Genomic DNA, 57,671 nt, shown 5'->3' with positions numbered 1-57,671 from the left:
CCTTGATACTGATCGACAATGATCTTTGCAGTTTTATGTAAGTTCCTCGCCCGAGCGTAGTAACCAAGGCCGGTCCAATAGTGCAGCACTTCGTCTTGTTGAGCCGCCGCTAAGTCAGCAACACTAGGAAAACGTTCAACAAAGCGCTGGTAATAAGGGATCACGGTGGTTACTTGGGTTTGTTGCAGCATGATTTCTGATAGCCATACCGTATAGGCCGTTTTATTTTGCTGCCAAGGCAGATGCTTTCGCCCATAGGCGTCATACCAAGTCAAAATTGCGGAAGCGAATGGAGTCACGACATGCTCTGTAATAATAAAAATAATGAATCAAAATTGCACCACAGAATGCCCGTCGAGTACAACCGATAAATTATAAGGGTATCTTTAAGGTTTCAGGTGATCGTTCTAGTGAAGCGCTAGACTATAATAACACTTGCATGGCAAGCAATTCTTTGGATAATCACACTCCCTTTGAGTGAAGACGAAAAAATAGACAGGCAATCGCAATGAGTGAAGTTACCACCAATCAATTGACAGAAGATGGCAAAGTGCTACGTAGAATCCGTAGTTTTGTGCGTCGTGAAGGTCGACTAACCAAAGGTCAAGAAGCGGCGATGAAAGCCTGCTGGCCAACCATGGGGATTGATTATCAAACCGAGTTACTGGATTGGGCTCAGGTGTTTGGTAACCAAAATCCAGTGGTGTTAGAAATTGGGTTTGGCATGGGAGCCTCATTGGTTGAAATGGCAAAAAATGCCCCACATAAAAATTTCATTGGTATTGAAGTGCATAGCCCTGGTGTTGGCGCTTGTTTGGCTTCCGCCCGCGATGCTGGTGTGACTAACTTACGAGTGATGTGCCACGATGCGGTTGAAGTCTTTGCGAACATGATCCCTGATAACAGCTTGGCGACGCTACAACTGTTTTTCCCGGATCCTTGGCATAAAAAACGTCACCATAAGCGCCGTATTGTGCAGTTAGAGTTTGCAGAAATGGTGCGACAAAAACTGATCGTTGGCGAAGGGGTGTTTCATATGGCAACGGACTGGGAAAATTACGCTGAGCATATGATTGAAGTGATGAATCAAGCACCTGGTTATCGTAATCTCGCGCAGGAAGGGGATTATATTCCACGTCCAGAAGAGCGCCCGTTAACCAAGTTTGAACAGCGCGGCCATCGCCTAGGCCATGGCGTATGGGATATTAAATTCCAACGAGTGAGTTAACCTGTCCTACCAGTTTATGCTGGACAAGTATCAAGCTCGGCAAGATACTGCTTAGAACTTAGCCAACATGGTTTATCGTGTTGGCTTTTTTGACTCTCCCTACATTAAAAATCTGTTGGGCGATGAGACGGTAACTCATTTGGCCGTTCCATTGTTTTCAGCGGCAATAATAATAAAAGTAAACTCAGACTATGAAACCAAGCTCCGCTATTTTAGCGACCATTCTCGATGAAGTTCGTCCATTGATTGGACAAGGCAAAGTGGCTAACTACATTCCCGCGCTGGCCCAAGTGGCGAGCGATAAACTCGGTATCGCGGTTTACACTAACCAAGGCGAGATCTTTGCTGCTGGTGATGCGCAGGAGGGATTTTCCATCCAATCCATTTCCAAAGCGTTAAGTTTAACCTTGGCGATGGGTTTATATCAGCCAGAGGAGCTGTGGCAGCGAGTTGGCAAAGAGCCTTCTGGACAAGCTTTTAATTCATTGATTCAGCTGGAAATGGAGCAGGGCATCCCGCGTAATCCATTTATTAATGCCGGAGCGATTGTGATCGCGGATATGCTTTATAGCCGCTTATCCGCCCCTCGCCAGCGTTTGCTGGAATTTGTGCGTCAGTTAAGTGGTGAAGAGCAGATCATCTATGACAAAGTGGTGGCAGCGTCGGAAATGATGCACAGCGATCGTAATGCTTCGATTGCTTATTTAATGCGCTCGTTTGGTAATTTTGAAAACGAAGTGATTCCGGTCTTAAATAACTATTTTCACGCTTGTGCACTAAAAATGAGCTGTGTTGAATTAGCGAAAACATTCAGCTATTTGGCCAATAAAGGGGTATCGGTACACACGGGGCAGCGCGTGGTTAGTGTGACGCAAAGTAAGCAAATCAATGCGTTGTTAGCGACCTGTGGTCTTTATGATGGTGCGGGTGAGTTTGCTTATCGAGTGGGCATGCCGGGTAAATCGGGGGTCGGTGGTGGCATCATTGCTATTGTGCCCGGTGAGATGACTATTGCGGTTTGGTCTCCTGAGCTTGATCCATCAGGTAATTCGTTAGCGGGCACTAAAGCGCTGGAGCTGTTGTCCGAGCGCATTGGGCGCTCAATTTTCTAGCTGATTAAAATGGCTACTGGCAATCATTCGATTGTCAGTAGCGAGTTGTTGTTGAGTTACTCTTCAGCCATAAATGCCGCCAGTAAATCATTCAAAAATAACTTACCATGTTCAGTGATCTGCCACGAGGTGGCATCTTGGGTTAAGTAATTCATCTCACACGCCCATTGGATGGTTGGTTCAATCACACTTAACGCTAGCCCTGTGGTGGTGATGAAATCTTGTTTTGGACACGCTTCGAGCAGACGAAATCGGTTCATGAAAAATTCAAAAGGACGATCGCTTTCGGCAACGAGCTGTTCATCACTCAAATAAGGCTTCACCATATTTTGATAAGCCGCTAAGTAACCACGTGGATGTTTCACTTTAGTGGTGCGAATAATTCGGCCATCAGCAAAGCTCAATTTACCGTGCGCTCCACAGCCAATGCCCAGATAGTCACCAAATCGCCAGTAATTGAGGTTATGTTGGCATTGATAGCCAGGCTTACTGTAGCCGGAGATTTCATACTGTACATAACCTGCCTCAGTGAGTTTTTGATGGCCAAGTTCAAAAATATCCCACAGCGCATCATCATCGGGCAGAGTGGGGGGCTTAGAATAAAACAGCGTATTGGGCTCAATGGTCAATTGATACCAAGATAGGTGAGGAGGATTTAACGCTATCGCTTGGTCTAAATCATCCAAGGCTTGCGCTAGGCTTTGATCGGGCAGGCCGTGCATTAAATCCAAATTAAAGCTTTTTAAACCAATGGCATGCGCCAGTTTTGCCGCACGTACTGCCTCTTGTTGGCCATGAATACGACCTAAGTGCGCTAACTTCTCGGTGGCAAAGCTTTGTACGCCAATCGAGATTCGAGTGACGCCTGCGAGGCGATAAGCCGCGAAACGCTCAGCTTCAATCGTACCAGGGTTGGCTTCCATGGTGATCTCAATCTCAGGTTGAAACGGAATGCGCGCGGCAATGCCGTCAATCAAATCTTGGATGCCTTGTGGTGAAACTAAGCTCGGCGTCCCCCCGCCGATAAAGATCGAATGCAATCGCCTTGGATCGTTAGCAAGCTGATAGCGCTCAATATCACGATCCAGATCTTCCAGTAGTGCAGCGATATATTGCGTTTCAGGGATCTCTTCTTTTAAGGCGTGAGAGTTAAAATCGCAATAAGGGCATTTTTGTACGCACCACGGGATATGGGCGTACAAGCTCAACTTGGGCGGCGTTAGCATGAGGCGCGTTGCTCTTTTAAGGCTTGAAACAGTAATTGTAGAGCTTTAGCGCGATGAGAGAGCTGCTTTTTACGGGCGGCAGGTAACTGGGCAGAAGCGCAGTTTTCTTCGGGAACCCAGAAAATGGGATCGTAACCAAAGCCATGCTCACCGCGAGGCTCAGTTAAGATTTCACCTTGCCACTGACCATGACAAACCAGAGGTGTTGGGTCGTTAGCATGACGCAGATAGACTAAAACACAGTGAAAGCGAGCGGTTCTCTGTTCACTCGGCACACCTTCTAAGCGGGTTAATAACTTTTGCAGGTTATCGTTATCTGAAGCATTGGCTCCGGCATAGCGCGCAGAATAAATGCCCGGTGCGCCATCAAGATAGTCAACCTCGAGTCCAGAATCATCGGCAATCGCTGGTAGACCAGTAAGGGCAGCGGCATGACGTGCTTTGATGATGGCATTTTCAATAAAGGTTAAGCCTGTTTCATCAGCATCTGGCACATTTAATTCACTTTGTGCGATAACCTCAAAACCGAAATCGGCTAATAAATCGGCCATTTCCGCGACTTTTCCTCGGTTACCAGTGGCTAAAACAATCTTATTCATAAATCTCTCACGTCTGAATGGGGAGCTCGATGAGACTTGTCGTCATCGCTAACGGTTATTGTACAACAGTTCGGAGAAAAAAATTCCCCACATTAAGTGGGGAACAGAGCTTGAATTTCGGCAGGGATCACCGTAGGTGAGAGGATGCGTACTTGTTTATGCCGCCCTAGCTGGCCTTTTTCTATTTCAACCGCGCTTTTCGATACTTTACACAGTTTGGCAAGATAGCGGCTTAAATGGGCATTCGCTTTTCCATCAACAGGCGGCGCAGTGATGGCTATTTTGAGCTCATCACCGTGTTGCCCCACTAAACTATCGCGGCTGGCTTTAGGTTGGACATAAATCCGCAGGCAAAGATCTTGCCCATCAAGCCAAGCGATTGACATTACAACTGATACCAAATGGGGCCAATGAAATCACCCATTAAAAAGTTAGCGAATTGTAGAATAATAAACAGCACTAAAATGCTTAAATCGAAACCACCCATCGCTGGGATGATCCGGCGAATAGGGCTTAGCATAGGTTCGGTTAATTGATGGAAAACAAACTCTATTGGGCTACGTCCTTGGCTGACCCAGCTCAAAATCGCCCGGATCAGTAAGATCCAAAACAGTAATCCACCGGCTGCTTTGACTAAAGACAATAAGCCAAACCATAAGAAATCGAGACTGAAGACCATCGCACCCTTAGAGACCATCAGGATCAGGACGACGAATTTGAGCACCGATAACACATAAGCAAAGAGGATGGTGGCAAGGTCCAGATTACCCACCGAGGGGATCATTCGACGTAATGGCGCAACCACGGGTTGAGTGGTTTTGACAATAAATTGTGAAAACGGATTATAAAAATCGGCGCGAGCGGCTTGTAGCCAAACACGCAGAATAACCACCATGATATAGATATCAAACAAGGTGGAGATTAAAAAGCTCATAGCATTCATGAGAAAGCCCTTATGATAAATTAATGAATAGAGTACTGAAATGGCGGTCTATTTAAAATAGTTTTTCCATCTCTTGCGCACGATGGACTGCGGCACGCATGGCCTTAGCAACGATATCCGATAGCTGATGCTGCTCAAAGGTTGCGATAGCTTGTGCTGTCGTGCCTCCTTTGGACGTCACTTGCTCACGTAAGGTTGCTAGCTCTAGCTGCGGGTTTGCTGCAACCATCTGCGCTGCGCCTAACGCCGACTGCTCCACCAATAAGCGTGCGGTTTGCTTATCAAATCCCTGAGCGATTGCCTCGGCTTGCATGGCTTCCATAAACAAGAAAAAGTAGGCCGGTGCGCTACCTGCGGCGGCGATGACACTATTGATTGCTGATTCTTCACTCACCCAGCAAGTTTTTCCCACCGAACTCATCAACTGCTCAGTGAAGTTTTTGTCACTTTCACTTGCCTCTGGTGCGGCAAATAACCCTGCCATGCCTTGATTAACCAATGAGGGGGTGTTTGGCATCACCCGTACTAACGCAGGTTGAGTATTGAGCAATTGTTGCAAGCGCGCTACCGAAATCCCCGCGGCGATAGAAATAACTAATTTATTTGACCAATCAATAGCTTGCATTGGTTGACATACTTCAGCCATTAATTGAGGTTTTACCGCCAGCACCACGACATCCGCTTGCTGAGCGGCGGCGAGATTATCGCTGGTGGTTTTAATCGCATACTGAGTATGTAACGAGGCTAAGTTGGCTTGGGACGGCGCGCTGGCAATGATCCGCTGCGCTGGATAACCACTGGCAATCAGGCCAGCGATGATCGCATGAGCCATATTTCCTGCGCCAATAAAAGCAATCGTTCTTTGTTCCATAATGATGTTCTATCCTACAGTTGGCTACTCTGGTGGTAGCGGGTCATTGTTCGACGAAAAGTAAACCTGCTTTGAGCAAGGATCATGGTTTCGTTGAGGTTGGATAATCGCGCTGGCCAAAAATCGCCGTTCCAATGCGTACCATCGTACTTCCGGCTTCGATGGCCGCTTGCATATCACCACTCATCCCCATTGATAGAGTATCCAGTGCTGGATAGCGTTCCCTTAAGCGTGCTTGCAGGTCAGCTAAGCGCTGAAAAGCAACCAATTGCTCAGCATAATCAGCGACGTTCTCCGGAATGCACATCAACCCTCTTAATGTGAGGTTCGGTAGTTCAGAAATCAACTCTGCTAAGGGAAACAACGCTTGCTCACTAATACCGGATTTTGAGGTTTCACCACTGGTGTTTACCTGAATTAAGACCTGTAACGGTGCTTTGTGAGCCGGACGTTGCTCACTCAGTCGCTGAGCGATTTTTGCTCTATCCACGGTGTGCATCCAGTCAAAATGTTCGGCAATAAGACGAGTTTTATTGGATTGCAATGGGCCAATAAAATGCCATTCTAAATCGAGTTGTGGATGATGCTCAGCAAAATAGCGAATTTTATTCACCCCTTCTTGAACATAGTTTTCTCCAAAAGCAAGTTGCCCAGCGAGGGCTGCTTCGAGAATTGCCTCGACAGGTTTGGTTTTACTGACCGCTAAAAGTTGCACAGAGCTTGGAGAGCGACCACACTTTTGTTGTGCGCTCTTAATCTGTGAGGTGATCTGTTCAATGTTTTGTTGAATACTACTCATGGCTCGACTTTATTAAGGAAAAATAAATGGATATCTCAGAGTTACTGGATTTTAGTGTAAAGCATAATGCGTCAGATCTACATCTTTCTGCAGGTGTTCCGCCCATGGTCCGGATTGATGGTGAAGTCCGTAAGCTGGGAGTGCCTGCTTTTAGTCATGCTGACGTGCATCGATTAATCTTTGCCATCATGAATGATGCCCAGCGCAGTGAATATGAAGAGCGCCTCGAAGTCGATTTTTCCTTTGAGCTACCGAATGTGGGACGTTTTCGGGTTAATGCCTTTCATCAGTCGCGCGGCAGCTCCGCCGTATTTCGAACGATTCCTACAGTGATCCCAACGTTGGATCAGTTGAATGCTCCGGAGATCTTTCGAAAAATATCCAATTATGAGAAAGGGTTAGTCCTTGTTACTGGCCCCACTGGATCCGGTAAATCGACAACGTTAGCGGCAATGGTTGATTATATCAATACTCATCATAATAAACACATTTTGACCATTGAAGATCCGATAGAATTTGTGCATAGCAATAATAAGTGTTTGATTAACCAGCGTGAAGTTCATCGTGATACACATAGTTTTAAAAATGCGTTACGTTCGGCGCTGCGAGAAGACCCTGATGTGATCTTAGTCGGTGAGCTGCGTGATCAAGAGACAATCAGTTTAGCGTTAACCGCCGCTGAAACGGGACATTTAGTGTTTGGTACGCTACACACTAGTTCTGCCGCAAAAACCATTGATCGGATTATCGATGTATTCCCGGGCAGCGATAAAGACATGGTGCGTTCGATGTTATCGGAATCGCTGCGTGCGGTGATTGCGCAAAAACTGTTTAAGCGAGTCGGAGGGGGGCGCGTGGCGTGTCACGAAATTATGTTAGCGACTCCTGCGATTCGTAACTTGATCCGAGAAGATAAAGTCGCACAGATGTATTCGATCATCCAAACGGGCGCTGCGCATGGGATGCAAACTATGGAGCAGCATGCTAAGCAGTTGGTCGCTCAAGGGGTTGTGGATTTACCAGAGGTCCAACAAAAACTTGGTTTAGACAGCTCATCATTCTAAGGAACGCATCATGCAATTGGATCAAATATTACAAGAGATGCTCACCCAAGGGGCGTCCGATCTCTACATCACTGTCGCGGCTCCAATTTTGTATCGCGTCAATGGCGATCTCCAACCTCAGGGGGAAGCGTTAAGTGAATCTCAGGTCAAAGAGTTGTTATTGCGGATGATGGATAGCGACCGACAAACGGAGTTTAACCAAACGCGTGAGGCCAATTTTGCGATTGTGCGTGATTTTGGCCGTTTCCGAGTCAGTGCCTTTTTTCAGCGTGAGCTACCGGGTGCCGTTATTCGCCGGATCGAAACGCAAATTCCTAGTTTTGATGACTTGCAGTTGCCGGAGGTGCTTAAAGATCTCGCGCTAACCAAGCGGGGTTTAGTGTTAGTGGTCGGTGCGACAGGCTCGGGAAAATCAACCACCATGGCGGCGATGACCGGTTATCGTAATTTGAAAACCCGCGGGCACATTCTTACTGTCGAGGATCCGATTGAATTTGTTCATCCTCATCAAGGCTGTATTGTGACTCAGCGTGAAGTCGGCTTAGATACTGAGAGCTATGAAGTGGCATTGAAAAATTCACTTCGCCAAGCGCCGGACATGATTTTGATTGGTGAAATACGCAGTCGTGAAACCATGGAATACGCGATGACCTTTGCCGAAACTGGGCATTTATGTATGGCAACCTTACACGCCAACAATGCCAACCAAGCCTTAGAGCGTATTTTACATTTGATGCCGAAAGAGAAAAAAGAACAGTTTCTGTTTGATTTATCGATGAACTTAAAAGGAGTGATTGGTCAGCAACTGCTGCGTGATAAACAAGGTAAAGGGCGTCATGGCGTGTTTGAGATTTTGCTCAATAGTCCAAGAATGGCGGATTTGATCCGCCGTGGCGATTTGCACGAATTAAAAGCAACCATGGCTAAATCGAAAGAAGTGGGAATGCAAACCTTCGATCAAGCGCTGTATCAATTGGTGATTGACGATAAAATCACTGAGCAAGATGCGCTGCACAGCGCCGACTCAGCCAATGATTTACGCCTTATGCTCAAAACCCAGCGGGGAGAGGGCTACTCTTCTGGTGCGTTGGATAATATTAAGATTGATATGGAGTGAGACTAGTTTGCCCATTGTCTTTCAAACCAGCTTTCTAAGATCACGACCGCTGATTGGCAGTCTATATTGCCTTTACTGAGTGCCTTGTAGCCGCCGTGGGCAAACAGCTCGGAGCGTGCCTCTGCGGTCGATAGGCGTTCATCGTGCAGCTCAACGGGTAAGCCGAAGCGTCCGTGTAAGCGGTTAGCAAATTTTTTCGCCCGTGGGGTGATGGTATCTAAATCTTTGCCATGTAAGTCAGTGGGTAAGCCAACCACTAATAGATTGGGTTGCCACTCTTTGATCTGTTTTTCTATCTCATCCCAATTGGGGATGCCATCATTGGCTTTAAAGGCTTTTAATGGCGAGGCCGTTCCGGTAATTTCTTGACCGATAGCACTACCGATACTTTTAGTGCCGAAATCAAAGGCCATAATGGTACGCGACATAATAGACGTCTCATTGCTGTGGCGCATTAACTCGATGGTTAATGCGCCTTAAAGGTTAAGTTAGGCATGGCCTGATTGAGGAGCCAGTTGGGCGGGATTAATGCCTAATTTTTGAATCGCTTTTTGCCATTTTTCATGGACTGGCGTATCAAAGATTAAATCGGCATCCGCTTCAATGGTTAGCCAAGAGTTTTCGGTTAACTCTTGTTCTAATTGGCCTGGAGACCAACCAGAATAACCTAATGCGACAATATAACCATTCGGTTCCGCCTCAGTACCGAGTACACAGAGGATATCTTTCGAAGTGGTTACCGCAATATCGTCGGTCATCTTCATGGTCGACTCATAATGATCTTTCATTCGATGCAGAACAAATCCACGATCTTCGGAAATCGGCCCACCGTTAAAGACCGGTTTCTTTAGGCTTTGCTCTCGAGAGTGTGGGTAAGCGGGCTCGATCTCGACCTGTTTTAGCATCCCACTGACCGTAATATCGATCGGAGCATTGATCATTAGCCCCATTGCACCCTCTTCATTATGTTCGCAGACGTAGATCACGCTGCGTTTGAAGTAAGGATCTTGCATACTGGGCATGGCAACGAGAAAATGATTAGTCAGATTCATCTAATCTTCAATCCTTTGGTATTGAGGAGCGTTAAACTCCTACATAGATAAGGCCTTAATACGACGTTCAATCGCATCCATCAGCTTGCCGGTAATCGAGATATCAAAAGCGGCTTCGATTTCACGAATACAGGTTGGGCTAGTGACATTGATTTCGGTGAGTTTATCACCAATCACATCAAGACCGACAAAGATCAAGCCTTTTTCTTTTAATGTTGGAGCCACAGCTAACGCAATCGCTTTATCGGTTTCACTCAGTGGTCGAGCTTCTCCCCTTCCTCCAGCCGCTAAGTTACCACGGGTCTCACCTTGAGCAGGAATACGTGCTAAGCAGTATGGCATTGGCTCACCATCGACGACTAGGATCCGTTTGTCACCGTTACTGATATCGGGGACAAAGGTTTGTGCCATGCAGTAGGTTTGTCCGTGGTTGGTCAGCGTTTCGATGATCACCGATACGTTAGGATCGCCTTGTTTAATGCGAAAAATTGATGATCCGCCCATACCATCGAGCGGTTTTAAGATCACATCGCCGTGTTGCTCACGAAAGGCTTTAATTTTTTCCGCTTTACGAGTCACCAGTGTGGTAGGCGTTAATTCTGGAAACCAAGCGGTAAATAATTTTTCATTACAATCACGTAGGCTTTGCGGTTTATTGACGATCAGTGTGCCTTCTTCTTCCGCTCTTTCCAGAATATACGTTGCGTAAATATACTCGGTATCAAAAGGGGGATCTTTGCGCATCAATACGGCATCAAGATCCGCGAGACGAATGGTTTGCTCAGATTGAAATTGATACCAAGCCGCGGGATCTTCTTTGACGCTGACCACTTTAGTATCCGCCATAGCCACACCTTGTTCTAAGTGCAGATCAGCCATTTCCATGTAATGAATTTGATAACCACGACGCTGTGCTTCAAGCATCATGGCAAAGCTGGAATCTTTTTTAATATTAATTGATGAAATGGGATCCATCACGATGCCAAGTTTAATCATTGAATTTCTCCGAGTTAGCCAAGATCGCCGAAACGAACTTGTAGCGCTGTAATAGCAGTCAGTGCTGCGGTTTCGGTACGCAGTACGCGAGGACCGAGCAGCGTTTCTGCAAAGTGGTATTGTTCGGTCATGGCAATTTCTTGCTCAGATAGGCCACCTTCTGGACCTATCAATAAACGGACGTTGCTTACCGGCTCAGGTAAGGTATTGATCGAATAGGACGCGCGAGGGTGTAAATTGAGTTTAAGTGCCTGACTAGGCTCAGCGCACCAAGCTTCTAATTCCATCACTGGGCGGATGACAGGGATCCGATTTCGGCCACATTGTTCGCAGGCAGCAATCGCTATCTTTTGCCATTGCAGAAGTTTTTTTTCAAAGCGTTTTGGATCCAGTTTTACCCCACAACGCTCTGATAATAAAGGCGTAATAGTATTCACGCCAAGCTCGACCGATTTTTGGATGGTGAATTCCATTTTATCACCGCGAGAAATCACTTGCCCAAGATGTAAATTGAGCGGTGATTCAATGCTTTTTTCAATGCGTTGCTGAATGTCAACGGTCAGCTGTTTTTTGCTGATCTCACTGATCACCGCAGGAAATTCAGCATCACTCCCATCAAACAACGTCACCGATTGACCGGGCTGCATACGCAGGACTTTACCGATATGATTGGCGGCGTCGTCACTGAGGGCAAGCGTGCCCAATTGGTGGATAGGGGAGGGATGATAAATTCGAGGAATACGCATGCCAAGTTCCTAATAATTGATGACAAAGCGATACTTTGGTGACTTGAAGATCGCACAGTATGGATAATATTGGTACGTTAAGTGACGGGTTCAAGTCATGGAGTATCCGTGTTACCCGACCGATGTCTTGATAACCACAATCTAGTGATGATAGCTCACCTGATCACCGCGTTGAAGGGAAATATCTTTTTCTGCGGCGTTTGAGGGACGGTCACCGTTTAAGATGCGATGACACTGCCCCTATTCGTTTAAGCGTTCAGCTTGAAGTTTTAGTCATTGTTGTTGATGACGATCTTGGCTCTATTCAGGGTGGCGACGAGAACACTGTGTATCAACAAATGGATTAGAGTGACCTTGAATGGTGGTAATGCGTCGGTTACGTTCACACTCCCATTCATCAGCCGGGTATTGATTATCCCAAACCTGCATTAATTGTGCTTGTTGCTTAGATAGCTTAAACCCATAGTGCTGACTCATATACAAATAGGTACGGGCGATAGCGCCACGAGCTCTTGTCGGCGGCATAGCCTTACGCTGAGCAAAGTTAATTTGCATTTCACAGCGACCATACGTCGCACCATCAATCCCGTTCCATTGACTAAAATTGAAGTTAGAGCGATCGCCATTCACTTCACCAATCGCGGGAGTGAGGTTGTGTAAATCGGCCTCCATTTGACGAAATTGCTCATCGTGGCGTGCACAGTGTTTGCGCCCGCCTTCTTGCCAACATTGTAACTGATGACCAAACTGCCAAGCAGGCACCACGTGCTCCCATTCAATTCGATTGGCGCGGGTGGCTTGTTTGCGAACTTCATAGCCACAGCCTTCAAGATCAGGAATACCTCGTTGACCTTGCCAGCTAATCTCACAGCCACAGTAGAAGCTAACCGGATGATCTTGATAAAGTTTAACGGCGATACGTTTGGCTTGAGCAAAAGAAGTTGGGGCAGCAGCGAGGCTACTGGTAGTAAAAACAAATAAACCTAAAATCGACAGCAAACGTAAATAAAACATGGCAAAAGACTGAGATAAGTATGATTTTTCGCAGTCTACCACTCAAAAAATGACTTGCCTATTGATAGATGAATGAGGAGTCGGTTTATCCAGTAAAGACCAGAGGTGTTTGACAGTGGCGGCAATGATAGCTGCTTTGTTGACGTAACACCTTGTTATGACGACGAATTGATAATGAGTGAACTTGACACGCGCAGCGATAAGCAAAGGTTTTACCCTGGACAGAGCCAACATCGAAGCTGTGAGTGGTTCTGGGGGGCAGATTAAACACCTGTGACATAACGGATTGCCATTCACGACCGTGAGGACGTACTCGTCCATAACGTTGATAAGTGATCAGGTGAGCAATTTCATGGGGGATCACTTCATCGATAAAAGCTTGCGGATTTTCAGCCAATAAAATCGGATTTAAGCGAATTTCCCAGCGTTGCAAATAGGCTTTACCTGCGGTTTTACCGCGTAGTTTTAGGCTGAGTTTTGGTAGGGAGAAAGGGGTATTAAAGTATTCTGAGGCCCGTTCAATACAGCGTTGTATTTGCTGCTGGGCACGATAATGCAATTCAAAATTGATCAAAGGACCTCCAATAAAAAACCTCAGACGGATCTGAGGTTTATCCAATCATGGCTTACCACTCGTTGGAGAGTAAGCCATTTCGGCTATGGATAATTATTTTAAACCGGCAAAGTCACGCAATAGGGTAGCTTTATCTGTCGCTTCCCAAGGGAATTCTTCGCGACCAAAGTGACCATAAGCGGCGGTTTTCTTGTAGATCGGCTGTAGTAAGCTGAGCATTTCTTGCAAACCGTAAGGACGTAAGTCGAAGAACTGACGAACCGCTTCAATGATAATATCGTGTGGTACTTTCTCGCTACCGAAGGTTTCTACCATGATCGACGTTGGATCAGCGACACCAATGGCGTAAGAAAGTTGAATCTCACAGCGATCCGCAAGACCGGCAGCCACAATGTTTTTGGCAACATAGCGAGCAGCGTAAGCGGCTGAACGGTCAACTTTTGATGGATCTTTACCAGAGAAAGCACCACCACCATGACGTGCTGCGCCGCCGTAGGTATCGACGATAATTTTACGACCCGTTAAGCCACAGTCACCCATTGGACCACCAATCACGAAACGACCAGTTGGGTTAATGAAGTATTTGGTGTCTTTGGTTAGCCATTCTGCAGGTAGAACAGGCTTGATGATCTCTTCCATCACGCCTTCACGCAGATCAGCGGTGGAAACGGAATCACAATGCTGAGTAGACAGTACCACAGCATCAATACCGACGATCTTACCTTGGTCATATTGGAAAGTGACCTGAGATTTTGCATCAGGGCGCAACCAAGCTAGGCTACCATTTTTACGCACTTCAGCTTGACGCTGCATTAAACGGTGTGCATAGGTAATCGGTGCAGGCATCAGCACTTCGGTTTCGTTACAAGCGTAACCAAACATGATGCCTTGGTCACCTGCGCCTTGATCTTTAGGATCGGCTTTATCAACGCCTTGGTTGATATCTGGCGACTGTTTACCAATGGTATTGAGTACCGCACAAGAGTTGGCATCAAAGCCCATCTCAGAGTTAACATAACCAATTTCACGTACCGTTTGGCGAGTCAGCTCTTCAATATCCACCCACGCTGACGTCGTTACTTCACCGCCAACCATGACCATTCCGGTTTTGACATAGGTTTCACACGCGACACGAGCTTTTGGATCTTGTTCTAAAATGGCATCAAGAACCGCGTCAGAGATTTGGTCGGCAATTTTATCAGGATGACCTTCTGATACAGATTCAGAAGTAAACAAATGTTTAGCCATGATAGCTCCAATTTTCATATTAGTAGCGACCCGTTATTCGATAAACGCGTCGGTAAAATTGTTCAATATGTAGGCGTTTCTACATCTAGACGTCTATTCTAGTTTTCAATGCTCAAATTACAAGCTCTTTTTTAGTTTATCTTATGGCCAAACGTTTGCTTGGTTTTGTGATGTTTTTATAATTACGATGAAATTTCATGTAACCGATTGCAAAAATCAGCCCAAGAGGCAGTAAAAGGTTTGCAGAGCGTAAGGGGCTTTGCGACAATATTGAGCACTTTTTCTATACCCTTCCCACTTTAAGCGGCGGCGGTTCAGTGATTTGGTTTGCCTTCTATTCAGAGCAATAATGTTGCTGGTAGGAGCGAGAGCACCCATCGTTGATTTGCAACTTTGATTGGTTTGGGAGATCGCTTTTTATTTCATCGCTTTTTAGGAGCTGATATGTCTTCGCGTAAACAACTGGCTAACGCGATTCGTGCGTTAAGCATGGATGGTGTTCAACAAGCTAACTCTGGGCATCCGGGAGCCCCAATGGGCATGGCGGATATCGCTGAAGTGCTGTGGCGCTCACACCTCAACCATAATCCGCAAAATCCACAATGGGCTGACCGCGACCGTTTTGTGTTGTCTAACGGCCATGGCTCAATGCTGATTTACTCACTGCTGCACCTAAGTGGTTATGAGTTATCGATTGATGATCTGAAAAACTTTCGTCAGTTGCATTCCAAAACCCCAGGTCATCCAGAATACGGTTACGCGCCAGGTATTGAAACCACGACTGGTCCTCTAGGTCAGGGGATTACTAATGCAGTGGGCATGGCGATGGCTGAAAAAGCGCTCGCGGCTCAGTTCAACAAGCCAGGTCACGACATCGTTGATCACTTTACTTATGTCTTTATGGGTGATGGCTGCTTGATGGAAGGCATTTCTCACGAAGCCTGCTCACTGGCAGGCACGCTTGGCCTTGGTAAGCTTATCGCGTTTTGGGATGACAACGGCATCTCGATTGACGGTCACGTTGAAGGCTGGTTCTCAGATGACACGCCAAAACGTTTTGAAGCCTATGGCTGGCATGTGATCCCAGCGGTTGATGGTCACGATGTAGAGGCGATTAACGCAGCGATTGAAGCCGCCAAAGCCGATCCGCGTCCAACATTGATCTGTACCAAAACCATCATCGGTTTTGGCTCACCCAATAAAGCGGGTTCTCATGACTGCCATGGCGCGCCATTAGGCCACGATGAAATTAAAGCGGCGCGTGAATTCTTGGGTTGGCAATACGCTCCATTTGAAATTCCGGCTGATATTTACGCTCAGTGGGACGCCAAAGAAGCGGGCCAAGCTAAAGAAGCGGCTTGGGATGAAAAATTTGCCGCTTACGCTGCCGAGTACCCAGTAGAAGCGACTGAGTTCAAACGCCGTGTTAATGGTGACCTTCCAGCGCAGTGGGAAGAGCAAGCCAATGCGATCATTGCTGAGTTACAAGCTAACCCTGCCAATATTGCGTCACGTAAAGCCTCGCAAAATGCGCTGGAAGCGTTTGGTAAAATGCTGCCAGAATTTATGGGCGGCTCTGCAGACTTAGCGCCATCAAACTTGACCATGTGGTCTGGTTCAAAATCACTCACCGCTGAAGATTTCTCTGGCAACTACATCCATTACGGCGTACGCGAATTTGGTATGACGGCTATTATGAACGGTATCGCGTTGCACGGTGGCTTTGTCCCTTATGGCGCGACCTTCTTAATGTTTATGGAATACGCTCGTAACGCAATGCGTATGGCGGCGCTGATGAAGATCCAAAACATTCAGGTTTATACTCATGACTCGATTGGTTTGGGTGAAGATGGCCCGACTCACCAACCGGTTGAGCAAATCGCTTCACTGCGTTTAACTCCGAATATGAGCACATGGCGTCCCTGTGACCAAGTGGAATCTGCAGTCGCCTGGAAACTGGCCATTGAACGTAAAGAGGCGCCATCAGCGCTGATCTTCTCACGTCAAAACCTCGCTCAGCAGCCTCGTACGGCAGCGCAAGTGGCTGATATCGCCAAAGGTGGTTATATCCTTAAAGATTGCGCTGGCAAACCAGAGCTTATCTTGATTGCGACCGGCTCTGAAGTGGAGCTAGCGGTGAAAGCGGCAGAGCAGCTAACCGCTGAAGGTAAGCACGTTCGCGTGGTTTCAATGCCATCGACCGATGCTTTCGACAAGCAAGATGCAGCGTATCGTGAAGCGGTATTACCTGCAGACGTGACCAAACGTATCGCGATTGAAGCAGGCATTGCGGATTTCTGGTACAAGTACGTTGGGTTTGGCGGCAAGATCATCGGCATGACGACGTTCGGTGAATCGGCACCAGCGGATCAACTGTTCAAAATGTTTGGTTTTACGACTGAAAATGTGGTGAAAACAGCTAACGAACTGTTGGCTTAAACGAACTACTGGCTTAATGGTTGATATTGAGTTCTAACTGAGCCCAGCTTATTTGCTGGGCTTTTTCTATGGAGCTAAGCCGTTTTCCATTCATTAGGGCAAGCATGACGCAAAGCATCAATAAACAAGCGTAAACGCAAAGGGTGACGCCCCGCTGGATAGTAACAAGCCACCTCACTGGGTGGAGATAACCACTCTGGTAAACAAGCAGCAAGACTCCCCGGATGAGCGCGTTCAAAGCCTTCTGCAAACCAAGTGGGTAGCAAGCCAATTCCTCGCCCTTTGGCTATCGCGTCGGCTTGCATGGCTAAGCTATCACTTTGTAAACGACTTTTCAGAGCTGGTAATACCCAATCTCCTTGAGTCGGATGAGTTAGGGTTAATCCTTCTTGGCGACAGGCGATAAAATCTATCCAAGTATGATTTATAAGCTGCTCAGGATGTTCGGGCTTAGGGTGAGTGGCTAAATAATTCGGAGAAGCGTACGGTGAATAATGCCAATTACCGAGAAGCTCGCGCCGCCATCCAGAGGGGGTGATAGCCCCGATCCAAATCATCAAATCAGGTTCTAACAGGCTATTTTCGGCTACGTAGTGACTGTGTACTCGAATGGTTACTTCGGGGTGTGCCAGCATAAACTCATCGAGAACGTGACTTATCCACCCTCGGACTAAGTTGGGATGAACGACTAACGTCAGGTTACCGCTGATTTGATTGTTCAGCTCTTGAAGAGCTTCAATACCTTTTGATGCCAATTCAACTAATTGCTCGCTATAAACGGCAAACACTTGTCCGGCCTTAGTTAATGTGAGTCGGTTGCCTTGACGAGTGATCAGCGCTTGCCCTAAATCACTTTCGAGCATAGCAAGCCGTCGACTTAGTGTCGATTTTGGTTGTTCAAGCGCTTTAGCGGCAGCGGTCAGACTTTTGTGCTGACAGAGTGCATGGAAGGCTTTGATAGCACTTAAATCATGCATAATAACAGTGACCTCGTTATTCAATAATCGTGTTGTTCCATATCTGGGACTGACTATTCCATCTGTCGGTCTATCTCAATGATTCAAATTGTGAATAATTCCACTTCGAAATTAATAATCATTATCATTTATGGAGTGGTGAATGTCTAGATTAAATCCAACCCGCGTCGCTTTGGCCGTAGCGTTTGGTCTATTTGCGTCGGTACCAGTGAGTGCTCAGCAAGAGCGTCAAGTTGACGAAACACTGGTCGTGACCGCGTCAGGTTTTGAGCAGGTGGTGAGAAATGCGCCAGCCAGTATCACGGTGATCAGTGCCGAAGAGATGGCCAAGGGCTCATTTAGAGATTTAACCGATGCGTTGCGCTCGGTACCGGGCATTTATATTTCTGGTGGCGGCGCCAGTCAAGACATTAGTATTCGCGGCTTAGATGCTAAATATACGCTGATTTTAGTCGATGGAAAAAGACAAGGCAGCCGTCAAACGCGCCCTAACAGCGATGGACCAGGCATCGAGCAAGGCTGGATCCCACCACTCAATATGATAGAACGAATCGAGGTTGTACGCGGCCCAATGTCTTCGTTGTATGGTTCTGATGCAATGGGCGGGGTGATTAATATTATCACTAAAAAAGTATCGGATACTTGGAATGGTTCACTTCGTCTAGAAAGCCAACTGCGCGATCGTGGTTATGCCGGTGATAGCCAGCAAGCCAGTGCAACTATCGCTGGTCCTTTGATTGATGGTTTACTTGGGGTTCAGCTTTCTGGTTCCGTTTCTCGACGTGCTGAAGATGACAAAATCGGTTATTACCCTGAACAAGAGATGAACAGTGCCAATGTCCGTTTTGATCTCACCCCGACTGACACGCAAGATATTCGTATCGATATTAATCAAAGTCGTCAACAGCGGGACAGTTCTAAAAAAAGTGCCGAACGTCCATCACAAGGAGATTATGAACGTTCGTATTATGCCCTTTCTCATGAAGGACGTTGGGAGTTTGCAACCAGCCAATTGAGCTATAGTCACGAAAAAACAGACAATGAAAGCCGTCAAATGACGATCACTAACCAAGTGGTTGACGCCAGTTTACAACGTGCGTTTGACGATCATTTCGTGATTGTTGGTGGACAATACTTTAACGAATCGTTGGATGATGCCGGTAACAAATACAATCCTAGCGTAAATTCATTAGAACGTTGGCGCGGTGCCTTTTTCATTGAAGATGAGTGGCAAATGACACAAGACTTTGCCTTAACACTTGGAGCACGTTTTAATCGCGATCAGCATTATGGCAATGAAATTACCCCCCGTGCCTATGCTGTTTGGCAATTAAGTGATCACTGGACGGTAAAAGGTGGTGTGACTAATGGCTTCAGTGCTCCAGGGTTGCGTGAAGTCTCTAGCGATTGGGGACAAGTGACGGGTGGTGGGCGTCGTAATGGGGTGATTTTAGGCAACCCTGATCTCAAACCTGAAAAAACATTGAACCAAGAAATTTCGATCTTCTATCAGCTACCAACAGGGTTTCAGGCATCACTCAGTGTATTTAATACCGACTTTAAAGATAAAGTGTTGATTAGCACTCTATGTGATGATGCCAGCAACGGTGGAGGATGTGTTTCACCTTCAGGCAGTCAGCATGATTTTATTCAGCAACGAGAAAATGTCGATAAAGCACGGATTCAAGGGATAGAAACCAGTTTTAAAATACCAGTCATGGAACAACTCGCTCTATCGGCCAACTATACCTTTACGGACTCAGAGCAGCGCAGTGGGGCGAATCGTGGCGATCCATTAAGTCGAACTCCACGCCATCAAGCATCGATCAATTTAGATTGGGATGCTAGTGAACAACTCAGTTTTTGGACCCATGCTAAATATAAGGGAAGTGAATACGCGATTGTGCGAGGCGGGGCTGTTGGAGATAAATACCATGCTTACCAAACCTTAGATATTGGTGGTAATTATCAAGTCAACAAAGAGACACGTTTACTGTTTGGTATCTATAACCTCACCGATACCGATATTTCACAAGATAAACATGGCAAAGTGCTGGATGGACGCAGCTACTGGATAGGGGCGGATATCAGTTTCTAAAAGCGTTATACCGGGCTCACTTTATTTAGTGAGCCTTTTTTTATCGACGATGGATGAGTGGGGGTGTTGCTCTTAAAGGCTATCAGTTACTATCCTCCTCTCGAAAACAATTAAGACGATGGAATGATGCTTAAAGTTGCGATCAATGGGTTTGGGCGTATCGGGCGCAATGTCTTGCGAGCGATATATGAGAGTGGAAAAAATCAGCAAATCAAAGTAGTGGCAGTCAATGAACTGGCATTACCCGATGCGATGGCCCACCTTCTGCAATACGATACGAGTCATGGCCGTTTTGGTAAAAAAATAACCAATGATCAAGAGCATATCTATGTGCATCATGAGGCGGGTGTCTATGATTCGATTCGGATCCTTCATCTTAGCGAAATCAAACTACTGCCTTGGCGCGATCTTGGGGTTGATATTGTTCTCGATTGTACCGGAGTCTATGGTTCCAAAGCCGATGGTCTAGCCCATATTACCGCGGGTGCTAAGAAAGTGCTCTTTTCCCATCCCGGGAGTCATGATCTCGATAACACCATCATTTATGGTGTTAACCACCAAACGCTGACTGCTGAGCACCGCGTAGTTTCCAATGGCTCTTGTACCACCAACTGCATTGTGCCGATCATAAAAGTCTTGGATGAAGCCTTTGGCATTGACTCTGGTACCATCACCACCATTCATTCAGCGATGAATGATCAGCCCGTGATTGATGCTTACCATACCGATCTGCGTCGTACACGCTCAGCCAGCCAATCGATCATTCCCGTTGATACTAAATTGCATAAAGGTATTGAAAGAATTTTTCCGAAATTTTCTAACAAATTTGAGGCAATTTCAGTGCGCGTGCCAACAGTTAACGTCACAGCGATGGATTTAAGTGTCACATTAAATACAAATGTGAAAGTTAATGACGTAAATCAAACCATCATACACGCATCTCGGTGTACATTAGATGGCATTGTTGACTATACTGAAGCTCCATTGGTATCCATCGATTTTAACCATGATCCACACAGTGCGATTGTGGATGGTTCACAAACCCGAGTCAGTAACGGGCAACTGGTTAAAATGTTGGTTTGGTGCGATAACGAATGGGGCTTTGCGAACCGCATGCTGGATACGGCGCTCGCAATGCAAGCATCCGAGTAGGAGCAGGATGATGGGGATGGCTGAGTATTGAACTTGAAATACATCGTGACGGTCTCCATATCAATAACCAGTTTGAAGAATAACTAAGCTCGGCAAGGTTGCCGGGTTTCCAAAAACTTTATTTATTAATATTTGAGAGGACAAACCATGTCTGTAATCAAGATGACCGACCTGGATCTAGCAGGTAAACGCGTATTTATCCGTGCTGACCTAAACGTACCAGTGAAAGATGGCAAAGTGACTTCGGATGCACGTATTCTTGCGTCTTTACCAACCATTCAGCACTGCATAGCGGCTGGCGCTAAAGTAATGGTGACTTCTCACCTCGGTCGTCCAACGGAAGGCGAATACACGGAAGAGTTCTCTCTATTACCCGTCGTTAACTACTTAAAAGACGCGTTAGATTGCGAAGTTAAACTGGCTAAAGATTACCTTGATGGTTTGGAATTGAACGCTGGCGAATTGGTCGTTCTTGAAAACGTTCGCTTTAACAAAGGCGAGAAGAAAAACGAAGAAGAATTATCGAAAAAATACGCAGCGTTATGTGACGTGTTTGTGATGGATGCGTTTGGTACGGCTCACCGTGCTCAAGCGTCGACTCATGGCGTTGGTATGTTCGCTCCGATCGCTTGTGCTGGCCCACTATTGGCGGCAGAACTTGAAGCATTGGGTAAAGCGATGGATAACCCAGAGCGTCCATTAGTGGCTATCGTTGGTGGTTCAAAAGTATCAACAAAACTCACCGTACTCGAATCCCTTTCTAAAATTGCTGACCAACTGGTTGTTGGCGGTGGTATCGCGAATACTTTTATTGCCGCTGCGGGTCACAATGTCGGTAAGTCTCTTTATGAAGCCGACTTGCTTGATACAGCGAAAAAGTTAATGAAAGAGTGCTCTATTCCTCTTGCGACTGATGTTGCTTGTGCGAAAGCGTTTGATGAAAACGCCGCAGCGGAAATCAAGCACGTTTCTGAAGTGCAAGATGACGATATGATTTTCGACCTAGGCCCAGATTCAACCGCAGCATTGGCTGAAATCATCGCTAACGCAAAAACGATTTTGTGGAATGGCCCAGTCGGCGTATTTGAATTCAAAAATTTCGAAGCCGGTACCAAAGGTATCTCTGAAGCGATCGCCAAATCGGCAGGTTTCTCAGTAGCGGGTGGCGGTGACACGCTAGCAGCGATCGATAAGTTTGGTATCAAAGCTGACGTATCTTATATTTCAACCGGTGGCGGTGCTTTCCTTGAATTTGTTGAAGGTAAAGTTCTACCAGCAGTAGAAATGCTAGAAGCACGCGCGAAAGCATAATGACGATGAGAGCGGGGGGCAACTCCCGCTTTCTTGTTTGCTGCACGAGGGTATTTATTCTGCTAGAATAGCGCCAGTTGTGAGCAAACGTTTGCAAGAATGTAAACTTAACTGTTTTATTTTTAAACGACAGAAAAAATAGGATCAAATCCATGTCTAAGATCTTCGATTTCGTAAAACCTGGTGTGATTTCTGGTGATGACGTACAGAAAGTATTTGCAGTAGCGAAAGAGCATAACTTTGCTCTACCTGCTGTTAACGTTGTTAATACTGACTCTATCAACGCGGTACTAGAAGCTGCAGCCAAAGTGAAAGCGCCAGTCGTGGTGCAATTCTCTAACGGTGGCGCTGCTTTCTTTGCTGGTAAAGGCGTTAAACTTGAAGGCCAAGGTGCTCAAATCCTTGGTGCAGTAGCTGGTGCAAAATACGTTCACGCTGTTGCTGAAACTTACGGTGTGCCAGTGATTCTACACACTGACCACGCTGCGAAGAAATTGCTGCCTTGGATCGATGGTCTACTTGATGCTGGCGAAGAGTTCTTTGCTCAAACAGGTAAGCCTCTGTTCTCTTCTCACATGCTAGATCTTTCTGAAGAGTCTTTAGAAGAAAACGTCGAAACGTGCGCGAAATACCTAGAGCGTATGGCGAAAATGGGTATGACCATCGAAATCGAACTGGGTTGTACTGGCGGTGAAGAAGACGGCGTTGATAACTCTCATATGGATTCATCTGAGCTGTATACTTCTCCAGAAGACGTGGCTTACGCTTATGAAAAACTAAGCGCAGTCAGCCATCGTTTCACTATCGCTGCTTCTTTCGGTAACGTACACGGTGTTTATCAAGCGGGTAACGTGGTATTGACTCCAACCATTCTACGTGATTCTCAAGCGTACGTTTCTGAGAAATTTGGCCTTCCAGCTAACTCTCTAAACTTTGTTTTCCACGGTGGTTCTGGTTCTTCTGAAGCGGAAATCAAAGAGTCAATCAGCTACGGTGTTATCAAAATGAACATCGATACTGATACTCAGTGGGCAACATGGGATGGTATCCGTAAATATGAAGCGGAAAACCACGATTACCTACAAGGTCAAATCGGTAACCCAACTGGTGAAGCTGCACCAAACAAAAAATACTACGATCCACGCGTATGGCTACGTGCAGGCCAAACCTCAATGGTGGCTCGTCTAGAGAAAGCTTTTGCAGACCTTAACGCTGTTAACGTACTGTAATTAGTGTCTAGTTAGTCATTAGCCGTCCTTGTTAGGGCGGCTTTTTTTATGGCTAGTGATTAGGAAATAGATCTGCTAGTTTAAAGAATAATCTTATGTTTGCTGAGATTTAAATAAGTATACTTTGCGTGGGATATTACATAGGGCAGTTGTCACTCCTTTGTATACATCAAAAAAACAATATCGATATCATTGATTGTAGAGGATATACAATATGGCGAATGAGTCAGTGGGAATAGAAGTTCCTGGCGTTGAAAGCTTACATCAGGTCAATAGTTGGTTAACCAATAACTCAGATTTATTTATTCAATACGGTGTGAATATTATTTCCGCTATTTTGATTTTGTTTATTGGTAACATTATTGTCAAAACGATTGCGGGTAGCTTAGCAAACGTGTTGATGAAAAAAGAGATGGATAAGGCGGTTGTTGATTTTATCCAAGGCATCGTACGTTACACACTATTCATCATTGTATTGGTTGCCGCATTGAGTCGTATCGGAGTCCAAACTGCTTCCGTCGTGGCAATTATTGGTGCTGCGGGTTTAGCGGTAGGTTTAGCGCTGCAAGGCTCTTTATCCAACTTTGCCGCTGGCGTTTTAATCGTTGCTTTCCGTCCGTTTAAATCGGGTGACTATATCGAAGTGGCTGGAACCGCTGGATCGGTTGATTCGATTCATATTTTCCAGACGATTTTAAAAACACCCGATAACAAAATGGTGGTATTACCTAACTCTGCGGTAGTGAATGGCGCAATTGTCAATTATTCACGCCACGCTACACGTCGCGTCGATTTACTGATAGGCGTATCTTATAAATCGGATCTGAATAAAACCAAGCAGGTACTGCGTGATGTGGTTGAGCGCGATCCTCGGGTATTAAAAGATCCAGAGGTAAGAGTTGAAGTGCATCAACTCGGTGATTCATCGATTAATTTTATTGTTCGCCCTTGGGTGGAGAGTGCAGATTACTGGCCCGTTTATTGGGAGTTGACGCATAAAATTAAAGAAGCGCTCGATGAAAATGGTATTGAAATTCCGTTCCCACAAATGGATGTTCATTTGAATAAAATCAGCTAACGGACGTTATTGGTTGAGCTGAGTAAATAGATGAACAATAGAAAATAACAACGGAGGTTTTTGCCTCCGTTGTTATTTTAGTTCCAATACTGCTGAAGGTTATTCGCCAATAGAAAAGCAATGGTAAACATCATTGCCGCGATCACCAGATCGATGCCTTTTTTGACGGCGGGTTTGGATAAGGTTGGCCCTAATTTGGCTGCGCCTATCGATAATGAATAAAACCATACGAAGGAAGCGATCATCGTTCCTAAGGCAAATGAAAGCCGATCATGACCTTCAAATTGACCACCAATCGATCCTAAAATCACCACCGTATCTAAGTATAAATGCGGGTTCAGTACGGTGACCGCTAATGCCCCAAGAATCACCGTTCGTTTACCTCTTGCCGTGATCTCAGAGGAAGACTCTTGTTGTTGCGATGGTTTAAAAGCCGTTTTTAATGCCAATAAGCCGTAGCCAGTTAAAAAGGCGATCCCACCTAAAGTAACTGCAATCAATAAACTTTCATTTTGTGACAGCAATGCGCCGCCGCCAAATATTCCCAAGGAGATAAAGATAACATCTAATACGCTACAGATGGTTGCCGTGGTTAGATGGTGATGACGTTTAATGCCTTGGTTTAACACGTAAGCGTTTTGTGCTCCGATGGGGATAATCATCGTTGCCCCGAGTCCGAAGCCTTGTAGCAAAATCCAGAAGTTCACAGTTGTCTCATTAATAGAATGCTAAATAATGGCCGCAAGATACCCAGAGTTATTTGATTAGTATAATTAATAATTTTAATATCAAATAAGCTTGGCTTATTTTCTGTAGGGTGAACAAAAATGCGTGGTTTAGATTACAAATGGATAGAAGCACTGGATGCGGTTTTACAATATGGAGGCTTTGAGCGTGCGGCTGAAAAGCTGTGTATTTCTCAGTCTGCTGTTTCGCAGCGTATCAAACAACTGGAGAAATTCATCGCGCAGCCAGCACTGGTACGTAGCGCCCCGCCGAAGCCAACTCTGATAGGCAAAAAATTGCTTGGCTTGTATCGTCGGGTTCTCCTGCTGGAGCAAGAAACCATGCCAGAGTTATTAAATGATACCTCGGCACGTCCGGTTACCTTATCAATTGCTACCAATGCTGACAGTTTAGCCAGTTGGGTCATTCCAGCTCTACAGCCGATCATGAGTAAAGAAAACGTCGCCTTTCAATTCTCTATTCTTGATGAATCCCGTTCGATAGAAAAAATGAAGAATGGCGAAGTGGTGGGAGCGATCAGTTTAGATGATCAACCGTTACCGGGGTGTCGAGCGGAATACTTGGGCAAAATGGATTACTTATGTGTCGCTAGCCCCAGCTTTATGACGCGCTATTTTTCGAATGGTGTGAATGCGCAAACTCTGCTTCATGCCCCATCGGTGTCATTTGATATGCAAGATAGCCAACATAAACAATTTTTAAAACAGCACTTTGCGGTGCAGAGTGAAATGCTGATCAATCATAAAGTCGGTAGCTCTGAGGCTTTCGTTGCCCTTGCAAAAGCGGGGTTGGCTTATTGTTTAATTCCACGTTTACAAATTGCAGAGGAGTTGGCAAAAGGTGAGTTGGTTGAGGTGACGCCTGGGCAAACCGTAACCAATGTGATCTATTGGCATCATTGGCTATTAGAAACGGGAATTTTAGCTCAGCTATCAACAGGGATCGTTAATTATGCGAGGACACATTTGCCACAGTAAGTTTAAGTGAGTTCAATAAGTTAAAACGGTGTCAGTTTATCAGCAATGCCAAGTGAATCACTCTATATTGGTTTATGATGATATAACGAGTTAACGTGATTTATCTATCACAACATTTTCCAACATAAAGGATGAGTAATATGAAATCGCTACGTCAATGGCTTATAGTCTTATGCAGTCTTACGGCGGTGAGTGCGCAAGCTCAGCAAATGAACTTTCCTCATATCGTGACTTCTGGTTATGGTGAAGTGATTGCTCAACCAGACAGAGCGCAGTTTTCCGTTAAGGTGGTTGAAACTACGATGAATGCTGAGCAAGCGAAAGCCACGGTGGATAAAGTGGTCGCGGACTTTGTTGATAGCCTTAAGCAATCTGGCGTAAAAAGTGAAGATATCTCCAGCTCAAATTTGTATCTCACTCCTCAATATCATTATCCAAAGTCTGGACAGCCTGAGTTAGTTGGCTACCGAGCGCAGAGAAGTGTCACCGTTGAGGTCGAAAAACTCAGTGCTTTGAATCAGTACTTAGACTTAGCGTTGGCTTTGGGCATTAATCAGGTCGATAACGTTCAGCTAAAAGTCAGTGAACAAGCCAAATACCAACAGCAAGCGAGAATGGCAGCGATTGAAGATGCTAAACAAAAAGCCAATTCATTGGCTACTGGGTTTCAAAGTAAGTTGGGGCCAGTATGGCGTATTGAATACAGTTCAATCACTCCTCAGCCGGTGATGATGCGTTCAGTCAGCATGGCCGATAGCGCAGAAGTGAGTCAGAGCTATCAAGATTCAACGATTGTTATCCGTGATCGAGTCGATGTGATTTATAAATTGACCCACTAAATTTGACCTCAAGCGCACTCCGTTGCGTGGGTGCGCTTGAGTGCTATGCGCTAGTTTTTTGTTCAGCAATAAGAAAATGCTGTTATAATGCGCATTCTGAGACGACTGAGTGTATATAATTAGGGCTATGAGATTTTCTAGAGCGATTACTTTTCTTCTCATTGCCTGCGCTTTGACCACCTCAATCATCGTTTTCTATTACGCTCAGCGCCATCAAAAAATTAAACAAAATCATATTAATCACGCCGCTCAGCAAGCACTCCATCAACTCTCTTACGGTGTGAGAGAGTACGCCAATATCCAAGATCAGCTTTTTTCTATTATTCATCTACTCAGTCATAGTCAGACGGCCTGCGATTACGCCTTCTCACCTGAGCCGAACAATCAGCGCTTACTCGAAGAAGCGTTTGCGTCCGTTGCTCATTACCAAAAATGGTATAACTCAATCGTCTTTTTTGATAATGAAGGCCAAGCTAATGTCGGGGTGATGTACTCGGCTACAGAGTCGAGCAAAGTGATCAGCCATGCACTGGACAATCAAGCCAGTAGCGAACGACTTGCACTTGCTGAGCAGCTCAGTGACGAGCAAATTGGTATTTGGGGATGGAATGATCACCATCCGATTCCATCGATGCAGCTTATCACGCCCGTTAAGGTATTTGGGCTGCGTTACGGCTATATCATGATGGATATTAATCTTTGGCGTTTAGCAGAGCGAGTCAGTTATAGCTTACAACGCGATTTACAACCCGAAATCGTTACTGATCAAGGGGTTGTCTTGAGCCATAAGTTATCACAACATGCGTTAATGAAGCCTTTTATACTGGAAGATAATCTCGCACACCGTTTTCCGCTGACGTGGCAACGTATGCAGACCGCAAATACGGGGTATCAGCTTGAACAGGGGCATTTAATTGCCTTTACATCTATTTCATTAACCGATGATCAAGCGATGTATTTGATTGTCCATTTAACTCCGGAAGAGTTAGCACAGCGCGCCGAACGTGATTTAAATGACCTAATCAAAGAAGGATTATTTGTATTGCTCATGGTGATGCTTTTCACTTTGCCAACCTTATCGATGGTGTTGCATTACCATCGACGCGATATAGAAAGTAAGCTTGCCCGCGCAGCACTAAATGGCATGACAGCGGTGATGATTGCCGATAAACACCATCAAATCATGATGGTTAATAATGAGTTTGAACGTATGACGGGGTTACCAAAAGCGTGGGCGATCGGCCGTAACGGACTGAAAACCTTGCTTTATAATAACGGTATGCCATTTATATTAAGTGTCTTAGAGCGAATTACCAACGAGCATTATTGGCAAGGGGAAGTCGAGTTCGCTACTGCGCAAGGTGACATGTTGACTACGCTGATGTGCATTCAAGGCATTATAGAGTCAGGGCGAGTCAGTTATTATATTACGTCGATTGTTGATATTACCGAACGTAAGCAATTAGAGAATAAGTTGCGTGAATTAAGTGAGAAAGATAGCCTGACGCAGCTATGGAATCGACGTAAGTTTGAATTAGAGCTCACCCATCAAGTGGAACGTATTCAAGCTGAGGGCGATGCTTATCCCGTCTGTTTGGTGTTATTAGATATTGATTTCTTTAAGCGTGTTAATGATGAACAAGGTCACGATCAGGGCGATCGAGTGATCATCGACGTGGCGCGTTTACTGACGCAACACCTTCGCAGTTATGACTTTATCGCACGAATTGGTGGTGAAGAGTTCGCCGTTATTATGCCCTCAACCCGCATTGAGCAAGCGCAGCAGATTATTGAGCGATTAAGAGGGGCGGTGGAAGCCGAACCGCATTTATCCGTGACCGTCAGTGCCGGCATTACTGACTTAACCCTTGATGCAACACGTTCCTATAAGTGCGCCGATATCGCTCTGTATGAAGCGAAAAAGTCGGGGCGCAATCAGGTGTCGACTTTTTTAAGTCAAGAGAGCTAATCATCGGTTAAGATAATCTTGGTGTCGGTATTAGCGAGATAAAAAAACGGGGCTTTTCAGCCCCGTTTTGCGTTTAGTTGATCACTTTCTCGGTATCGATCAACGATTATAGAACGTGAACAGAAGCGGTATTGGTTGTACCTGATGCAACCAATGCACCTGAAACCATCACGGCGATGTCGCCTTTCTTACCTAAACCCGATTCTAAAGCAATCTCTTTACCTAGACGGTAGAAATCATCGGTGCTTTCAATCGCATCAACAACAACAGGTGTTACACCTTTAGTCAGAACGAGTTGAGCGGCCGTTTTCTTGTTGGTTGTTACCGCAATGATGTTCGCAGTTGGGAAGTACTTACGCACTGAACGAGCTGATTTACCCGCTTCAGTTGCGACCACGATAAGTGGAGCTGCTAGTTTCTCAGCAGTATCTACCGCACCTTTACAAACGGCTTCAGTAATGCGTAGACGTGGGCTGTCTAGACGAGAACCCAACTCCGCTTGTAGAACGCGGTCAGTGCGAGCACAGATTTGCGCCATGATAGTGACCGCTTCAACAGGGTATTTACCTTTTGCTGTTTCGCCAGAAAGCATCACTGCATCTGTACCATCCATTACCGCGTTGGCTACGTCGCCAGCTTCTGCGCGCGTTGGACGTGGGTTCTTGATCATTGAATCAAGCATTTGCGTTGCGGTGATAACCACTTTACGTGCGCGGTTACATTTTTCGATCATCATCTTCTGTGCAAAGATAACTTCTTCAGCAGGGATCTCAACACCTAGGTCACCACGAGCAACCATGATACCGTCAGAAAGCTCAAGAATTTCGTCGAAGTTATCCACGCCTTCTTGGTTTTCAATTTTAGAGATAATTTGGATATCTGCGCCGCCGTTGGCAGTAAGCAGTTCACGAATTTCACGTACATCGTCTGCTTTACGAATAAAAGAAGCCGCAACGAAATCAACGCCTTGCTCACAACCAAATTTAAGGTCTGCTTTATCTTTTTCAGAAAGCGCTGGTAGGTTAACTGAAACGTTAGGTAGGTTAACGCCTTTGTTCTCGCCCAGTGCGCCGTTGTTAAGAACTTTACATTTCACTTCAGTCTCAGTGGTGGCAATCACTTTCATTTCGATTAGGCCATCATCGACTAAAATAGTGTTGCCTGCGGCAAGATCTTTAGCAAAACCTGCGTAAGTTACAGCAACGATGTCTTTGTTACCGACAACTGAGGTATCGGTAGTAAACGTGAACTCTTGACCAGCAACGAGATCAACATCATCACCATTTTCTAGTTTGATGGTGCGAATTTCAGGACCTTTGGTATCCAATAGAATCGCGAGTTGCTTACCGGTGTTTTCCATTACCTTGCGGAAGTTCGCGATACGTGTACCGTGCTCAACGAAGTCACCGTGAGAGAAGTTAAGACGCATGACGTTCATGCCCGCATTGACTAGCTCAGTCAGTTTTTCTACAGATTCAGTTTTAGGGCCAATCGTACAAACGATTTTGGTCTTTTTCATGGAAAGTGCTCTCCGGTAAATAAATTTAAGATGAATTTAAAGGGTAATGCTTAGCCTTAAAGTGTTCTCGGTAATGGCAAGCGTCTCCGTTTGCCTCTTAGGTTTCACGAGTCTGTTTCACTCTAAAGCTGAAAGTCTTTCAACAGATTTAGTCATTTTATGACTGCTTATCTGAGGTGAAATTTCACAAACAAACCCACAACGTCTACAAATAGCCATTGTGGTTAAAAATTTACGTCAAGTTCTGTAATTTTTTTTCTTTTCGGATGCGAATTCTATCATCTAATGCTGCCAATATCACGATTTAAGACTTGTCTTAGAACAAGGTTTTAGCGCTAATTATTAATTTTTTGTATCGAAATAAATAGACTAAAATGTTTCGAAGTGATTATAATTGATTTCGAATCGAAACTTAAAAAATCAAAGCTCATGTCGAAACGAAATACCCAGCTACGAAGACACGCGATCGCCAGTTTAGTCAATCAACAAGGCGAGGTCAGTGTCGAAGCACTTTCTCAGCAGTTTTCCACCTCAGAAGTCACGATTAGAAAGGATCTTGCCTCATTAGAAACCAATGGTCTATTACTTAGGCGTTATGGTGGCGCGATCGCTTTGCCAAAAGAAGTGATGACAGATGAATTGAATGAAAAAGTTTCGGTTCGAAAGGTGGCACTAGCCAAACAAGCCGCTAAGCTGATCAGAGATCATAATCGAATTGTGATTGATAGTGGCAGTACCACGGCAGCACTGATCCAGCAGTTGAACGATAAACGTGGTTTGGTGGTTATGACTAACTCATTGCATGTCGCCAATGCCCTCAATGAGCTAGAAAGTGAGCCGACATTACTGATGACCGGTGGCACTTGGGATACCCATTCTGAATCTTTCCAGGGTCAAGTGGCGGAGTCTGTCTTGCGTTCTTACGACTTTGATCAGTTATTTATCGGCGCTGATGGTGTTGATCTTGAACGCGGTACGACCACGTTCAATGAGTTAACCGGGTTAAGTAAAGTGATGGCGGAAGTGTCACGTGAAGTGATCGTGATGATTGAATCAGAAAAGATTGGCCGAAAAATCCCCAACTTAGAGCTGGCTTGGGATTGTATTGATGTCTTAGTGACGGACAGCGATCTCAGCGACGCCTATCTCAAACAAATTGAATCGCATCGTGTGCGAGTGATTCGAGCGTAAGCATGATTATCTACTCATCAGTATATGGCTGTTAACGGGCGATCTACTGGTGGAAAAAAGATCGAAATAAATGGAGTGTGAAGATGTGTGGAATTGTTGGCGCAGTTGCGCAGCGTGATGTGGCGGAAATTTTAGTCGAAGGTTTACGTCGTTTGGAATATCGAGGCTATGATTCTGCCGGCGTTGCGGTGGTAGATAGTGAGAATACGCTTACTCGCGTACGTCGCTTAGGAAAAGTGCAAGAATTAGCGGATGCCGTCGAGCAGCAAAAAGTCATTGGCGGTACAGGCATTGCTCATACTCGCTGGGCGACTCATGGTGAACCGTCAGAAATTAATGCTCATCCACATCTCTCGGGCACGATTATCGTCGTCCATAATGGCATTATTGAAAACCACGCATCACTGCGAACCGTATTACAAGACCGTGGCTATGTCTTTGAATCACAAACCGATACCGAAGTTATTGCTCATTTGGTTGAGTGGGAGCGTCGCTCTGCAAGCACTTTGCTTGAAGCGGTACAAAAAACGGTTAAACAGCTAGAAGGCGCGTACGGTACCGTCGTGCTCGATTGCACCGATCCTAGCCGAGTTGTCGTGGCTCGTTCAGGCAGCCCGATTGTGATTGGTTTAGGTGTGGGTGAAAACTTCTTAGCTTCTGATCAATTGGCGTTACTCAATGTGACTCGCCGTTTTATGTTCCTTGAAGAGGGCGATGTTGCTGAAGTGACGCGCCGTGAGGTGAATGTTTTTACTGCCAATGGCGAGCAGGTAATGCGTGAAGTGATTGAGTCGAACGCTGAACACGATGCTGGTGATAAAGGTAAGTTTCGCCACTTTATGCAAAAAGAAATATTTGAGCAACCCACAGCGCTGATCAATACGATGGAAGGGCGCATCACTCACGATAGCGTGATCACCGAGAGTATTGGTGTCAATGCCGCGGAAATTTTAGCGCAAGTTGAGCACATCCAAATTGTCGCCTGTGGTACGTCGTACAACGCAGGTATGACGGCTCGTTACTGGTTTGAAGCTTTATCCGGCGTGAGCTGCGATGTGGAAATTGCCTCTGAATTTCGCTACCGTAAATTTGTTACTCGCCCCAATAGCCTATTAATCACCTTATCTCAATCAGGAGAAACCGCCGATACACTGGCAGCACTGCGTCTTGCGAAAGAGAAAGGTTACATGGCGGCGATGACGATTTGTAACGTCGCGGGTTCATCTTTAGTGCGCGAGTCTGATTTTGCCTTTATGACTCGTGCCGGAACGGAAATTGGTGTTGCATCAACCAAAGCCTTTACCACTCAGCTCGCCGCTCTATTAATGTTAGTCACAGCATTGGGCAAACAAAAGCAAGTGATAGATCGTGTACTAGAGACGGAGATTGTCCAAGCTCTCCATGCTCTACCAAGACAAATAGAGCAAGCCCTTGGCTGTGAAAAACAGATTGAAGCGATTGCCGAAGAGTTTGCCGATAAACACCACACGCTATTTTTAGGCCGTGGTGAGTTTTACCCTATTGCCGTTGAAGCGTCATTAAAACTCAAAGAAATCTCTTACATTCACGCAGAAGCTTATGCGGCGGGTGAGTTAAAACATGGGCCACTCGCACTGATTGATGCTGATATGCCAGTGGTAGTGGTCGCTCCAAGTAATGATTTACTTGAAAAGCTCAAATCAAACATCGAAGAAGTGCGAGCGCGTGGTGGTTTGTTGTATGTCTTTGCCGATCAAGACGCTGGTTTTGCTGAAGATGCGACGATGAAAATCATCACTATGCCGCCTGTCAGTACCATTACTGCGCCGATCTATTACACGATTCCGATGCAGTTGTTGTCTTATCACGTCGCCTTGATCAAAGGAACGGATGTTGATCAACCACGTAACCTCGCCAAAGCGGTGACAGTCGAATAATCATGCCTCGATGATGCTGAGCTGATGTAGGAGAGGAATAAAGTTTCATACTAAGTAATAGAGATTCATACTAAGTATTAAAGTATCATCCTGAAATGGCGGTAATCGACATGGTTGCTGCCATTTTTATATCATCATACCATGTGCGTCTCATGTCTCATGTCTCATGTCTCATGTTGGGTGGAGAAGTATGGATCAGAAACAATATGATAAAACGTTTGATGTTGGTAATCCGGATTCCAGAAAATTGCAGGCTGCTTTTGCTCAGGTGTGTGATATTCGAAAATTTGAAATTGAATTATATTGGAAACGAGCTGCTTATTTTTGGGCATTGATTGTGGTTGCTTTCGCAGGGTACTTTTCAATTTTATCTTCTGAAATAACTAAGGTAGAGAGTAAGTATTTTTTATCGCTTGTTGTAGCTTCAATTGGATTTGTTTTTACATTTGCATGGTTCCTGTCTTGCAGAGGAAGCAAATATTGGCAGGAAAACTGGGAAAACCATATGGATCTACTAGAAAATTCTATCACTGGTCCATTGTATAAGACCTTACTTGAAAGGCCAAAGCCAATGCCGTTCTTTGACAAATGGGTTACTGGTCCTGCGAGTATTTCTGTTTCAAAAGTTAACCAATGGGTAGCAGTATTTGTTCTTTTTTGTTGGGTGTCTCTCGTTGGTTTTTCACTATATAAATCTATTTTATCAAAATATTTCCTTATCTCTGGTGACATTATTGAATATGCTCACTATGTGGTAATTACTTTTGCTGCTATTTGCTGCTATTTGCTGCTATTTGCTGCTATTTGCTGCTTGTTAATGGTTGGGTTTGGTCGTACTCATAAGAGAGCTCAAAATCCTATAGTTATTGGCCGATATGTAAAAATAAAAGAGTGAATATTGATGTTACACTAATAGAAACGATTAGTTGGAGTATCAACACATGAGCACCAAAGAATGGGTTTATCAGAGTGAGCAAGGATTTGGTTTATATCAGGAAATGACGCTTGAGAAGAATAATGATAATCCCGCGATCATTGAGATAGCAAACCCGGTTGATTTCAGAGTCAACTATACAACCAATGCCGACGGGGAAGCGTTCGGGAAGCTTATGGCTGAAATCCCGGCTGATGTATTCGATGAAATTGCGGTTGCCTGGTGTAAACAGAGAAAATTACAAGGCGCTTTCGGCGGCCCCGTAGGGAACGAATGGGGTGGTCCAGATTGCGACTACGAGTAGGTCTGTAGCGTTCAAACCGAAGGAAAGAAGATGTACTACTTTGCTGAGGATCCCTTCTAGGTAATGTAAACCTGGAGGGTATATGAAAAAATTAAAACAGCAGTACAAACACGCTGTTGATAGAAAATCTGCGGACTATTTGTGGCATTTTTATCCCTGTATCCGAAGCGGTACTCACAAGCACTTTAGTACCAAACAAGAAAAAAGCTTTTACTTCATGCATTTGGTTGAATGTAAAGGTTATCCGGTAAAGTTTCGTGCCGCTCGTGGGAAAGCACTGGCCAATCCCTGGGACGACTATCCGGCATATGTTTATGATGTGGCAAAAAGCTGGAAGCATAACTCCAAGAGAAAGCATCAATATTACCGAGAAGGTTGATGCTATCGATCTTCACAGAAGATAAGTAATAGAGTTGCATACTCAATCCGTTGTCCTTATGCTTATTTTATCAGCATGGGATAGCGGTTTTTTATGGCAAAAAATAAATATTCGGCGTCGGAAACCCGATATGGACGCTGGCTCAAAGAAGGCCGGGGAAGTGGCCGGGGTGTTGATTATCAGCCTTGGCTGACTGTTCGGGATGTTCCTTCCGAAGGCCGTTCTCATCGCGTTTTCGGTCATAAGACACAACGAATCCATCACCTTTTTTCCGATCTGGAACTCGCCATTTTCTTTACGTTCGAATGGAACCCTCAAATTACCGATATCCGCGAACAGTTTCCTTTGGAACGCTCGGAGACTCGGCAAATCGCCAACGAAAACGGGATCAGGCATCCGGCGGATAGCGGTGTTGACCTGTATATGTCTTCCGATTTTCTGGTCAATAGCCTCAATACCAAACTGCCTAAATTTGCTATTCAAGGTAAATATGCCGAGGCGTTGCAAGATCCTCGGGTGGTTGAAAAGCTGGAAATAGAACGCCGTTACTGGGTGCTGAAGAAAATCCCGTGGTTTCTGGTCACTGAGAAAGATATTTCACCGGTGATGGTTCGAAACATCGGCTGGTTGTATCCGTCGCAACGAGATGAGCTGACCGATGAGTTATTGCTGGAAAGAACGGCTTATTATTCGGCGCAGTTCGAGTTGTCCCCAAACCGCACAGTTGTCGATCTGTGCAAGCATCTGGATGTCAGTTACCGGCTTCCGGAAGGACAGTCTCTGTATGAAATCAGGCAGCTTCTCTCTCAGCGCTGTTTCCATTTCGATATGACGACGGAATTCCATCGCCTGCTCGTCAAGGATCTCCAGCTTGAAAATATGAATCACCTGATAGGAGCTCGGCATGTTTCGAATCAATGAAGTGCTTGAGTTTGAACGGGAAAGGTTCCGGGTTCTGAGCTTGTTGGGAGATGAGCTGGTCTGGATTTCTATCGACGATCAATCGGCTTTTCCGGTATTGGTCGATACGGAAACGCTTTATCAGGGGATTGAGGATGAAACATTACTCCGGGTTGAAGATCCGTATGTTTATCTGACATTGGAAGTTCCTGAAGACGGCAGTGTCGCTCAGGTTAAACGAGACAAGAATTATGCTTTGATTCAACCGATTATCCAGTGCGAAGCATACTATCGGTCTGACCTGAGAGCGAAGGCGATCAATGCGGTGATGGCAGAGCATAAGACAACCAAGCAGACCTTGTACCGTTTGATTCGTCAATACTGGCAGCGTGGTCAGATCGCTAATGCGTTGTTGCCCGACTATAAAAACTCGGGAGGAAAAGGGAAACGTCGTCAGGCCGGGGAGAAGAAACTCGGACGTCCCAGAAAGTATATGCCTGGCGCCGGCGTTAATGTCGATGAGTTCACCGAGCGTCTGTTCCGGATAGCGATTCAAAAGTATCTGCTGAACGACAAAGGGTACACGTTTCCCTATGCACACCGCCGTTTCAAGGATATATATCAGACCTATTTCCCGGATGTCCCGGAAGCAGAGATTCCGACCAACTGGCAGATGAAGTATTTCTATCAGCGGGAATTCACTCAGGTTGATATGATCCGCAAACGGACACATCCGAAGATCTACAACAAAGACATTCGGCCACTTAAAGGTACGGCCAATCTACACGCGCTTGGTCCCGGCTCCCGGTTTGAAATCGATGCGACCATTGCCGATATCTATCTGGTCTCGGATAGCAACCGGAGCTGGATTGTCGGACGCCCGGTTGTTTATGTCGTTGTCGATGTATTCAGTCGCTTGATCGCCGGACTGTATATCGGTTTTGAAAATCCGTCTTATGTAGCAGCGATTCAGGCACTGCAAACGGCAATGATGGACAAGGTTGCTCTCTGTCATCAATATGGGATCGAGATTGAAGCGCAGGACTGGCCAGTCATTGGGTTACCGGATGCAATCCTTGCCGATCGGGGAGAGTTGCTTGGCAGTCAGATTGAAAGTCTTGAGAAAAGCTTTTCGGTCAGAGTGGAAAATACCCCGCCTTATCGTGGCGATGCGAAAGGGATCGTCGAGCGGAATTTCAAAACCATACAGGCCGATTTTACGCCGTTTGCTCCCGGTGTTGTGACAGGAACGACGGTAAAGAAACGGGGCGGCAGAGATTACCGTCTGGATGCAAAGCTATCCATCTCGGACTTTAAAGAAATCATCCTCTCTTCCATTCTGTACCACAACCAGTTTGCCGTGTTGAGTAAGTATGACCGTTCCGACGATATACCGGTGGATTTGCCTTCGGTGCCGATCGAACTCTGGCGTTGGGGAATTCAGCATCGGACTGGTCGTTTGCGTGCTGCGCCGGAAAGAGAGTTGAGACTGAGTTTGCTGCCTCGAGCAAGAGCGACGATTTCTCCCTTGGGTATTTGCCTGTTCGGTCTCTATTACACTTGTGCTGAAGCAATGAGTGCCGGATGGATGCACCGAGGCAAAGCGACGTCTCGCCCGGAGAAAGTAACGGTAGCCTACGATCCGAATATTGCCGATGAGATCTATCTTTTCCCGGTGGAAGGGAAAAGTGAATTCTGGGTGGGTAAGCTTTCTGATCGTTCGCGTGAATTTATTCACTGTTCTTTCTGGGAAGTCTGGCAGATACAGACTCGTCAGAAGTCAGTGACGGCGACATCAAAAGTGGTTTCGGATGAGAAAAAACGGGCGCATGAACGTCGGGTGATCGACAAGATTCAGCAGGCCGAAGCAAGAAGTCCGGATGTTTCCGAGTTTTCTAAGTCTGAACGAATTGCAGCGATCCGGCCAAACAGAAAAGCTGAATTGGAGAGTGAGAGGGAAGACCGGAAACCGACTGAACCGAGTCAACCTCGGGAACGTGCCGATGTCGTTTACTTGCCGGGTGTCGAGGAAGAAGATTACCAGTATCCCAGCTTTGTCAGTGAGCTGTTTGACGATGAGGACGATCAGGAATGAGTTTACCTGACAAATACGTGACGGCAGTTTATCGGGATACGGGCAACCCATCTTATCGGGGAAATCCGTTCATTGAGGCTTTACCGCCGTTGATGGAGCTGAAGCAGCTTAAAAAGGGACTTGAGGGAACGGTGAGCTTCTCGCCGGAAAATACGTTGCTGCCACCTCGTCAACGTGCGCATAGGGTTGCTTCGCTGTTGGATGATTTCTTTCAGCCATTGGCGCAGCATGTACTGTTGGAAGAGCGGATCTCAATTATGATCCGCCGTGGTTATGTCGGGAGAAATCTTCAGGACGGTTCACTCAACAAACATCTGCAAAACGGCTATGAGCGGATCATGTCCGGTGATATGACGAGTTTCAAGTTTCAGGATGCTCGTTCGACGGCCAGTTGTTTGTCATTGATCGGATGTTCTGGGAGTGGCAAAAGCTCGACGTTATCCCGCATTCTTGCCACCTATCCTCAGGTGATTTATCACGAGCAGCATAATTTCTTTCAGATTGCCTATCTGAAAATCGAATGTCCGAATAACGGCTCTCTCAAGAGCTTGTGTCTTAACTTTTTCCGGGAAGTTGATCGGGTACTCGGAACCAACTATGAATCGACTTATGGCCTCAAGCGACACGGTATTCCGACGTTGCTGGCATTGATGAGCCAGGTTGCCAATCATCGGGCAATCGGCGTTCTCGTCATCGATGAAATTCAGCGGCTCAGTATTCGTCGTTCCGGCGGGCGCGAGCAGATGCTGGAGTTTTTCGTCGAACTGGTCAACACCGTCGGGGTTCCGGCTGTTTTGATTGGAACACCGAAGGCCCGGCCAATCTTTGAGGTTGAGCTTCAGTCGGCAAGACGAAGTACCGGGCTCGGCTCTCTGTACTGGCAGCCGATGCCGCAATTTTCAGAGCAGCCGAACAGTAAAAGCGAGTGGGAGGCTTTCACCAATAAGTTATGGCGTTATCAGTGGTTGCAACGGCGGTATGAGGTTCTGAGCGAAGAGATCCGTGACTGTTGGTATGAACTCTCTCAGGGCGTACTCGATATTGTGGTGAAACTGTTTGTGCTTGCCCAGCTCCGGGCAATCGCGAGCGGGCTGGAACGCATTACGGTGAAGCTGTTGCGGGCTGTATACAATGATGAGTTAAAGCCGGTTCATCCGATGCTGGATGCCATGCGTCGGGGTGATCCGGAAATGGTTTCCCGCTATTCGGATTTGAGAGTGGAAGATATCGATAAACGGCTGCTGACGCTACATCGTAAGATTATTCAATTGCCTGAAGAAGCCGAGCTTCCGTTCAATCGGAATCAACAGGCAATGCGACTTTATCAGATGTTGATCCAGATGGATTGTCAGTCCGAATTGCTGATCCCGCTGGTTGAGAAAGTCTTTCAGGAGAAGCCGGATCTGACATTGCGGGAGATGATGCCGTTGGTTCTGGCTTGGTATGACGAGCGGCCAAAGCCGGTTGCTACACCACCCAAAGCAAATAAGGTGAATCCGGTCAAATCCAAAGATTGGCATACGTTGGAAAGTCAGGACTTACGCTATTTATATGCTCAGAAAGATCAGGCGACGATGTATCAGACCGTGCGGGATCATGGCTTAATGCTGGATTTGCAGCATCCGGACAAATGGGCGGTGTAGATGCTCGGATTGCCATGTCCCTATCCTGAAGAATTGATTTATAGCCTGCTGGCAAGAGCAGGACTTCACTATGGTATCGAATCACCGAAAGCGTTGCTGGATGAAATCTATGGTGATCGGCGAGTTGTTGCGACCATTGACTTACCTTGTCGTCTTGCTCAAATCGCAGCGCATTATCCTGAAGCATTAAGCTTGGATGTTGTCTCTCTTATCTATCGGCACACACTGTTTCCACTCTATGCGCCGTTCATTGAGGAATCGAAACGGCAGTCCGGGATCAGATGGATGTCGGGAGCATCGAAAGGTGCTATTCATGCAGCTTTCGGTTTGGTGGCTTCGCGAGTTAAAGCACTGCGCACGCTTCATTATTGTCCTCAGTGCGTTGCCGAACAGGCCCGTCATTGCGGAGAAATCTACTGGCAACGTCTCTGGCAGGTTAGTGGTGCAGATATCTGCCCCGAACATGGGGTTGCTTTGCGAGTCTCCGGAACGGTGCTTCATCAACACCGACATGCCTATTTGATACCCGAAGTTCATTCGGAGGATCGGGACTGCGAAGTCTACCGGCCCGAATCTGAGGCCGTGACAAGATTTGCTTCAGCATTATTGTCTCTTCATCCTCAGGTTTCTCCGACATGCTATCAATGGAGCTGTTTTTACCTGGACTTGGCTCATTCGGCAGATTGCCGACGGGGAAGCCATGTTTTACATCAGGATGTAACAGCCAGAGTTAACCGGTATTGGTCGCCTCAATGGCTGGAGAAGCATGGTTTGGCACTGACGAGCAGCGATACATCCTGGAGCCGGGCCATACTGAGGAAACATCGCAAGTCGTTCAGTTTCCTACAGCATCTGGTCATGATCACGGCGTTGTCGGGAGAAGAACCTCATCCTGAATCGGTCTTGGTTCTGGTGAAACAGTATCAGCTCAAACCTCAATTGATTGTTTCGACTTACCGACAGGAAGAAGCCAATATCCGCGAACGGCGCAAAGACTGGTTGATTCGGCTGAAGACAGATGGCTGTCAACGGGCCAGAAAACACCATAGTGGTGCTTTGTATGCGTGGTTGTATCGTCATGATCGAACATGGTTGCTCAGAATCAACCGGCGTTACCAGCGTTCCCATGTAACAGTAAATCAACGGGTTGACTGGCAACTCCGGGATAAAGTTTGTGTGCGCCAATTGATGAGGCTGTTACCGGATGTCCGGGATGATTTAACTGTTCCCCGGTTGTCGCGTGCGTATTACATCCATCGTTCGAAAATGGTGGCCAGTTTGCTGGAAAAACATTTGGACAAACTGCCCCGTACCAGGTTGTTTCTGAATGGGTATACCGAATCGGTTGGTGAGTATCAGATTCGGCGATTGACGAATGCGGCGTTGTCTTTGTCCCGGCAGCAACGCCCTTGGATGCGTTGGCGGTTGCTGCGTTCTGCCGGTCTCAGCGAAGAACGGTTAACACCTCTGGCAGGTTGGTTTCTAAAAGGAGTAACGGAAGGTCTATGGGAGAATATCGATTTCAACATATCCCCGAAGATGCGGTAGTGCTCGGGGTCGGATCGCTCTTTCGTAAAAAGCGGAATAAATACTGGGGAATCAATCTGACGTTATCGAAGAAGTCAGAGCGGCCTTCGGTCAGTATCACCGGTGCGCCGTTGATCCGCCGTTTTAAACCGCTCAGTTCGCTACAGAATGATATTGCTAAAGGGAAACGCCTGTCGTTTACGATAGAAGATGCAACATTGTGGCAAAGAAAACCGCTCTCCGAGTGTGCGGCGATTCAGGCGATGAATTCGGTCGCAAACCGGGAACAATGGTGTTTTGAGATCATTCTGCCGGATGGGAAACAGCTTTATCTGCCTCAGTTCGAACTGGCCCGTGTTTTGTTTTTTCACGACAACTATCTGTCGCGTATCAGTTTGGAGCATGATGTGCTTTCCTCTGATTTCAATGTCCTAGAGGATGATGAAAAATGGCGGATCGACGTGATGCCGACGGCAACTTATCCGCTGGAGTCGTTTAACGATGATCGATGCCGGCGGTTTCTGAGCTGGATATTAATCGATCCTGAAGCTAGGTATTCTTTCGAAAGTATTCACCGACAAATGATGCAAGAGCATCGGGTTCAGGGGCAATATCAGCTCTGGGACTTTTCGTTTCAGCCATCATCTTTGGCCGGAACCCGATTGCAGGTGACCGGTTGGGATGATAGAAAAACGAATAGCTTTTTTGTCTGGGAAATTCTCCGGGTAGATGACTTGCCGTCAGCGATGCCGGAGGAGATTGATTTTCATCATCCGGACTTCGAACGACAAGTCAGTGGCAAAGGTGGCGGAAGTTATGGCCGGTCAGCAGAACGTCCCGATGAACACCTGTTGAATGATTTGGAAAGTGCCAGTCTGGATGTGAGCCGAATGGCTCTGGAATCTGATATGGTTTACCTGTCCTTCAAAACAGGCTTCAAGACCAACCGCTTACCATCCAAAGTTAAAATAACGCCTCACGGCAAGCTGGATGATGAACAGCCCGGTCAGGCTTCATCCGAACTCTCTCCCAATGACGGCGATGTAACCGGAACGATGCCGGGAGCAGAATGGAGCATCGTCGATGACCAAACCGATGACGCACATTTGTATGAGAATAAGTTTGCCTGTTTCTTGCAGATGATCGACTTACTTGAAACAGAACATTGTTGTCAGGTTCGACGCTACCCTTTAAGAAAGCTGCCCAAATTGCCGCGTTGTAAAAAGCATATGTTGGCGGATGATGCGAATCCTCGATGCATTGCCGTTATTAAAGTTACGCATCAGGCACAGATCTACCATATCCTCGAAGTGGATACCTCGGATGCTGAGAAGTCATTGTCTACCATGATTGTCAGGCTGAAAGATGCTTCACGATTGGAGGAACAGGTAATCGAACTGGAAAAACAGTTGGTTAGAGGATCGTTGCGTTGGCCTAAAAGTTATCTGGATGAAATCTGTGGTGAAGGCAATTTCTCTGGAGTGAATCATCCGAAGTCCAAGCATCGAGGGAAGATTGATCCGGCTGATGTTGGTGTCTGGGCAATGAGATTTTACAGTTGGTTTTCTTAAAGCACTAATAACGTCACTTTTAGAAAAATAATATTAGTTTATTATGCAACTTACTGAATTGACATGGAATGGAAACTATATGGAAAAAGTTCAGCTAGTACCAGCCAAAAGGTTCTTCGTTGAGATGCTTACGAGGGATATCGAATTGATTGACGCTATATTGGATCTTGTCGACAACAGCCTCGATGGAGCGATGCGTATACTAAATGGCGACAATTCTGGTCCTAAGCCATACGAAGGTTTTGAAGTCGATATTTCCTTCGACGAAGAACATTTTATTATATCCGACAATTGCGGAGGAATCCCTAGACAGGTTGCTCTCGATTCTGCATTCCGGATGGGACGGCACGATAGTGAACGAGATAAAGATCTTCCCACTGTAGGTGTATACGGCATCGGAATGAAAAGGGCTATTTTTAAAATGGGCGAAGATGCCTCAGTTTTCTGCAATACAGAAAATGGTTGTTATAGAGTCGAAATATCGAAAGATTGGATGATGAATGACAGTCTTTGGGAGTTGCCTTTAATTGACCTTGAGGATTGTGGCGAAAAGTTTGGGACTAAGATAGAAGTCAAACAGCTCAGGAACGGTATCAAACTGCAGTTCGGCAACCAAGATTTTATCGACAGTTTATATAAGGTTATTTCGACCCATTTTTCTTACATCATTTCCAAGGGATTGAATGTCAAAATCAATGGCGATCGCATCGAGCCGGATATTTCGATAACCCGTTTTGCAAAAGACTTTTCAAACAAAAAAGATTCGATCGCCCCATATGTTTATAAAAACAATATCGACGGTGTCGACGTGGAAGTGGCTATCGGGTTCTACCGTTCGCTCGGTACTGATGAGGAAGAGCAAGATGAAAAAGATGGCAAGTCGGTAAGCACAAATGCTGGAATCACTATTATTTGCAACGACAGGGTCGTGCTTCACAACGATAAGACGCACGTAACTGGCTGGGGGGAAGCAGGAGTTCCTCGATATCATACACAATTTATCGGGATTTCAGGGGTTGTTATTTTTCAATCCAATACACCGGCAAAGTTACCTTTGAAAACGACCAAGCGTGGTGTAGACAGTAGCACACAGATTTATGCGGTTGTTAAGGATAAGGTTAGAGAAGGGATAAAAATCTTTACGGATTTCACAAACAAATGGAAAAAAAGTTCAAAAAGTGAGCTTTCTAAACACTTTCGCATGGAAGAAACCGAGTCGGCGCCCAGCATTACCTTATCTAAAAAAGTAAGGACAGAGGACTGGAGTAATGTCCGTAGAGATGGAGGGCAGGTATTCAAGCCTAAGCTTCCGCTACCGAAGGAAACGGATCCCACTGAGCGAGTCGTATTTACGAAGAAAAGGAGTGAAATTCGGGCTGTATCCGAGTACTTGTTTGATGATGTGCGTCCAACAACATTCGTTGGGGAGTATTGTTTCGATCAGATTCTTAAAAAGGTGTGATATGTCGACAGGAACTTCTATACCATATCATCTTAGGCCCAATAAGGCTGTGGAACGGGGGCTATTCATCCAGTCTCTCCGCAAAATAAACAAATATCTTAATATATCGGATTATCGCTATATAGGATTCGGGGGCCCCTTTTTAGAGGATTTTAAAGCACTGCATCACGAGTTAAAGATCTCCGATATGGTGTGCATTGAGGTTAATGAGAACGTAAGAAGGAGACAACAGTTCAACAAACCACTTTCGTGCATAGATTTTTTAGATAGGGCATGCTCTGCTAAAGATTTTATAAACGAGCATGATTTTGATAAGAAGTCCATCGTATGGCTCGATTTTGTATCTTTCAAAGATTTGAGTCATCAGTTGTCAGATGTAAGCCGTTTGGTGAGTAATCTATGCCATGGTGACATTTTTAAGGTGACATTAAACGCGAATTCAGCGAATTTAGGAAATATAGATGATGAAGTAAAGCAGCATGAGTACCGACTAGGAAAATTCAAAGAATTGATAACGTCAGAATACGAACCTCATGGCTTAACGGAAGAATCTATGTATTCGAAGGCATTTCCAAGTACCCTTCTGAAATCATTGAGTAGGGCTGTATCGAAAGGTATGGTTTCTAGCTCTCAGTTAGAGGTCGTTCCAATAAGTGCTTTTGTATATGAAGATGGTCAAAAAATGATAACTGCCACAGGGATAGTGCTCGAAAAAAGTAAGATAGAGGACTTTCTCGAACATACACACATTCGTGTTTGGCCATATTATTCAAGTGGTTGGGAACAGCCCAAAAACATTACTTTACCAGCTTTATCGGCTAGAGAGCGACTCCAGGTCGAGCAGATGTTACCCGATGGAACCTACGAAGAAATAAGGGATTGTTTGGGATTTTATATAGGTTCAAATGAACGCTCTGCAAAAGAACAGTTGGAGAACTTTATGTCCTACTATCGTTCATTTCCTTGGTTTGGCAAAGTTGCATTGTAGTAATAACGTTCAATTACACTAATTCAAGGGCGTTTGGATTTAGCGGTCGCTTCTATCAGATTTTTTTGCGATAATATTCTGATAGAATATTTTTGGAAAAAGCGTAAGTAATGATGAAATCAAATCCTAGAATAGTTGATTTATTCTGCGGCTGTGGCGGTTTTGGTCTTGGTGCCGAACTGGCTGGGTTCAAAACTATAGCAGCGATAGATATAGATCCAACCCTACAATCTGCATACAAAAAGAATTTTCCCGAAACTCATGTATTGAATGGTGATTTATCTCAGTTGAATGAGGAATCTTGGCGAATGATATTGAATGGTATCGAAGTGGATGGTGTCATTGGTGGCCCACCGTGTCAAGGTTACAGTCGTATGGGTAAGTCAGATAAAGAAGACCCCAGAAGGACTCTACTGGGACACTTTTTTAGAAACGTCAATATTATTAACCCCAGTTTTTTTATCATGGAAAACGTCGAAGGGTTGATGGATGAGCGGAATGTTTACGAGTTGGAAAATGCGCTACAGACCCTAGACAAAAAGTACAAGGTTCTAAAGCCTATGATCGTAGATGCTTCCCTATATGGAGCTCCAACCAAAAGGAAAAGAGTCATACTAATTGGGTACGATCCTAAGAGACTAAGTTCACTGACAATTGACGACTTTCAGCCCCAAAATGGATTAAAAACCACAGTGCGTGATGCGATTTCGGATTTGGCTCAGCCCATAGTTCAAAATAAAGACAAAGAAGACTTCGGTTGGGAAGTGTATCCTGAAAATAATGAACTATCTGTTTATGCGCAGAGGATGAGAACTCTGCCAAATAAAAGCTTGGGTTGGGGCGAATCTCTTGAGAAGTTGAGCAATGGATTCGTTAGTGGTTATTTTGATACAAAGCATACGGCTGCTGTGAAAAAGCGTTATGCAGAAACCGAGCCTGGAATGGTTGATAAGGTAAGTAGAGCTAAAAAATTGGCTTGGGATGGTTTATGTCCGACTCTTAGAGCTGGAACAGGATCGGATAAGGGGAGCCATCAAGCTGTACGCCCACTTCACCCAAGTCATTCCAGAGTCATAACTGTCCGAGAAGCGGCAAGACTTCAAGGTTTTCCCGATTGGTTTGTTTTTCACCCTACAAAATGGCATAGTTTCAGAATGATCGGTAATAGTGTATCACCAATAGTATCGGAAGCTATTTTAAGCAAAATAAAGCAAAAGCTCGATGAGAAAAATTCTTCGAGAAAGGTCGTGTAATTCCAATAAATAGGAAAGTCGGATGTCACAAGTAGAAAATACCGATGAAGTAATAATAAATACAGGTATTGAACCATCATTTCTAGCTGAAACGCTTACCACCGATATTGAACTTACTGATGCGTTGTTTGATTTGATTGACAATTCTATAGATGCCGCTAGGGATCAGATTTTATTGCAAGATAATGTGAAGTCCGACAGCTATGGGCTTCCGGTAGATTACTCGGGCTACCATATTCGGCTAAGGTTTTCTGCTAATAGTATAACTGTCAAAGATAACTGTGCTGGATTTGATGAAGATACACTGACTAATTCGGCGTTTATCACCGGAAGGAGGTCAAATCATCAGTTTGGTATTGGGCATTATGGCTTGGGATTGAAAAGAGCTTTACTGAAAGTGGGAAGCCGCTTTGGTTTGGTAACGGATAATGGGATAGCAAGATACAGAGCTATCTTCAATTCATCATCTTTCTCTGGGAGCGAAAAAAACCAGATCCCAGCTAGAAGGTATCCAACAAAAAATAAACCATTTTCACTATTTACGGTCTCTGATTTGTTTACTGACATTAGGTATCAGATAGCGGATCCGGCTTGGTTCGAATATGCAACTAAAAAGTTAGGGGTGCGATATGGAATCTTCATTCAAAAAGGCTTACAAATAACCATAGTGAATAGCACTTTAGATGGTCGAATTATTCATCGGGTTGAAAGTTCAATTCCAAATGTGAGAAAAGGTAAGCCTTTAACTCCATTTAGTGACCGAATGAATAATATTGACGGTTTAGATGTATATTTTAATGTCGGCGTTCACGAAAAATATAAATTTGCAGGCGAAGAAGATCATGATACAAAAAAGAATGGGTTAATAAGTGAAGCGTACGGATTGTATTTTATAAGTAATGACCGAGTCATTATCGATGCTAGCACAGATAAAAAGCATGGTTTCACTACATCATGGCACAACGAATACAGCGGTTTCATTTGTCTCATTAGGATGATTGGTAATGACCCTGGTAAGCTTCCATGGAATACAGCAAAAACGGAACTTAAACTAGGCTCCTCAGCTTTCATCAGAATTAGAGAAAAAGTTGAGCAAGTTGCTAAAGAGTACCGTTCAAGATCAAAAGCTCTAATTAATATCTGGAAAGATATAAGAAACGATTCATCCATTGAAATGGATGAGCGAAAAGTGGTTTTTGCTGAGCGAACAGGGCTTACTTTTAGCAAGCTACCGAAAAATGCTAGTAAAGCAGTAGAGAAAGACCAAACTAAGATCAAATCGAAGAACACCCCGTTGAAGGCAGGAGAAAAACCTAAAACAACAGCCGTTGAAGCAAACGATATCAAAAAACGAGCAGAAAACAACAAAGGAAATCATACTCAGCACTGGATTACTTTACTCCCTGCCAGATTTCCAATTTCTGAAGATCATGAAGTTTTAGACAATTTGATTATCGAGTCTATTTCCCTTGAAATGCGTAGTGCACCACATGCGAGCTCTATGCTGTATAGATCATTGTTGGAAACCGCATCGAGAAGGTTTGTTAAAAGTCGCAACTTGTTCGTTGATATAAAAGATTATTATTATTCTAGGGGGGAGGGGAAGCGGAAAAATCATTCGGAAGAGTATAGGAAAAATCAATCGGTTGATTTAAATATGGTTGCTGATTGGTTGGTTGTGCAGAGCGACATCTTTCCACCTGAAGAGAGAAATGAATTGAAGGTAGCAGCGAAGAAAATGAAAGGGCATATCAAAATACTGAATGGGATAGTTCATGGCCTTCAGCCTACCAATGATTCTCAGTTGTCTATTATTCGGAATGATACGATACAGATGCTCCGCTTCTTGGTTAGCTAATAAAATACTAAATTGATATCAGCTCAGTTTAACATTGCATAAGTTCTGAACCTTCTGATTATATTGGATATAGTTAGTTAGAAAACAGAGTTGATATTATGAAACTTTATTACTCATAATAAACAATAAATAGAGATTTTATTTATATTCAGTATGATACTTTATTTTTCAAGTACGCTAAAGTCATGCAGCAATACAAGGCATACAGCGCCTGCGAGTATGAGACTTTTTTACCTTCCTACAGCTGAGGTAGGAGAAGAATAAAGTCTCATACTTAGTATTAGTATCATACAAAAATGGCAGCGTTCACATCGGTACGCTGCCATTTTTAAAACGTTTATGCCCCAAAATGAGCTGAGACCAACGTCGAAGTGGATAATAGAGTTGAAGATTTTAAAATACTTAATCTAATGGAAGGTAAGATCTTACTCCTACGGCTATTGATAGCATCAAGGTGGGAGGCTGTTCATTGCTTTACTGCAAAATTAATAGTTCAACTTGCGCCATATAGGTTCTTAATCGTCTGCCTCAACCATACGATTTTAGGATTCTGATTATTACGTTTGTGCCAAATCATAGTAAACGGAATCAGTAGTTTATGCTGACAATCTTCCGTAATCGGGATAGGCAACGCCAGCAAATTAGGGTGAAGTTGCTCGCAGTACCGCTGACAATACTTTGGTGCCGTAGTTAACATTTGATGGCCGGGCTTTTCGGCAACAAACAAAGCTTGTTCGAAACTCGCCATTGTTAATCTAACATTTCGGGTGTACCCCTGCTCAGCCAAGAGCTCATCCAATGCCCAACTGTCATTTTTCTCCCATGTAACATTGATATGGGCATAGCTTAAGAAAGTATCTAAATTCCACTCTTGCTTGAGCGCTGGATGGTCTTTTCGGATATACACCATAGGCAGGTCGGAAAATAGAACTTCAAAATTGATGAAATATGGCAGCAGTTCTAGCGACTCCTTAGAGCGAGGATGGCTCTCACGCCCCGTAAAACCGATATCCACTTCACCGCGCGTAATCGCGTCTAATGAATCGTAATCCCAATTGTGATACTTCACTTTAGAATCGGGATACGTGTCATGAATTCGTTTAGTCAGTTCATCCACCATAATGAGTGACAATGGCGACTCGACGCCAAGGTGAAACTTCACACCACTCGGCGCATCATCACCGCGTCGCGATGCAATCTGATTACCGATTTGCATCCAGTCTGACAAGCTTTCTTGCATGCTCGTTGCAAGCGTTGTTGGTTTAAGTCCCAGCGGTGTGTTCACAAATAAAGGGTCGTCAAACCAATCACGTAATTTAGCCAGTGACTTACTCACCGATGAGGGGGTTACATTCAGTTTTTTCGCCGTTTTCGTGACACTTTGCTCTTGCAAGAGCAACTGCAGAGTGAGCAATAAATTGAGATCAAGTCGGGCAAGAGATTTCTTCATGAAGCTCACTAACGTTATGATTTGGAAATAATAATATTATAGAGAGTCCAATAACTCCACTAGCAACCAACGCTATCATTAACATCATCACGGCCGACACACCTAACGTTGCCATGAACCAAATATAAAATGCAGACCAAGAAACCTGTCCTATGCCAAGCATAGAGCTTGCCAGTCCAGCTTTGCGAGAGAACTGACTTAACGCCTGACTCATCGCCACGCCAAATCCCATTGAAAAACTCATGCTGACCAAAATAAATCCTACCATATAGAGTGTCGAACTATCGCTATTCAAGTGAGCCGCAAGAATAACGATAGCCGACAGCAAACTGGAGATTTGTGCTGCGAACATTAATGTGGTTTGTTTGAAGTAAGACAGAGCAAATGGCACTGAAAACGATGTTGTCATACCTACTATCGCGAGTAGTGCCATTGCCGTTGAGTATTCACTTCGAGTAAAGCCAAGTAAATCCATTATGATCATTGGTGATGTATTTACATAAGAGAGAATCGCGGTGACGCCTAAAGAAGTATAAATAACGCGCGAGATAAAAAAGCGGTTACACAGAGATTCGTTCGAGCCTTCACTAACAACTAAAACGGTGCATTTGGCTTTCGGCAAGGTTTCTTTCAAGACAAAGCAAGCAATTAAACCTATCGCAACACCCATCATCGTCATGGCGGTGAATAACACGGGCCACGGAAACTTAATCATGATCAGATTACCGATAACAGGTGCTAGCACGGGAATAGAACAAGTTATGCCATTAAGCATTGAAAGCACTTTAGCGCGCTTTTGATCATCTAAGGTATCACGCAAAATAGCGAAGGCCACAACATAGCAACATGCCGCTCCAACGCCTTGGAAGAATCGCATAACTAGGAAGCTATCACTGGTTTCAGCTGAACCCGCCAACGTCGAAGCAAGCGAGAAGATCACTGCCCCACACATGGCGACAGGTTTACGGCCAAAACGGTCAGCAACTCGTCCTACAAACACCATAGTAGAAGCCATACCCGCAAGATAAACAGAAAAGGCGATATGAAGTTGGGATTCACTTGCAGAAAGATCGTTGGCAATTTGTGGCAAGGCAACCAAATAGAGATCGATGGCAGTGGGATAGAGCAGCACAAAGGCAAAGCTGCATAGCAGATATCGGGATACATTAGCCGCAGGTTTCATGGTGGTCTCGTAAGTGGTTGGGTTTACGAGGATAATATGAGACATCTCTGAACTTGGCGCGTTACCTTTATGACAACAGGTATTTCCATTTACTACATTAGTAAATGAAATGTATGGGTATGTCAGGAGTTAACGTTGATAAGGCTCCTGTGAGCCTGTTTTTCATACATGCTTGATTTTTCCTTGAGCTACTACGCGATTGCTATAATCCTAATACGGGGTTGCTAATTTGTTAAAAATTCAAAAACACTTTTGTCGAGTAGACGACACCTGTTACCAAGTGTCGTCCCTCTAAGAACCCAGCGTGCAACTTTCACCGCACTAGGCTCAAGCCTTCACAAAGGCACCTGATGGCACCCAGCAACTTATAAAGCAGCGAGAGCAGGCTCATGCCAAGAGTTACGGCATGGCTTCTTTGATTTTCTCTTAGTCAAGTATTCTTGGTATTGAGGATCAAAAGGCGTAGCGGCACTCCTGATTTTCACATGTCTCTCTATTGGCACCTTAGCTATTTGGAACAGATTGAACTGACAATCCATATTCATGATCTTCTGCCAACCGTGAAATTGCCATTGACCTTGACGGTTGATGAAGTATTTAAGGGCGATCCAAGTTCTAGATTTTGTTGGATGACGCCTTTTAGCCCAGTGCCATAACGTATGGAATAGCTTGTGACCTACATATCCGAATACCTGTTTTGCAACGCAGTGTCGATAGTAATTCGACCAACCCCTGAGTTTCGGATTTATCAACTTGATTAAATCGTTAACGGGGATGGTTGCGTGCTTCTTGATGAGTTCGCGCAAGTTACTCAAGAGCATCAAAGTGTTGGATTTACTCGGTTTAATGAGCAGTTTTCCTTTGTACTTCCTATGATTAAAACCTAGGAAGTCAAAACCACGGCTGATGTGGGTAATGTGCGTTTTCTCTTCGGAGAGTGTTAAGCCTCTTTCCGCTAAGAACTCAGCGATCAACGGTTTGATATCGTTCTCCAGCACTTCCTTTGAAGCACAGGTGACGACGAAATCGTCGGCGTATCCAATAAAATTGGCTCTAGCACCCTTTTTGAGTGCGGTAGACTTTATGCGTTGCTCAAGTCCTGCAAGAGTCATTAGCATCAAGGTCGGAGATATGACCCCACCTTGTGGTGTTCCCTCGTCAGTACGGTAGAACAGCCCTTTGTCCATAAAACCAGACTTTAACCATTGTTCCAACATGCGTTTATCTACGGCAATGTTGTCCATAAGCCATTGATGCCCGATTTTATCGAAACAAGATTTGATGTCTCCCTCAAGAACCCATTGAGCAGATCGTTTCATAGCCAAGCACTTAAAACACTGAGCGATAGCATCGGCAGTGCTGCGGTTTGGTCTGAATCCATAGCTGTTAGGGTCGGCAAGTGCTTCTGATACTGGCTCCAGTGCAAGAAGATGAAGTGCTTGCTGCGCTCTATCGACCATGCAGGGGATACCAAGTGGTCTGAGCTTGCCGTTTTTCTTGGGAATGTAGATACGCTTGAGCGGTTTGGCTTGGTAAGCTTTTCTGCTCAATTGATTGACTGCTTTCATACGGCGCGTGTCTGTGTTCCAGATAACGCCGTCTATTCCAGGCGTTTTACTGCCTTTATTTTGTGATACCCGCTTAACAGCAAGAAGTTTTGCCGAACGCGAGTGAGTCAGTATCCACTGCAACGCTTTCGCTTTGCCGTGTTTACCTTCTCGTGTTGCCTTTGCAATACGCATCTGAAGCTTTAAAACATGGGATTCAACGGCTTTCCAGTTTATGGATTGCCATTGAGCACTGTCAGGAGAGGAACTAATCTCTTTTGAAATCATCATTTGCATTTCTCCTTGAATAAAGTTCTTCAAATTATCTTGCAACGGAAGACCAGTCGGAAGTCAGCCCACTTTCGTGCCAGACATTTGCCTATATCTGCATCGTTACAATGCAGCCTTCGCTTTTTCCAACATCCTCTACCTGCATCACTATCGGTCACAGAGACTTTCCCAGAGGGAGTGATACAGGCTTACCGTGTTCCGTATGTCGCGCAATGTCAGTTTAGATGCCCGCTATGGTGCGGAGAGTTCAACGATCACGAAAGAGCATGGGGCAATCTCTTTCCAACTCTCGTGCCTTTTGGCTACAGCGTATTAACCACTTCCGCTGTTTCGAAGGATAACGCACCTTACGCGGATTCACTTGTGTTCATCATGCTGACTACCTAGCACTCACCCGACTTGTGGTTATCAGGAGGATCGTCCTCTCACGATTTAGATCCCGATCGGCAACTACCAACCTTCGTTACATTGTCAGAGCCGCTACTTTATTCAGGCTCCTAGGTTCATCTGGTGATACAGATGGTTCACTCGTTTAGCGGTGAACAGCGCTTCATACGACTTCACGTCGCACGCCCCATTTCTTCTTAGAGTATTTGCCCCAAGTAAAGTGCTGATTCCCAGCTCGCATTAGGAAATATTATCCAAAATTGTCATTTCTAAAATTATCTAGTCACTCAAACAACCGATGGAGGTGGAGCATGGTGACTACTAATAAACAGAGAAGACACTTAGGACAAAAGAAACCATTTAAACTCGAAGATATCTGGCGGATCCGCACACGCCTTGAGATAGAGGGCAATTTGATGGAACTGGCGCTTTTANGTGAACAGCGCTTCATACGACTTCACGTCGCACGCCCCATTTCTTCTTAGAGTATTTGCCCCAAGTAAAGTGCTGATTCCCAGCTCGCATTAGGAAATATTATCCAAAATTGTCATTTCTAAAATTATCTAGTCACTCAAACAACCGATGGAGGTGGAGCATGGTGACTACTAATAAACAGAGAAGACACTTAGGACAAAAGAAACCATTTAAACTCGAAGATATCTGGCGGATCCGCACACGCCTTGAGATAGAGGGCAATTTGATGGAACTGGCGCTTTTAAATCTCGCGATTGACAGTAAACTCCGGTCTTGTGACTTACTTAGAATTAGAGTTTGCGACATTTCGTCGACAGGCATCATTCATCCCAGAATTCTGTTCACGCAAAGCAAAACGCAACGGGATGTTCAGTTTGAGATAACAGCAAAAACTCAACACGCACTTAGCCAGTGGTTGTTTGTCAGTCAACTTTCCCCGCAGGACTTTATCTTTCCCAGTCCCAGAAAAACTGGGGTGCCAATGAGCTACTCCTTCTATGCCCACATCATAAAAAAGTGGGCAACGACACTTGGACTTGACGCTGCGCAGTATGGGACCCACTCCATGCGGAGGACTAAGGCAACACTGATCTATGCGAGAACAAAAAATATCAGGGCGGTACAGCTACTTTTAGGGCATGTGAAACTTGATAACACCATTCGCTATCTCGGTGTCGAGATCGAAGATGCGCTCAAAATTTCTGAAGATACAGATATATAGAGATGTGGTTGATATAATCCGTTTTGAATATATTGATTAGCTAAAAGCTGTATAAACGATACAACGTGAAAATTGCCTGTGCCTCTTTGGGTTGCAGGCGATTTCTTTCTACTGGAGAAGATGAATTGGAACTTCTCCCACTGAAACGCCCCTTCGGTTTGTGGGGCGCTCGCTTACCAGCAAAATCTGTGTGGATATTCAAAGAGGTGTCAGCGAGATATGCAAGCTAGAGCAACTTCCAGCTCGCTGATTATTACATCAACTGGCTCCAAACCGACGCTTAGCCGTAAATATCTATATTTGTTCGAATAGCAAGGATGATCTCCTTCCATGGCAAATGGAACAATTGTTGTCTCAGTCCCCCCCCACCCATACGCAACCTTTATCTTTTTAAATGCTTTCAACATTGCAGAAAGGGAAGTGGTTTGACAATCGATAGAGAAACTAAGGATGCCGTTTGAGCCACTAAAGTACTTTTTCCAAAGCTCATAATCATGGTGGGTGGGGGAATCAGGTTTGATAACATCAATGACAGAGTCATTAGATGTCAGATAGCGAACAATCTCTTGGGCGCTCTGTGATTGTTTTTGAAGTCTCACATCAAGAGTTTTGAACCCCTTAACTGCCGCGTAGACCTCTTCCGAGCCAAAAGACTGACCAGAGTTGTTGGTATAGGTGCGAATCTGTGGATAGATTTTTTCACTACAGTTAATGATACCTAACACTAGATCAGAGTGTCCGCCAATGTACTTTGATGCTGAGTGAATAGAGACATCTATTCCAAATTTAAACGGGTCAAAGTTTAAAGGTGTAGCCCACGTATTATCAATAACGACAGGAACCCCCCCACTTTCTAGCTAAACCAATACAATGCTCGAAATCGACTATATCGAATACGTTTGAGCTTGGAGATTCAAGATAGACTAGGGAAGTATTTGAATCGATAATATCATTAGATTTGGAAAGCTGACGGGAAGATACAAACTGACACTCTACATCAAACTTTTTCAATGTACTGTTTGCAAAGTTTTTAACGGGAGCATAAATACCCTTGTTGAAAACGACTTTTGTTTTAGGTTTTGCTAACGCCAATAATACTGTGGTGATAGCAGAAAGTCCGGAAGATGTGGTGATTGATTGAAACCCGCTTTCGTATTTTTGAAGAGCTTGATTTAGGGCATCGGATGTAGGCGTTCCAAAGCGGAAATACCTAGGATACCTATCTTTTAGAACATCATCCGCGCCCATCTCCAGCTGTTCTAATCCGCTATAGCTTGGCGAAGATGCTCGATACGGCGGCTTTACGGGGTATGACTGTTCAACACTCATAAGCGGCACACACGGTTTTATCATTTTGTTCCCAGAGGCTATTGCAATGTATGCTGGAATAGCACTTTTCAAAGTCTTCTATGAGGTTATCTCTACTCGATACACTCAAGATAAAACCGTAAAGGTATAGCCCTGACTTTTCTCCTCCAAAATATAAAGAGCCCAGCTCGCCGGTAAAGTGTTCGAATACTACTGATTGGGGGAGTGAGTTAGGGTGGTTCAAAAGTCTTCCACTTCTTGGGGGGATACAGATGGCTCCAAATACGCCTGAGGGCTGTTTGGCGGTAAAGGGTTTTATAACCTTGCATTCAGCAAGAAAGCACTCTTTATCAATGTTTACATCGAACGCTTCCTTCACCAAAAAAGAAATCATCCCTCCACCGGTACGGCTTGCAATTTCACAAAAAACAATCTGGCCACTGTCTTCAATCCATAATTCGCAATGAAAAGGAAAATGTTCAGTAAAGGGTAAAGCCGAGATCACCTCTTTTGTTGAAGAGCACAGAGCTTCAAATACCGCATGTTTATCGCTTACTGGGACGTTACCGATAAACATATCGTCACGATAAGACAGGCAGTCATTTATATACTCAAATGGTTGGATGAAGGCTACTTTTCCATCCCTAACAAATCCATCAACATGGTACATTTTTCCGGAAACAAAAGATTCTACCAAATAGGAATCGGCCTGACTGGCGTGGCTGTTGAACCAGTCTTCTAATTGTATTCTGCTGCCAATTTTCTCAATACCACTTGAGCCGGATGCTAATTTCGGCTTAACGATTAAGGGGAACCCATGAGTCTCAGAAAATCTGAGGAGTTTCTGCAAACTAGATACTTCTTCGAACTTAGGTTGTAGTGGTCAACTAAAATTGGCCACGGTTTTAGAGTTTTCCCAATACAATCGTTCTGACTCATTGGGTGTCAAGCCACCGTTATACTGATGGGGCCTGAGCTGGCTATAATATCCAATAATGTAGCGGATGATCTCTTGTTGAGCCTCTGCAAAGCTACGATAACCTACTGTTGGTACCCATTCCGTTTTCAAGCTTCTAAAGAAGCGCTCCATCGGCGCATTATCCCAGCAATTTCCTCGGCGAGATAAACTTTGTTTTATTTGAAAACGCCACAGTAACTGACGATATTGACGACTCGTATAGTGACTGCCTTGATCACTGTGGAACATGACGCCTTTAGGCTTTCCACGAGACTCATAAGCCATCGAAAGCGCTTTGCCTGTTAATCGTGTATCAGGCGATACTGACATTGCCCAACCAATCACTTTTCGAGCAAAAAGGTCGATGACTACCGCTAAATACATCCAACGATTTCCCGTCCAAATAT

52 protein-coding genes and 1 pseudogene (1 of these 53 running past the window's edge) are annotated in these 57,671 nt (G+C 45.1%); 29 read left to right on the top strand and 24 right to left on the bottom strand.

Annotated elements, in window-relative coordinates:
- Window positions 1-299: the 5' portion of an A/G-specific adenine glycosylase gene (gene mutY, locus CAG58_RS16225; RefSeq protein ID WP_161425471.1), read on the bottom strand. Its footprint begins 757 nt before the window's first position; the window shows 299 of its 1,056 coding nt (coding positions 1-299); the start codon lies at window positions 297-299; its stop codon lies off the left edge, out of view.
- Window positions 300-508: 209 nt separating this feature from the next.
- Between mutY and trmB the strand changes: the two genes are divergently transcribed.
- Window positions 509-1,228, top strand: a complete 720-nt coding sequence (gene trmB, locus CAG58_RS16220; protein ID WP_158144306.1) for a tRNA (guanosine(46)-N7)-methyltransferase TrmB — start codon at window positions 509-511, stop codon at window positions 1,226-1,228.
- Window positions 1,229-1,419: 191 nt separating this feature from the next.
- Complete coding sequence (glsB, locus tag CAG58_RS16215) at window positions 1,420-2,340, top strand: glutaminase B (RefSeq protein ID WP_154169242.1); 921 nt, start codon at window positions 1,420-1,422, stop codon at window positions 2,338-2,340.
- A gap of 56 nt (window positions 2,341-2,396) precedes the next feature.
- Here glsB and hemW read toward each other — a convergent pair whose 3' ends face one another.
- The 6 genes from hemW to CAG58_RS16185 all read right to left on the bottom strand — a co-directional run bounded on the left by hemW (window position 2,397) and on the right by CAG58_RS16185 (window position 6,778).
- The gene (hemW, locus tag CAG58_RS16210) at window positions 2,397-3,566 is read right to left on the bottom strand and encodes a radical SAM family heme chaperone HemW (RefSeq protein ID WP_161425470.1); all 1,170 of its coding nucleotides are present in this window, start codon (window positions 3,564-3,566) and stop codon (window positions 2,397-2,399) included.
- A complete protein-coding gene (locus CAG58_RS16205; RefSeq protein WP_158137781.1) occupies window positions 3,560-4,165 on the bottom strand; it encodes an XTP/dITP diphosphatase in 606 nt (201 codons plus the stop codon). The genes hemW and CAG58_RS16205 overlap by 7 nt, the downstream gene beginning before the upstream one ends.
- A gap of 92 nt (window positions 4,166-4,257) precedes the next feature.
- Window positions 4,258-4,551 (bottom strand): DUF167 family protein YggU, encoded by a 294-nt coding sequence (gene yggU, locus CAG58_RS16200; RefSeq protein ID WP_004396060.1) that lies wholly within the window; start codon window positions 4,549-4,551, stop codon window positions 4,258-4,260.
- A complete protein-coding gene (locus tag CAG58_RS16195) occupies window positions 4,551-5,108 on the bottom strand; it encodes a YggT family protein (RefSeq protein ID WP_040904707.1) in 558 nt (185 codons plus the stop codon). Before CAG58_RS16195 ends, yggU begins: the two co-directional genes overlap by 1 nt.
- Window positions 5,109-5,160: 52 nt before the next feature.
- Window positions 5,161-5,979 (bottom strand): pyrroline-5-carboxylate reductase, encoded by an 819-nt coding sequence (gene proC / locus CAG58_RS16190; RefSeq protein ID WP_004396058.1) that lies wholly within the window; start codon window positions 5,977-5,979, stop codon window positions 5,161-5,163.
- Between the two features lie 82 nt (window positions 5,980-6,061).
- A complete protein-coding gene (locus CAG58_RS16185) occupies window positions 6,062-6,778 on the bottom strand; it encodes a YggS family pyridoxal phosphate-dependent enzyme (RefSeq protein WP_161425469.1) in 717 nt (238 codons plus the stop codon).
- Window positions 6,779-6,804: 26 nt separating this feature from the next.
- Between CAG58_RS16185 and CAG58_RS16180 the strand changes: the two genes are divergently transcribed.
- Both CAG58_RS16180 and CAG58_RS16175 read left to right on the top strand, forming a co-directional pair.
- Window positions 6,805-7,842 carry a type IV pilus twitching motility protein PilT gene (locus CAG58_RS16180; protein WP_154169236.1) on the top strand — a complete coding sequence of 346 codons (1,038 nt, stop codon included), beginning with the start codon at window positions 6,805-6,807 and terminating at the stop codon, window positions 7,840-7,842.
- Between the two features lie 10 nt (window positions 7,843-7,852).
- On the top strand, window positions 7,853-8,959 hold the full coding sequence (locus CAG58_RS16175; protein WP_161425468.1) for a PilT/PilU family type 4a pilus ATPase: 1,107 nt from the start codon (window positions 7,853-7,855) through the stop codon (window positions 8,957-8,959).
- Between the two features lie 2 nt (window positions 8,960-8,961).
- On the opposite strand, the gene ruvX is transcribed toward CAG58_RS16175, so the two are convergent.
- From ruvX to metK, 7 genes are all read right to left on the bottom strand, one after another.
- Window positions 8,962-9,387 (bottom strand): Holliday junction resolvase RuvX, encoded by a 426-nt coding sequence (ruvX, locus tag CAG58_RS16170; RefSeq protein WP_004396054.1) that lies wholly within the window; start codon window positions 9,385-9,387, stop codon window positions 8,962-8,964.
- Window positions 9,388-9,447: 60 nt separating this feature from the next.
- Window positions 9,448-10,011 carry a YqgE/AlgH family protein gene (locus CAG58_RS16165; protein ID WP_040904706.1) on the bottom strand — a complete coding sequence of 188 codons (564 nt, stop codon included), beginning with the start codon at window positions 10,009-10,011 and terminating at the stop codon, window positions 9,448-9,450.
- 39 nt (window positions 10,012-10,050) lie between these two features.
- The gene (gene gshB, locus CAG58_RS16160) at window positions 10,051-11,007 is read right to left on the bottom strand and encodes a glutathione synthase (protein WP_158137782.1); all 957 of its coding nucleotides are present in this window, start codon (window positions 11,005-11,007) and stop codon (window positions 10,051-10,053) included.
- 14 nt (window positions 11,008-11,021) lie between these two features.
- Window positions 11,022-11,753: a 16S rRNA (uracil(1498)-N(3))-methyltransferase gene (gene rsmE / locus CAG58_RS16155; RefSeq protein WP_154169232.1), complete on the bottom strand. Its 732-nt coding sequence runs from the start codon at window positions 11,751-11,753 to the stop codon at window positions 11,022-11,024.
- 300 nt (window positions 11,754-12,053) lie between these two features.
- Complete coding sequence (locus CAG58_RS16150) at window positions 12,054-12,767, bottom strand: endonuclease (protein WP_161425467.1); 714 nt, start codon at window positions 12,765-12,767, stop codon at window positions 12,054-12,056.
- 85 nt (window positions 12,768-12,852) lie between these two features.
- The gene (locus tag CAG58_RS16145; RefSeq protein ID WP_161425466.1) at window positions 12,853-13,341 is read right to left on the bottom strand and encodes a SprT family zinc-dependent metalloprotease; all 489 of its coding nucleotides are present in this window, start codon (window positions 13,339-13,341) and stop codon (window positions 12,853-12,855) included.
- A 93-nt stretch (window positions 13,342-13,434) separates the two neighbouring features.
- Complete coding sequence (gene metK / locus CAG58_RS16140) at window positions 13,435-14,589, bottom strand: methionine adenosyltransferase (RefSeq protein WP_161425465.1); 1,155 nt, start codon at window positions 14,587-14,589, stop codon at window positions 13,435-13,437.
- A gap of 444 nt (window positions 14,590-15,033) precedes the next feature.
- Between metK and tkt the strand changes: the two genes are divergently transcribed.
- Complete coding sequence (tkt, locus tag CAG58_RS16135; protein WP_161425464.1) at window positions 15,034-17,028, top strand: transketolase; 1,995 nt, start codon at window positions 15,034-15,036, stop codon at window positions 17,026-17,028.
- A 74-nt stretch (window positions 17,029-17,102) separates the two neighbouring features.
- Here tkt and CAG58_RS16130 read toward each other — a convergent pair whose 3' ends face one another.
- Complete coding sequence (locus CAG58_RS16130) at window positions 17,103-18,005, bottom strand: LysR family transcriptional regulator (RefSeq protein WP_158144297.1); 903 nt, start codon at window positions 18,003-18,005, stop codon at window positions 17,103-17,105.
- A 142-nt stretch (window positions 18,006-18,147) separates the two neighbouring features.
- Between CAG58_RS16130 and CAG58_RS16125 the strand changes: the two genes are divergently transcribed.
- The 5 genes from CAG58_RS16125 to mscS all read left to right on the top strand — a co-directional run bounded on the left by CAG58_RS16125 (window position 18,148) and on the right by mscS (window position 24,873).
- Window positions 18,148-20,103: a TonB-dependent receptor domain-containing protein gene (locus tag CAG58_RS16125; protein ID WP_161425463.1), complete on the top strand. Its 1,956-nt coding sequence runs from the start codon at window positions 18,148-18,150 to the stop codon at window positions 20,101-20,103.
- Window positions 20,104-20,229: 126 nt separating this feature from the next.
- The gene (epd, locus tag CAG58_RS16120; RefSeq protein WP_154170701.1) at window positions 20,230-21,255 is read left to right on the top strand and encodes an erythrose-4-phosphate dehydrogenase; all 1,026 of its coding nucleotides are present in this window, start codon (window positions 20,230-20,232) and stop codon (window positions 21,253-21,255) included.
- 147 nt (window positions 21,256-21,402) lie between these two features.
- On the top strand, window positions 21,403-22,566 hold the full coding sequence (locus CAG58_RS16115) for a phosphoglycerate kinase (RefSeq protein ID WP_040904704.1): 1,164 nt from the start codon (window positions 21,403-21,405) through the stop codon (window positions 22,564-22,566).
- Window positions 22,567-22,718: 152 nt separating this feature from the next.
- Window positions 22,719-23,795 (top strand): class II fructose-bisphosphate aldolase, encoded by a 1,077-nt coding sequence (gene fbaA / locus CAG58_RS16110; protein WP_004396043.1) that lies wholly within the window; start codon window positions 22,719-22,721, stop codon window positions 23,793-23,795.
- 214 nt (window positions 23,796-24,009) lie between these two features.
- The gene (mscS, locus tag CAG58_RS16105; RefSeq protein WP_161429803.1) at window positions 24,010-24,873 is read left to right on the top strand and encodes a small-conductance mechanosensitive channel MscS; all 864 of its coding nucleotides are present in this window, start codon (window positions 24,010-24,012) and stop codon (window positions 24,871-24,873) included.
- A gap of 77 nt (window positions 24,874-24,950) precedes the next feature.
- On the opposite strand, the gene CAG58_RS16100 is transcribed toward mscS, so the two are convergent.
- Window positions 24,951-25,580 carry a LysE/ArgO family amino acid transporter gene (locus CAG58_RS16100; RefSeq protein WP_158144295.1) on the bottom strand — a complete coding sequence of 210 codons (630 nt, stop codon included), beginning with the start codon at window positions 25,578-25,580 and terminating at the stop codon, window positions 24,951-24,953.
- Window positions 25,581-25,700: 120 nt separating this feature from the next.
- Between CAG58_RS16100 and CAG58_RS16095 the strand changes: the two genes are divergently transcribed.
- From CAG58_RS16095 to CAG58_RS16085, 3 genes are all read left to right on the top strand, one after another.
- Complete coding sequence (locus CAG58_RS16095) at window positions 25,701-26,597, top strand: LysR family transcriptional regulator ArgP (RefSeq protein WP_161425562.1); 897 nt, start codon at window positions 25,701-25,703, stop codon at window positions 26,595-26,597.
- 140 nt (window positions 26,598-26,737) lie between these two features.
- On the top strand, window positions 26,738-27,436 hold the full coding sequence (locus CAG58_RS16090; protein ID WP_158144294.1) for an oxidative stress defense protein: 699 nt from the start codon (window positions 26,738-26,740) through the stop codon (window positions 27,434-27,436).
- A gap of 127 nt (window positions 27,437-27,563) precedes the next feature.
- On the top strand, window positions 27,564-29,405 hold the full coding sequence (locus CAG58_RS16085; RefSeq protein WP_161425561.1) for a sensor domain-containing diguanylate cyclase: 1,842 nt from the start codon (window positions 27,564-27,566) through the stop codon (window positions 29,403-29,405).
- A gap of 106 nt (window positions 29,406-29,511) precedes the next feature.
- Here the strand turns inward: CAG58_RS16085 and pykF are convergent, their stop codons facing one another.
- A complete protein-coding gene (gene pykF / locus CAG58_RS16080) occupies window positions 29,512-30,924 on the bottom strand; it encodes a pyruvate kinase PykF (RefSeq protein ID WP_004396037.1) in 1,413 nt (470 codons plus the stop codon).
- A gap of 429 nt (window positions 30,925-31,353) precedes the next feature.
- Here pykF and CAG58_RS16075 point away from each other — a divergent pair, with 429 nt between their 5' ends.
- The 14 genes from CAG58_RS16075 (at window position 31,354) to CAG58_RS16010 (ending at window position 48,945) form a co-directional block, all read left to right on the top strand.
- Window positions 31,354-32,115 (top strand): DeoR/GlpR family DNA-binding transcription regulator, encoded by a 762-nt coding sequence (locus CAG58_RS16075; RefSeq protein ID WP_161425560.1) that lies wholly within the window; start codon window positions 31,354-31,356, stop codon window positions 32,113-32,115.
- An 83-nt stretch (window positions 32,116-32,198) separates the two neighbouring features.
- Window positions 32,199-34,031, top strand: a complete 1,833-nt coding sequence (gene glmS, locus CAG58_RS16070; protein WP_161425559.1) for a glutamine--fructose-6-phosphate transaminase (isomerizing) — start codon at window positions 32,199-32,201, stop codon at window positions 34,029-34,031.
- Window positions 34,032-34,221: 190 nt separating this feature from the next.
- Window positions 34,222-34,926: a RipA family octameric membrane protein gene (locus tag CAG58_RS16065; RefSeq protein ID WP_237666034.1), complete on the top strand. Its 705-nt coding sequence runs from the start codon at window positions 34,222-34,224 to the stop codon at window positions 34,924-34,926.
- A gap of 46 nt (window positions 34,927-34,972) precedes the next feature.
- Window positions 34,973-35,269, top strand: a complete 297-nt coding sequence (locus CAG58_RS16060) for a hypothetical protein (RefSeq protein ID WP_110168163.1) — start codon at window positions 34,973-34,975, stop codon at window positions 35,267-35,269.
- A gap of 82 nt (window positions 35,270-35,351) precedes the next feature.
- Complete coding sequence (locus CAG58_RS16055; protein WP_161426249.1) at window positions 35,352-35,648, top strand: hypothetical protein; 297 nt, start codon at window positions 35,352-35,354, stop codon at window positions 35,646-35,648.
- Between the two features lie 93 nt (window positions 35,649-35,741).
- A complete protein-coding gene (locus CAG58_RS16050) occupies window positions 35,742-36,569 on the top strand; it encodes a TnsA endonuclease C-terminal domain-containing protein (protein WP_161426248.1) in 828 nt (275 codons plus the stop codon).
- Window positions 36,553-38,643, top strand: coding sequence for a Mu transposase C-terminal domain-containing protein (locus CAG58_RS16045; RefSeq protein WP_161426247.1), 2,091 nt, complete (start codon window positions 36,553-36,555; stop codon window positions 38,641-38,643). The genes CAG58_RS16050 and CAG58_RS16045 overlap by 17 nt, the downstream gene beginning before the upstream one ends.
- Window positions 38,640-40,286, top strand: coding sequence for an AAA family ATPase (locus CAG58_RS16040; protein WP_161426246.1), 1,647 nt, complete (start codon window positions 38,640-38,642; stop codon window positions 40,284-40,286). Before CAG58_RS16045 ends, CAG58_RS16040 begins: the two co-directional genes overlap by 4 nt.
- Entirely contained in the window at window positions 40,287-41,834 is a 1,548-nt protein-coding gene (locus CAG58_RS16035; protein WP_161426245.1) for a TnsD family Tn7-like transposition protein, read from the top strand.
- Window positions 41,792-43,384 carry a Tn7-like element transposition protein TnsE gene (locus CAG58_RS16030; RefSeq protein WP_161426244.1) on the top strand — a complete coding sequence of 531 codons (1,593 nt, stop codon included), beginning with the start codon at window positions 41,792-41,794 and terminating at the stop codon, window positions 43,382-43,384. The genes CAG58_RS16035 and CAG58_RS16030 overlap by 43 nt, the downstream gene beginning before the upstream one ends.
- 79 nt (window positions 43,385-43,463) lie before the next feature.
- On the top strand, window positions 43,464-44,846 hold the full coding sequence (locus CAG58_RS16025) for an ATP-binding protein (protein ID WP_161426243.1): 1,383 nt from the start codon (window positions 43,464-43,466) through the stop codon (window positions 44,844-44,846).
- 1 nt (window position 44,847) lies between these two features.
- Window positions 44,848-45,834 (top strand): O-methyltransferase, encoded by a 987-nt coding sequence (locus tag CAG58_RS16020; protein ID WP_161426242.1) that lies wholly within the window; start codon window positions 44,848-44,850, stop codon window positions 45,832-45,834.
- A 110-nt stretch (window positions 45,835-45,944) separates the two neighbouring features.
- Window positions 45,945-47,087: a DNA cytosine methyltransferase gene (locus tag CAG58_RS16015; protein WP_199868141.1), complete on the top strand. Its 1,143-nt coding sequence runs from the start codon at window positions 45,945-45,947 to the stop codon at window positions 47,085-47,087.
- Window positions 47,088-47,109: 22 nt separating this feature from the next.
- Window positions 47,110-48,945 carry an ATP-binding protein gene (locus tag CAG58_RS16010; RefSeq protein WP_161426241.1) on the top strand — a complete coding sequence of 612 codons (1,836 nt, stop codon included), beginning with the start codon at window positions 47,110-47,112 and terminating at the stop codon, window positions 48,943-48,945.
- 493 nt (window positions 48,946-49,438) lie between these two features.
- Here the strand turns inward: CAG58_RS16010 and yidZ are convergent, their stop codons facing one another.
- The 3 genes from yidZ to ltrA all read right to left on the bottom strand — a co-directional run bounded on the left by yidZ (window position 49,439) and on the right by ltrA (window position 53,416).
- The gene (gene yidZ / locus CAG58_RS16005; RefSeq protein ID WP_161429692.1) at window positions 49,439-50,395 is read right to left on the bottom strand and encodes an HTH-type transcriptional regulator YidZ; all 957 of its coding nucleotides are present in this window, start codon (window positions 50,393-50,395) and stop codon (window positions 49,439-49,441) included.
- Entirely contained in the window at window positions 50,370-51,578 is a 1,209-nt protein-coding gene (locus tag CAG58_RS16000; RefSeq protein WP_161429694.1) for an MFS transporter, read from the bottom strand. Before CAG58_RS16000 ends, yidZ begins: the two co-directional genes overlap by 26 nt.
- A 365-nt stretch (window positions 51,579-51,943) precedes the next feature.
- On the bottom strand, window positions 51,944-53,416 hold the full coding sequence (ltrA, locus tag CAG58_RS15990) for a group II intron reverse transcriptase/maturase (RefSeq protein WP_161429693.1): 1,473 nt from the start codon (window positions 53,414-53,416) through the stop codon (window positions 51,944-51,946).
- Window positions 53,417-54,114: 698 nt separating this feature from the next.
- Between ltrA and CAG58_RS15985 the strand changes: the two are divergent.
- Window positions 54,115-54,237, top strand: a pseudogene (locus CAG58_RS15985) (integrase); the annotation flags it as partial.
- Between the two features lie 161 nt (window positions 54,238-54,398).
- Window positions 54,399-54,998: a tyrosine-type recombinase/integrase gene (locus tag CAG58_RS15980; RefSeq protein ID WP_161425954.1), complete on the top strand. Its 600-nt coding sequence runs from the start codon at window positions 54,399-54,401 to the stop codon at window positions 54,996-54,998.
- Between the two features lie 209 nt (window positions 54,999-55,207).
- Here the strand turns inward: CAG58_RS15980 and CAG58_RS17080 are convergent, their stop codons facing one another.
- From CAG58_RS17080 to CAG58_RS15960, 4 genes are all read right to left on the bottom strand, one after another.
- On the bottom strand, window positions 55,208-55,828 hold the full coding sequence (locus CAG58_RS17080; protein ID WP_161425960.1) for a PLP-dependent transferase: 621 nt from the start codon (window positions 55,826-55,828) through the stop codon (window positions 55,208-55,210).
- Entirely contained in the window at window positions 55,824-56,327 is a 504-nt protein-coding gene (locus CAG58_RS17075; protein WP_161425955.1) for a PLP-dependent transferase, read from the bottom strand. Before CAG58_RS17075 ends, CAG58_RS17080 begins: the two co-directional genes overlap by 5 nt.
- On the bottom strand, window positions 56,317-57,156 hold the full coding sequence (locus CAG58_RS15965; RefSeq protein WP_161425956.1) for an ATP-grasp domain-containing protein: 840 nt from the start codon (window positions 57,154-57,156) through the stop codon (window positions 56,317-56,319). The genes CAG58_RS17075 and CAG58_RS15965 overlap by 11 nt, the downstream gene beginning before the upstream one ends.
- Before the next feature lie 33 nt (window positions 57,157-57,189).
- On the bottom strand, window positions 57,190-57,671 hold a 482-nt coding region (locus CAG58_RS15960), incomplete at its 5' end, for an IS3 family transposase (protein WP_161439755.1).

The sequence above is a fragment of the Vibrio sp. V31_P5A7T61 genome (assembly GCF_009904895.1).
Lineage (GTDB): Bacteria > Pseudomonadota > Gammaproteobacteria > Enterobacterales > Vibrionaceae > Vibrio > Vibrio metschnikovii.
This window is presented reverse-complemented; position numbering and strand designations above follow the sequence as displayed.

Coding starts and splice junctions, on each gene's coding strand:
- trmB (WP_158144306.1), top strand. CDS start 509: ATGAGTGAAGTTACCACCAATCAATTGACAGAAGATGGCAAAGTGCTA.
- glsB (WP_154169242.1), top strand. CDS start 1,420: ATGAAACCAAGCTCCGCTATTTTAGCGACCATTCTCGATGAAGTTCGT.
- hemW (WP_161425470.1), bottom strand. CDS start 3,566: ATGCTAACGCCGCCCAAGTTGAGCTTGTACGCCCATATCCCGTGGTGC.
- CAG58_RS16205 (WP_158137781.1), bottom strand. CDS start 4,165: ATGAATAAGATTGTTTTAGCCACTGGTAACCGAGGAAAAGTCGCGGAA.
- yggU (WP_004396060.1), bottom strand. CDS start 4,551: ATGTCAATCGCTTGGCTTGATGGGCAAGATCTTTGCCTGCGGATTTAT.
- CAG58_RS16195 (WP_040904707.1), bottom strand. CDS start 5,108: ATGAATGCTATGAGCTTTTTAATCTCCACCTTGTTTGATATCTATATC.
- proC (WP_004396058.1), bottom strand. CDS start 5,979: ATGGAACAAAGAACGATTGCTTTTATTGGCGCAGGAAATATGGCTCAT.
- CAG58_RS16185 (WP_161425469.1), bottom strand. CDS start 6,778: ATGAGTAGTATTCAACAAAACATTGAACAGATCACCTCACAGATTAAG.
- CAG58_RS16180 (WP_154169236.1), top strand. CDS start 6,805: ATGGATATCTCAGAGTTACTGGATTTTAGTGTAAAGCATAATGCGTCA.
- CAG58_RS16175 (WP_161425468.1), top strand. CDS start 7,853: ATGCAATTGGATCAAATATTACAAGAGATGCTCACCCAAGGGGCGTCC.
- ruvX (WP_004396054.1), bottom strand. CDS start 9,387: ATGTCGCGTACCATTATGGCCTTTGATTTCGGCACTAAAAGTATCGGT.
- CAG58_RS16165 (WP_040904706.1), bottom strand. CDS start 10,011: ATGAATCTGACTAATCATTTTCTCGTTGCCATGCCCAGTATGCAAGAT.
- gshB (WP_158137782.1), bottom strand. CDS start 11,007: ATGATTAAACTTGGCATCGTGATGGATCCCATTTCATCAATTAATATT.
- rsmE (WP_154169232.1), bottom strand. CDS start 11,753: ATGCGTATTCCTCGAATTTATCATCCCTCCCCTATCCACCAATTGGGC.
- CAG58_RS16150 (WP_161425467.1), bottom strand. CDS start 12,767: ATGTTTTATTTACGTTTGCTGTCGATTTTAGGTTTATTTGTTTTTACT.
- metK (WP_161425465.1), bottom strand. CDS start 14,589: ATGGCTAAACATTTGTTTACTTCTGAATCTGTATCAGAAGGTCATCCT.
- tkt (WP_161425464.1), top strand. CDS start 15,034: ATGTCTTCGCGTAAACAACTGGCTAACGCGATTCGTGCGTTAAGCATG.
- CAG58_RS16130 (WP_158144297.1), bottom strand. CDS start 18,005: ATGCATGATTTAAGTGCTATCAAAGCCTTCCATGCACTCTGTCAGCAC.
- CAG58_RS16125 (WP_161425463.1), top strand. CDS start 18,148: ATGTCTAGATTAAATCCAACCCGCGTCGCTTTGGCCGTAGCGTTTGGT.
- epd (WP_154170701.1), top strand. CDS start 20,230: ATGCTTAAAGTTGCGATCAATGGGTTTGGGCGTATCGGGCGCAATGTC.
- CAG58_RS16115 (WP_040904704.1), top strand. CDS start 21,403: ATGTCTGTAATCAAGATGACCGACCTGGATCTAGCAGGTAAACGCGTA.
- fbaA (WP_004396043.1), top strand. CDS start 22,719: ATGTCTAAGATCTTCGATTTCGTAAAACCTGGTGTGATTTCTGGTGAT.
- mscS (WP_161429803.1), top strand. CDS start 24,010: ATGGCGAATGAGTCAGTGGGAATAGAAGTTCCTGGCGTTGAAAGCTTA.
- CAG58_RS16095 (WP_161425562.1), top strand. CDS start 25,701: ATGCGTGGTTTAGATTACAAATGGATAGAAGCACTGGATGCGGTTTTA.
- CAG58_RS16090 (WP_158144294.1), top strand. CDS start 26,738: ATGAAATCGCTACGTCAATGGCTTATAGTCTTATGCAGTCTTACGGCG.
- CAG58_RS16085 (WP_161425561.1), top strand. CDS start 27,564: ATGAGATTTTCTAGAGCGATTACTTTTCTTCTCATTGCCTGCGCTTTG.
- pykF (WP_004396037.1), bottom strand. CDS start 30,924: ATGAAAAAGACCAAAATCGTTTGTACGATTGGCCCTAAAACTGAATCT.
- CAG58_RS16075 (WP_161425560.1), top strand. CDS start 31,354: ATGTCGAAACGAAATACCCAGCTACGAAGACACGCGATCGCCAGTTTA.
- glmS (WP_161425559.1), top strand. CDS start 32,199: ATGTGTGGAATTGTTGGCGCAGTTGCGCAGCGTGATGTGGCGGAAATT.
- CAG58_RS16065 (WP_237666034.1), top strand. CDS start 34,222: ATGGATCAGAAACAATATGATAAAACGTTTGATGTTGGTAATCCGGAT.
- CAG58_RS16060 (WP_110168163.1), top strand. CDS start 34,973: ATGAGCACCAAAGAATGGGTTTATCAGAGTGAGCAAGGATTTGGTTTA.
- CAG58_RS16055 (WP_161426249.1), top strand. CDS start 35,352: ATGAAAAAATTAAAACAGCAGTACAAACACGCTGTTGATAGAAAATCT.
- CAG58_RS16050 (WP_161426248.1), top strand. CDS start 35,742: ATGGCAAAAAATAAATATTCGGCGTCGGAAACCCGATATGGACGCTGG.
- CAG58_RS16045 (WP_161426247.1), top strand. CDS start 36,553: ATGTTTCGAATCAATGAAGTGCTTGAGTTTGAACGGGAAAGGTTCCGG.
- CAG58_RS16040 (WP_161426246.1), top strand. CDS start 38,640: ATGAGTTTACCTGACAAATACGTGACGGCAGTTTATCGGGATACGGGC.
- CAG58_RS16035 (WP_161426245.1), top strand. CDS start 40,287: ATGCTCGGATTGCCATGTCCCTATCCTGAAGAATTGATTTATAGCCTG.
- CAG58_RS16030 (WP_161426244.1), top strand. CDS start 41,792: ATGGGAGAATATCGATTTCAACATATCCCCGAAGATGCGGTAGTGCTC.
- CAG58_RS16025 (WP_161426243.1), top strand. CDS start 43,464: ATGGAAAAAGTTCAGCTAGTACCAGCCAAAAGGTTCTTCGTTGAGATG.
- CAG58_RS16020 (WP_161426242.1), top strand. CDS start 44,848: ATGTCGACAGGAACTTCTATACCATATCATCTTAGGCCCAATAAGGCT.
- CAG58_RS16015 (WP_199868141.1), top strand. CDS start 45,945: ATGATGAAATCAAATCCTAGAATAGTTGATTTATTCTGCGGCTGTGGC.
- CAG58_RS16010 (WP_161426241.1), top strand. CDS start 47,110: ATGTCACAAGTAGAAAATACCGATGAAGTAATAATAAATACAGGTATT.
- yidZ (WP_161429692.1), bottom strand. CDS start 50,395: ATGAAGAAATCTCTTGCCCGACTTGATCTCAATTTATTGCTCACTCTG.
- CAG58_RS16000 (WP_161429694.1), bottom strand. CDS start 51,578: ATGAAACCTGCGGCTAATGTATCCCGATATCTGCTATGCAGCTTTGCC.
- ltrA (WP_161429693.1), bottom strand. CDS start 53,416: ATGATGATTTCAAAAGAGATTAGTTCCTCTCCTGACAGTGCTCAATGG.
- CAG58_RS15980 (WP_161425954.1), top strand. CDS start 54,399: ATGGTGACTACTAATAAACAGAGAAGACACTTAGGACAAAAGAAACCA.
- CAG58_RS17075 (WP_161425955.1), bottom strand. CDS start 56,327: ATGAGTGTTGAACAGTCATACCCCGTAAAGCCGCCGTATCGAGCATCT.